The 55,698-nt window shown below is 68.0% G+C and carries 51 protein-coding genes, 1 tRNA gene and 1 riboswitch (2 of these 53 only partly in view); of the genes, 32 read left to right on the plus strand and 20 right to left on the minus strand.

Annotated features, from left to right (window positions below):
• The 3 genes in view from IEY21_RS00290 to IEY21_RS00300 are tightly spaced (at most 28 nt apart) and all read left to right on the plus strand, a layout consistent with a single transcriptional unit that may run on beyond the window.
• Positions 1-1,489, plus strand: the 3' portion of a protein-coding gene (locus IEY21_RS00290) for an endonuclease (protein ID WP_188900152.1). Its footprint begins 482 nt before the window's first position; the window shows 1,489 of its 1,971 coding nt (coding positions 483-1,971); the start codon falls outside the window, past its left edge; it ends in the stop codon at positions 1,487-1,489.
• Positions 1,490-1,517: 28 nt separating this feature from the next.
• Positions 1,518-2,039, plus strand: a complete 522-nt coding sequence (locus IEY21_RS00295; protein WP_188900154.1) for a DinB family protein — start codon at positions 1,518-1,520, stop codon at positions 2,037-2,039.
• Positions 2,036-2,473: a hypothetical protein gene (locus IEY21_RS00300; RefSeq protein WP_188900156.1), complete on the plus strand. Its 438-nt coding sequence runs from the start codon at positions 2,036-2,038 to the stop codon at positions 2,471-2,473. Before IEY21_RS00295 ends, IEY21_RS00300 begins: the two co-directional genes overlap by 4 nt.
• A 25-nt stretch (positions 2,474-2,498) precedes the next feature.
• On the opposite strand, the gene IEY21_RS00305 is transcribed toward IEY21_RS00300, so the two are convergent.
• Complete coding sequence (locus tag IEY21_RS00305; RefSeq protein WP_188900158.1) at positions 2,499-2,777, minus strand: hypothetical protein; 279 nt, start codon at positions 2,775-2,777, stop codon at positions 2,499-2,501.
• 251 nt (positions 2,778-3,028) lie between these two features.
• Between IEY21_RS00305 and IEY21_RS00310 the strand changes: the two genes are divergently transcribed.
• Together IEY21_RS00310 and IEY21_RS00315 are read left to right on the plus strand one after the other, a co-directional pair.
• Positions 3,029-3,553 carry a hypothetical protein gene (locus tag IEY21_RS00310; RefSeq protein WP_188900160.1) on the plus strand — a complete coding sequence of 175 codons (525 nt, stop codon included), beginning with the start codon at positions 3,029-3,031 and terminating at the stop codon, positions 3,551-3,553.
• Between the two features lie 13 nt (positions 3,554-3,566).
• A complete protein-coding gene (locus IEY21_RS00315) occupies positions 3,567-4,211 on the plus strand; it encodes a ComF family protein (protein ID WP_188900162.1) in 645 nt (214 codons plus the stop codon).
• Between the two features lie 28 nt (positions 4,212-4,239).
• Here IEY21_RS00315 and IEY21_RS00320 read toward each other — a convergent pair whose 3' ends face one another.
• From IEY21_RS00320 to IEY21_RS00330, 3 genes are all read right to left on the minus strand, one after another.
• Positions 4,240-4,650 (minus strand): methylglyoxal synthase, encoded by a 411-nt coding sequence (locus IEY21_RS00320; RefSeq protein ID WP_188900164.1) that lies wholly within the window; start codon positions 4,648-4,650, stop codon positions 4,240-4,242.
• A 64-nt stretch (positions 4,651-4,714) separates the two neighbouring features.
• Entirely contained in the window at positions 4,715-5,551 is an 837-nt protein-coding gene (locus IEY21_RS00325; protein WP_188900166.1) for a DUF1206 domain-containing protein, read from the minus strand.
• A gap of 150 nt (positions 5,552-5,701) precedes the next feature.
• The gene (locus tag IEY21_RS00330) at positions 5,702-6,214 is read right to left on the minus strand and encodes a type III secretion system chaperone family protein (protein ID WP_188900168.1); all 513 of its coding nucleotides are present in this window, start codon (positions 6,212-6,214) and stop codon (positions 5,702-5,704) included.
• A 96-nt stretch (positions 6,215-6,310) separates the two neighbouring features.
• On the opposite strand from IEY21_RS00330, the gene IEY21_RS00335 reads away from it, so the two are divergent.
• From IEY21_RS00335 to IEY21_RS00355, 5 genes are all read left to right on the plus strand, one after another.
• A complete protein-coding gene (locus IEY21_RS00335; protein WP_188900170.1) occupies positions 6,311-7,387 on the plus strand; it encodes a bifunctional nicotinamide-nucleotide adenylyltransferase/Nudix hydroxylase in 1,077 nt (358 codons plus the stop codon).
• Between the two features lie 89 nt (positions 7,388-7,476).
• Positions 7,477-10,131: a DEAD/DEAH box helicase gene (locus IEY21_RS00340; protein WP_188900172.1), complete on the plus strand. Its 2,655-nt coding sequence runs from the start codon at positions 7,477-7,479 to the stop codon at positions 10,129-10,131.
• A gap of 219 nt (positions 10,132-10,350) precedes the next feature.
• A tRNA-Gln gene (locus tag IEY21_RS00345) sits at positions 10,351-10,424 on the plus strand.
• Positions 10,425-10,687: 263 nt separating this feature from the next.
• Positions 10,688-11,305 carry a DUF4384 domain-containing protein gene (locus tag IEY21_RS00350; RefSeq protein ID WP_188900174.1) on the plus strand — a complete coding sequence of 206 codons (618 nt, stop codon included), beginning with the start codon at positions 10,688-10,690 and terminating at the stop codon, positions 11,303-11,305.
• A 93-nt stretch (positions 11,306-11,398) separates the two neighbouring features.
• A complete protein-coding gene (locus IEY21_RS00355; protein ID WP_188900176.1) occupies positions 11,399-12,511 on the plus strand; it encodes a DUF4357 domain-containing protein in 1,113 nt (370 codons plus the stop codon).
• Here the strand turns inward: IEY21_RS00355 and paaI are convergent.
• Entirely contained in the window at positions 12,484-12,876 is a 393-nt protein-coding gene (paaI, locus tag IEY21_RS00360) for a hydroxyphenylacetyl-CoA thioesterase PaaI (protein ID WP_188900178.1), read from the minus strand. The genes IEY21_RS00355 and paaI overlap by 28 nt on opposite strands.
• Positions 12,877-12,895: 19 nt before the next feature.
• On the minus strand, positions 12,896-13,753 hold the full coding sequence (locus tag IEY21_RS00365) for a MerR family transcriptional regulator (RefSeq protein WP_188900179.1): 858 nt from the start codon (positions 13,751-13,753) through the stop codon (positions 12,896-12,898).
• Positions 13,754-13,856: 103 nt separating this feature from the next.
• Between IEY21_RS00365 and IEY21_RS00370 the strand changes: the two genes are divergently transcribed.
• Positions 13,857-14,546 carry a glycerophosphodiester phosphodiesterase gene (locus IEY21_RS00370; RefSeq protein WP_188900181.1) on the plus strand — a complete coding sequence of 230 codons (690 nt, stop codon included), beginning with the start codon at positions 13,857-13,859 and terminating at the stop codon, positions 14,544-14,546.
• Between the two features lie 24 nt (positions 14,547-14,570).
• Here IEY21_RS00370 and IEY21_RS00375 read toward each other — a convergent pair whose 3' ends face one another.
• Positions 14,571-15,407, minus strand: a complete 837-nt coding sequence (locus IEY21_RS00375) for an SDR family oxidoreductase (RefSeq protein WP_188900183.1) — start codon at positions 15,405-15,407, stop codon at positions 14,571-14,573.
• A gap of 161 nt (positions 15,408-15,568) precedes the next feature.
• Here IEY21_RS00375 and IEY21_RS00380 point away from each other — a divergent pair, with 161 nt between their 5' ends.
• The 3 genes from IEY21_RS00380 to IEY21_RS00390 all read left to right on the plus strand — a co-directional run bounded on the left by IEY21_RS00380 (position 15,569) and on the right by IEY21_RS00390 (position 18,840).
• Positions 15,569-16,852, plus strand: a complete 1,284-nt coding sequence (locus IEY21_RS00380) for an ABC transporter substrate-binding protein (protein WP_188900185.1) — start codon at positions 15,569-15,571, stop codon at positions 16,850-16,852.
• A 196-nt stretch (positions 16,853-17,048) separates the two neighbouring features.
• Positions 17,049-17,981 (plus strand): carbohydrate ABC transporter permease, encoded by a 933-nt coding sequence (locus tag IEY21_RS00385; protein ID WP_229752718.1) that lies wholly within the window; start codon positions 17,049-17,051, stop codon positions 17,979-17,981.
• On the plus strand, positions 17,971-18,840 hold the full coding sequence (locus IEY21_RS00390) for a carbohydrate ABC transporter permease (RefSeq protein WP_188900187.1): 870 nt from the start codon (positions 17,971-17,973) through the stop codon (positions 18,838-18,840). The genes IEY21_RS00385 and IEY21_RS00390 overlap by 11 nt, the downstream gene beginning before the upstream one ends.
• 84 nt (positions 18,841-18,924) lie before the next feature.
• Here IEY21_RS00390 and IEY21_RS00395 read toward each other — a convergent pair whose 3' ends face one another.
• Entirely contained in the window at positions 18,925-20,457 is a 1,533-nt protein-coding gene (locus IEY21_RS00395; protein ID WP_188900189.1) for a carboxypeptidase M32, read from the minus strand.
• A gap of 130 nt (positions 20,458-20,587) precedes the next feature.
• On the opposite strand from IEY21_RS00395, the gene IEY21_RS00400 reads away from it, so the two are divergent.
• The 7 genes from IEY21_RS00400 (at position 20,588) to IEY21_RS00430 (ending at position 27,560) form a co-directional block, all read left to right on the plus strand.
• Positions 20,588-22,420, plus strand: a complete 1,833-nt coding sequence (locus IEY21_RS00400; RefSeq protein ID WP_188900191.1) for a S9 family peptidase — start codon at positions 20,588-20,590, stop codon at positions 22,418-22,420.
• A gap of 24 nt (positions 22,421-22,444) precedes the next feature.
• Positions 22,445-23,191 (plus strand): SIR2 family NAD-dependent protein deacylase, encoded by a 747-nt coding sequence (locus IEY21_RS00405; RefSeq protein ID WP_188900193.1) that lies wholly within the window; start codon positions 22,445-22,447, stop codon positions 23,189-23,191.
• 129 nt (positions 23,192-23,320) lie between these two features.
• Positions 23,321-23,495: riboswitch (FMN riboswitch) on the plus strand.
• Between the two features lie 35 nt (positions 23,496-23,530).
• Positions 23,531-24,667: a bifunctional diaminohydroxyphosphoribosylaminopyrimidine deaminase/5-amino-6-(5-phosphoribosylamino)uracil reductase RibD gene (gene ribD / locus IEY21_RS00410; protein WP_268237755.1), complete on the plus strand. Its 1,137-nt coding sequence runs from the start codon at positions 23,531-23,533 to the stop codon at positions 24,665-24,667.
• Positions 24,667-25,323, plus strand: coding sequence for a riboflavin synthase (locus IEY21_RS00415; RefSeq protein ID WP_188900197.1), 657 nt, complete (start codon positions 24,667-24,669; stop codon positions 25,321-25,323). Before ribD ends, IEY21_RS00415 begins: the two co-directional genes overlap by 1 nt.
• A complete protein-coding gene (locus tag IEY21_RS00420; protein ID WP_188900199.1) occupies positions 25,320-26,540 on the plus strand; it encodes a bifunctional 3,4-dihydroxy-2-butanone-4-phosphate synthase/GTP cyclohydrolase II in 1,221 nt (406 codons plus the stop codon). The genes IEY21_RS00415 and IEY21_RS00420 overlap by 4 nt, the downstream gene beginning before the upstream one ends.
• 61 nt (positions 26,541-26,601) lie before the next feature.
• Complete coding sequence (gene ribH, locus IEY21_RS00425) at positions 26,602-27,063, plus strand: 6,7-dimethyl-8-ribityllumazine synthase (RefSeq protein WP_188900200.1); 462 nt, start codon at positions 26,602-26,604, stop codon at positions 27,061-27,063.
• A 44-nt stretch (positions 27,064-27,107) separates the two neighbouring features.
• Entirely contained in the window at positions 27,108-27,560 is a 453-nt protein-coding gene (locus IEY21_RS00430) for a DinB family protein (RefSeq protein WP_188900202.1), read from the plus strand.
• A gap of 91 nt (positions 27,561-27,651) precedes the next feature.
• Here IEY21_RS00430 and IEY21_RS00435 read toward each other — a convergent pair whose 3' ends face one another.
• The 3 genes from IEY21_RS00435 to lon form a co-directional block, all read right to left on the minus strand.
• Complete coding sequence (locus IEY21_RS00435) at positions 27,652-28,863, minus strand: vWA domain-containing protein (RefSeq protein ID WP_188900204.1); 1,212 nt, start codon at positions 28,861-28,863, stop codon at positions 27,652-27,654.
• A 101-nt stretch (positions 28,864-28,964) separates the two neighbouring features.
• The gene (locus tag IEY21_RS00440; protein ID WP_188900206.1) at positions 28,965-29,492 is read right to left on the minus strand and encodes a YqgE/AlgH family protein; all 528 of its coding nucleotides are present in this window, start codon (positions 29,490-29,492) and stop codon (positions 28,965-28,967) included.
• A 96-nt stretch (positions 29,493-29,588) separates the two neighbouring features.
• Entirely contained in the window at positions 29,589-32,048 is a 2,460-nt protein-coding gene (gene lon, locus IEY21_RS00445) for an endopeptidase La (protein WP_188900208.1), read from the minus strand.
• Positions 32,049-32,406: 358 nt separating this feature from the next.
• Between lon and IEY21_RS00450 the strand changes: the two genes are divergently transcribed.
• Positions 32,407-33,495, plus strand: a complete 1,089-nt coding sequence (locus IEY21_RS00450) for an alpha/beta hydrolase (protein ID WP_188900210.1) — start codon at positions 32,407-32,409, stop codon at positions 33,493-33,495.
• A 30-nt stretch (positions 33,496-33,525) separates the two neighbouring features.
• Here the strand turns inward: IEY21_RS00450 and IEY21_RS00455 are convergent, their stop codons facing one another.
• Complete coding sequence (locus IEY21_RS00455; RefSeq protein ID WP_188900212.1) at positions 33,526-34,668, minus strand: acyl-CoA dehydrogenase family protein; 1,143 nt, start codon at positions 34,666-34,668, stop codon at positions 33,526-33,528.
• A gap of 257 nt (positions 34,669-34,925) precedes the next feature.
• On the opposite strand from IEY21_RS00455, the gene rpmI reads away from it, so the two are divergent.
• Both rpmI and rplT read left to right on the plus strand, forming a co-directional pair.
• Positions 34,926-35,132: a 50S ribosomal protein L35 gene (gene rpmI, locus IEY21_RS00460; RefSeq protein WP_039681602.1), complete on the plus strand. Its 207-nt coding sequence runs from the start codon at positions 34,926-34,928 to the stop codon at positions 35,130-35,132.
• The gene (gene rplT / locus IEY21_RS00465; RefSeq protein WP_188900214.1) at positions 35,132-35,500 is read left to right on the plus strand and encodes a 50S ribosomal protein L20; all 369 of its coding nucleotides are present in this window, start codon (positions 35,132-35,134) and stop codon (positions 35,498-35,500) included. Before rpmI ends, rplT begins: the two co-directional genes overlap by 1 nt.
• Before the next feature lie 77 nt (positions 35,501-35,577).
• Here the strand turns inward: rplT and IEY21_RS00470 are convergent, their stop codons facing one another.
• The gene (locus IEY21_RS00470; protein ID WP_188900215.1) at positions 35,578-36,270 is read right to left on the minus strand and encodes a GntR family transcriptional regulator; all 693 of its coding nucleotides are present in this window, start codon (positions 36,268-36,270) and stop codon (positions 35,578-35,580) included.
• Positions 36,271-36,446: 176 nt separating this feature from the next.
• On the minus strand, positions 36,447-37,448 hold the full coding sequence (gene moaA / locus IEY21_RS00475) for a GTP 3',8-cyclase MoaA (protein WP_308424804.1): 1,002 nt from the start codon (positions 37,446-37,448) through the stop codon (positions 36,447-36,449).
• A gap of 397 nt (positions 37,449-37,845) precedes the next feature.
• Between moaA and IEY21_RS00480 the strand changes: the two genes are divergently transcribed.
• The 3 genes from IEY21_RS00480 (at position 37,846) to acs (ending at position 41,925) form a co-directional block, all read left to right on the plus strand.
• On the plus strand, positions 37,846-38,145 hold the full coding sequence (locus IEY21_RS00480) for a DUF485 domain-containing protein (RefSeq protein WP_188900217.1): 300 nt from the start codon (positions 37,846-37,848) through the stop codon (positions 38,143-38,145).
• On the plus strand, positions 38,142-39,737 hold the full coding sequence (locus IEY21_RS00485) for a solute symporter family protein (RefSeq protein ID WP_188900219.1): 1,596 nt from the start codon (positions 38,142-38,144) through the stop codon (positions 39,735-39,737). Before IEY21_RS00480 ends, IEY21_RS00485 begins: the two co-directional genes overlap by 4 nt.
• A gap of 235 nt (positions 39,738-39,972) precedes the next feature.
• Positions 39,973-41,925 (plus strand): acetate--CoA ligase, encoded by a 1,953-nt coding sequence (acs, locus tag IEY21_RS00490; RefSeq protein ID WP_229752722.1) that lies wholly within the window; start codon positions 39,973-39,975, stop codon positions 41,923-41,925.
• Positions 41,926-41,979: 54 nt separating this feature from the next.
• Here acs and tsaB read toward each other — a convergent pair whose 3' ends face one another.
• Positions 41,980-42,537 (minus strand): tRNA (adenosine(37)-N6)-threonylcarbamoyltransferase complex dimerization subunit type 1 TsaB, encoded by a 558-nt coding sequence (tsaB, locus tag IEY21_RS00495; protein WP_188900221.1) that lies wholly within the window; start codon positions 42,535-42,537, stop codon positions 41,980-41,982.
• Between the two features lie 96 nt (positions 42,538-42,633).
• Between tsaB and IEY21_RS00500 the strand changes: the two genes are divergently transcribed.
• Positions 42,634-43,767 carry a citrate/2-methylcitrate synthase gene (locus tag IEY21_RS00500; protein ID WP_188900223.1) on the plus strand — a complete coding sequence of 378 codons (1,134 nt, stop codon included), beginning with the start codon at positions 42,634-42,636 and terminating at the stop codon, positions 43,765-43,767.
• A 98-nt stretch (positions 43,768-43,865) separates the two neighbouring features.
• Here the strand turns inward: IEY21_RS00500 and dnaG are convergent, their stop codons facing one another.
• Positions 43,866-45,647: a DNA primase gene (dnaG, locus tag IEY21_RS00505; protein WP_188900225.1), complete on the minus strand. Its 1,782-nt coding sequence runs from the start codon at positions 45,645-45,647 to the stop codon at positions 43,866-43,868.
• Positions 45,648-45,892: 245 nt separating this feature from the next.
• Here dnaG and IEY21_RS00510 point away from each other — a divergent pair, with 245 nt between their 5' ends.
• The 4 genes from IEY21_RS00510 (at position 45,893) to IEY21_RS00525 (ending at position 50,916) form a co-directional block, all read left to right on the plus strand.
• A complete protein-coding gene (locus tag IEY21_RS00510) occupies positions 45,893-46,327 on the plus strand; it encodes a hypothetical protein (RefSeq protein WP_188900227.1) in 435 nt (144 codons plus the stop codon).
• A 132-nt stretch (positions 46,328-46,459) separates the two neighbouring features.
• The gene (locus IEY21_RS00515) at positions 46,460-47,035 is read left to right on the plus strand and encodes a type 1 glutamine amidotransferase domain-containing protein (RefSeq protein WP_188900229.1); all 576 of its coding nucleotides are present in this window, start codon (positions 46,460-46,462) and stop codon (positions 47,033-47,035) included.
• Positions 47,036-47,194: 159 nt separating this feature from the next.
• Positions 47,195-50,488: a diguanylate cyclase domain-containing protein gene (locus IEY21_RS00520; protein WP_188900231.1), complete on the plus strand. Its 3,294-nt coding sequence runs from the start codon at positions 47,195-47,197 to the stop codon at positions 50,486-50,488.
• Between the two features lie 89 nt (positions 50,489-50,577).
• Positions 50,578-50,916, plus strand: a complete 339-nt coding sequence (locus IEY21_RS00525) for a cupin domain-containing protein (RefSeq protein WP_188900233.1) — start codon at positions 50,578-50,580, stop codon at positions 50,914-50,916.
• A gap of 212 nt (positions 50,917-51,128) precedes the next feature.
• Here the strand turns inward: IEY21_RS00525 and IEY21_RS00530 are convergent, their stop codons facing one another.
• From IEY21_RS00530 to gcvP, 4 genes are all read right to left on the minus strand, one after another.
• Positions 51,129-52,436, minus strand: a complete 1,308-nt coding sequence (locus tag IEY21_RS00530; protein WP_188900235.1) for an O-antigen ligase family protein — start codon at positions 52,434-52,436, stop codon at positions 51,129-51,131.
• On the minus strand, positions 52,433-52,996 hold the full coding sequence (locus tag IEY21_RS00535; RefSeq protein ID WP_188900237.1) for a tetratricopeptide repeat protein: 564 nt from the start codon (positions 52,994-52,996) through the stop codon (positions 52,433-52,435). The genes IEY21_RS00530 and IEY21_RS00535 overlap by 4 nt, the downstream gene beginning before the upstream one ends.
• Before the next feature lie 218 nt (positions 52,997-53,214).
• Positions 53,215-53,682 carry a hypothetical protein gene (locus IEY21_RS00540; RefSeq protein ID WP_188900240.1) on the minus strand — a complete coding sequence of 156 codons (468 nt, stop codon included), beginning with the start codon at positions 53,680-53,682 and terminating at the stop codon, positions 53,215-53,217.
• A 240-nt stretch (positions 53,683-53,922) separates the two neighbouring features.
• On the minus strand, positions 53,923-55,698 hold the 3' portion of the coding sequence (gene gcvP, locus IEY21_RS00545; protein WP_188900242.1) for an aminomethyl-transferring glycine dehydrogenase. Its footprint extends 1,074 nt past the window's final position; 1,776 of the gene's 2,850 nt are visible here — the last part of the coding sequence; its start codon lies off the right edge, out of view; it ends in the stop codon at positions 53,923-53,925.

Raw genomic sequence — 55,698 nt, forward strand, 5'->3', positions numbered from 1 at the left:
CTCGCTGAGCACCCCGGTCACGCTGCCGCTGGACCCCGATACGCTGTTCCTGACCTCGCAGGCGTTGGACTACTCGCTGGTGGCGGTGCGCGGAGACACCTCGGCCTTCGGCTGGCTGCCGCTGTATGCCAGCGTGGACAAGACCGTGCTGGGCGAGGCCCTGAGCATCGTGCAGCACCCGGGTGGCGAGCCCAAGCAGGTGGCGCTGCGCGAGAACCGGCTGGTGGACCTGTTGCCCGACTTCCTGCACTACGAGACCGACACCGCCCCGGGCAGCAGCGGCAGTCCGGTGTTCAACGACGCGTGGGAGGTCGTCGCCCTGCACCACAGCGGCGTGCCGCGCACCGACGCCCAGGGCCGCACCCTGAGGCGCGACGGCCAGCCCATGCAGCCCGGAGACCCCGACAGCGCCATCGAGTGGATTGCCAACGAGGGAGTGCGGGTCAGCCGCCTGCTGAGCGACCTGCGCGCCCGCCCCGACGCGGCCGGCAACCCCCTCGTGGCCGAGGTGCTGACCCCCAGCCGTCCGCCCCCCCTGGCCCTCTCTCCCGCCGCGCCGCCTGTGGGCCGCGCGGCCGAGGCGGTCAGCGCCGTGGACCTGGGCCTCGTCACCCCCGGCCCGGACGGGGTGGTGAGCTGGCCCGTGACCCTGAGGCTGCAGGTCCGGGGAGGAGAGGCGGGGCCGCCCCCACCGCCCGTGTCGTCCGCCCCGCGGCCCGCCCCCGCCGCCTATCTTGGTCCGCAGGACGCAGCGGCGGCGGCCGCCTACTACGCGGGTCTGACCCCGGGGGGCGACCCACAGGCCCGCTTCGTGGAACTGTCGCAACTGCTGACGCGCACCCACACGCACACGCCGCGCTACAACCCTGCCGCGGAGCTGTACCCGCACGTAGACGTGTGGCCCGACGGGCGGCTGCGCAGCCTGTACAGCGCCCGCGAACACCGCCCCGAAGAGCTGATTGCCGCCGACCGGGCCGCGCAGGCGCGCCGCACCGAGCTGGCCGCCCGCGAGGGCCTGAGCGTTGACACGCTGGAAGACGCGTTTCCGTACAACTGCGAACACGTGGTGCCGCAGAGCTGGTTTGGCAAGCGCGAGCCGATGCGCGGCGACCTGCACCACCTGTTTGCCTGCGAACCCGACTGCAACTCGTTCCGGGGCAACACGCCGTACTTCGATTTTCCCGACTACGGCGAGGCCCTCAGAAGCGACTGCGGCCGGCGCGATCCCGGCGAGTTCGAGCCTGCCCACGGCAAGGGCGCGGCGGCACGGGCCACCCTGTACTTTCTGCTGCGCTATCCCGGGGTGGTGCGGCAGTACGCCGAGCGCCACCTGCAGACCCTGCTCGCTTGGCACGCAGCCCAGCCGCCCGGGGACTGGGAGCGGCACCGCAACGCCGAGATCTTCACGCGCCAGGGCAACCGCAATCCGCTGATTGACCATCCCGGGTGGGCCGGAGACATCGCGTTCTCGGAGGGGTTGGGGCGCTGAACAATGGGCGGCCCTGTAAACTGAGCGCATGACACAACCTTTGCTGGACGCCTCCTCGCTGCGCTTCGTGGGGGAAACGCCCGGGGAAGTTCGCGTGCGCCTGAGCACCGAACTCGACCGCCTGGAAGCCCACCTGCGCGGCCGCGCCCACGACTGGTCCACCGCGCAGCCCGGACGCGAGTGGTCGCCCGCCCAGGAGGCCGAACACGTCATGAAGATCGACGACAGCATCGTGCCCCTGCTGCGGCTGCTGCTGTCGGACAAACCGCTGCGGCCCATGCCCCAGATTCCCGGTGAGCTGAAAGACGGCAAGCGCCAGGCTCCACCGATGACGCTGCCGGGCGAGGACGGCCTGCCCTTCGAAGCCCTGGACACCACCTGGGCTGAACACCGGACCCGCCTGGAGGAGATGGCCGCCCGCGTGGAGCCCACGCCGGGCCGCACCTTCTGGCATCAGTTTCTGGGCGAGCTCGACGCCCTGGACTGGCTGCGGATGGTCGTTGCCCACATCCGCGCCCACCGCAAGCTGCTTGAGCAGAGTGCTGCGTGAGCAGTCCACCGACCCCGGGCGACAAGGGGGTGCGCGGCCACGAGCTGGACCTGCACGTCACCTTCACGCACCCGCTGCCCGAGGCCCAGGCCCTGGCGGCGCTGCTTGTGCTGGACGGTTTCCGGGTGGAACTGTACCGACCCCATCCCGCGCCCACCCGGCCGGCTGGCGAGGCGGTGCCGGTGCCGGCCGAGGCCCCGCCCATTCCCTCGGCCCGCCTGACCGGTCCGCTGCATGACCCGGAAGCGGTGCGCGCGGGCCTCTCGGCGCTGCTGGGCAAGGACGCCCGCTACGTCGAGGTGGGCCTGCGCGGCTTTCTGCGCAGCGCCACCGGCCAGACCGAGTGGATGCCGTGGCGCACCAACCGGGTGCTGAAGCGGGCCGAGGCGGGGCAGGTGGCCTTCGAGCCGGCCGTCCGCTACGTGCTGGAGTAGCGGAGAATGGAGGCGCGGGGGCAGGTCAGGCGCTGAGCGGCAGCACCAGCGCGCGGGCCTTGGCGCCGTTCCGGTGGGGGTGCAGCGCCAGCACCTGCAACTGGACCTCGGGACGCAGCAGGTAGGGCAGAACGGTGTGGCTCAGGGTATTCAGGGCGTGTCCGGCGTCGGCCAGCGGGCAGCCGCGCAGCACCAGCACGGCGTGGGTGCTGTCCTGGTTGACCCAGACATCAACCGTGATTTCCAGGTCGGTGCCGTGGGCCGTGCGGAACTCGAAGGGGTGGGCGCGCCGGAGCGGGTGCATGGTGAATTCACATCCTTGGGGGAAGGGGTGAGGACAAGACGGAAGCGGGGTCACCCAGGCGGGACCACGGGGACGGGGAAACGCTGGGTTGTTGAGCTGAGTCCATCGTAGCGGGAAACAGACCGTCCTTTTGTCCCGGCCCGGCAGCGGCGGTCACTGCTGCGGGCCTTGGCCTTCCCTTCGTGCAATAAGGCGTGCAAAAGGCATGAACTTCACGCCGGGCCCGGCCCGCTCCCCGCTACACTCGGGCCATGAGTGCTGCGCCCGTCTCCGAGATGCTGCGTGAATACCAGGGCTACGTGCTTGCCTACCGTCTGCGCGCCGCCGTGGGCGGGCGGGTCGCGCCTGCCGGGGCGCAGCTCAGCCTCGCCGAGTACGCCGCCACCCGTATCGAGCGCCAGGATCTGGCCCGCAGCCTGGTGAAGAAGGGACTGGATTCCGGACGCATGCGCCGGCTGGACGCGCTCTCGGACGTGCTGATGTTCGGGTTCTGGCTGAATCCGGCCGAGGTGGCGGCCTTTCTGCGTGCCGCCATCCGCGAGGGCAGTCACCCGGCGCTGGGCCACCCGGACGCCTTCGCCGCGCTGCTCACCCACACCGAGCGCCAGCGCCTGGGCGAGGGCGGCGTGCAGCGGGTCTGCGCGCACCACCTCGCCTGCCTGACGCTCGCCGCCCCCATGCTCGACCCCGACGGTCTGTCCCGCGCGTGGCAGCGCATCGAGGACACCGTGCCGCCCCTGTTTCTGGATGAACTGGTGGGAACCGGCGCCGTGTGAGCGTGACCGCAACATGACGCCGGGTCCGGGCGGACTGTGGAACGGGCTGTGGCGGGCGCTGCTGCCCCGGGCATGTCCGGGATGTGCCGCGCAGCTGGGCGCCGAGGTGGGCCTGTGCCGTGGGTGCCGGGCCGACCTGCACGCCACGGTTGAAAGCCACAGCCCGCTGCGCCCCCGTCCCGGGCCTCATCTGGTCACGCTGGGCCGCTACCGTGGCGTCAACCGCCGCGTCGTCCGCGCCCTGAAGTTCGGGGACGCGCGTGATCTGGCCGGCGTGCTGGGCACGGCGCTGGGCCGGGGCGTGCCGGGGGAGTGGGGTGTGCGGGCGGTGGTGCCGGTGCCGCTGCATCCGTCCCGGCAGCGCGAGCGCGGCTTCAATCAGGCCGAATTGCTCGGGCGGGCGGTGGCTCGGGAACTGGGTGTGCCCTGCCTGAACGCCCTGGAGCGCACCCGCGCGACCCGGCAGCAGGCCCGCCGAAGTGCGGCCGAGCGCGACGACCTGCGCGGGGCCTTTGCGGTTAGGCCCGGTGTCCTGCCCACCGGACCGCTGCTGCTCCTCGACGATGTGCTGACGACCGGACACACCCTGCTGGCCTGCCAGGAGGCCCTGCACGCGGCGGGGGCCGGCGAGGTGTACGTGGCGGTGGTGGCCCGCTGAGGGGCGGCCCGGACCGCCCGCTCCCCTCCTAGCCGTCTACCTGCTCGCGCAGCCACAGCATCAGAGCCTGTGCGCTGGCCGGGTTGGTCGCCAGCGGGATGTCGTGAACATCGCACAGCCGCACCAGGGCACTGACGTCCGGCTCGTGCGGCTGTGCGGTCAACGGGTCGCGGAAGAAAAAGACCGCGAGCACCCGCTCCTCGGCGAGCCGCGCGCCGATCTGCTGGTCGCCGCCCAGCGGGCCCGACAGCACCCGCTCGACCTGCAGTCCCGTCTGTTTGTGCAGAATGCCGCCGGTCGTGCCGGTTGCCACCAGATGAAAGCGCCCCAGCACCTCGCGGTGGCTCAGGGCGAACATGGCCAGTTCCAACTTCTTCTTGTCGTGCGCGATCAGGGCCACCTGCCGCGAACCCGATCTGCTGCCGTCCGTCCCGGTCATGGCGGCATTCTTTCATGGCGGCTGCGGCGCGGCGCGGGTTGTCTTGCGCTCTGCGCCGCAGGCCTCAGTCGGTCACCTTGATACGGCGGTACAGCGCCTGGGTCACGCACCACACGCCGTAACACAGCGTTCCCAGCGCCACGGCGCCCAGCAGCAGCTGTCCGGCCGGCTGGTCGCGCAGCCAGGCCATCGCCTCGGAGGTGCCGACCACGATGCTCGCGCGGCCACGCCACGCAGCCACCAGCAGAAAGATGCCCACGATGGTCAGCAGCAGGCCGCGCGCCGCGACCCCCACCTGCCCGATGCGTTTGAGGGTGCCCCGGTACCGCGCTCCCACGTCGGTAAAGGCCATGCGCTTCATGAATTTTGCTCCGTACGCGCTGTACAGCTGATTGGCCGCCACCGCGAGCAGCGCCACGCCGGCCAGGCCCAGCAGCACCTGTCCGCCGGGCAGCTGCAGCACCTGTGAGGCGGTCTGACTTTCGCTGTTCGGGTCGCGCGGGGCGCTGCCCTGGACCGCCACGCGGGCGCTGAACACCGCCAGGGTCAGGTACGCGGCCCCGCTCACCAGATACCCGGCGCGCTTGACCAGCCCCTTGGCCTCGGTGCCCTGATGTTCCGGGTCCATGATGGCCCGCAGCAGCTGCCACAGCGCGTAGCCCACCAGTCCCACCACCAGCACCCACAGCAGGGCGCTGCCGGCCGGAAGGTCCTGCAGGCGCAGCAGTGCGCCCTTGGTGTCGGTGGTGGTGCCCCCGCTGCCCAGCACCAGACTCAGGGCCAGGAAGCCCACCGTGCCGTACACCACGCCCTTGCTCGCATACCCGAACCGGGCCAGGGCCTCCAGCCCCGGCGCGACCCGGCGCCCGGCCCGCTCGACCTGTGATCTGGCAGTTGACATGGGCCCACTATGCCCCGCCGTCTTCCGGGCCGGATGCGCCGCGCCCGTCCGGGTTTCTTAAGGGTCTGCTGTCTTATTGGGGCGTCACGGATGGCGCAACGCTGGAGCCACGAGCCGGAGCTGTCCTGGGGACACGCCCCGCACCGGGACTCAGGGCAGCTCGCCCTCGAAGTCGCGGACGTCGCTGAGGTAGTCGGTCATCCAGGCCTTCAACGCCGCCCGGGTGTATCCGCCGCGCACCGGCATGGTGGAATCCAGGTAGTAGGCACCCTCGTAGATGTACGCCTGGGTGTAGTAGTTGCTGTTCCAGTCGTTGGTGAACTGCGGGTCCAGGGCGTCCAGGCTGCCGCTGTAATCCCAGGAGGTGCTCGCGGTCACGCGGGCGCAGATGCCCGCCTCACAGCCGCTGAGCCACACGTCCAGCTCGCGGTTGCCGGCCACCACGGCCATGCTGGGATCACTGTCGGGGACGCTGGGGTTCATGGTGACCGTGTAGCCGGCCTCGCGCAGCGCGGCGGCGATGGCCGCCGGCGTGGCCGACTGCACCTGGGCCGCCGTGCCGGTGAGGGGCGCTCCCGCTCCGCCCGCCACGGCCGCGCCGGACAGGGAAACGCCAGAAAGGGCAAGCAGCGCAGCGCTGACCGACCGCATCTTTTTGTTCATAACGTCACAGTACGCTTTTTGTTGCGGCGCTGGTCCGCATATGCGCCGCCGGCCCATTCACCCTCTTCATGCACGCGCCGCTTCATGATGAGGAACATGACCGCTCCCCGTGACCCTGCACCGGTGCCCCCGCGCACCCGCCCGTCCCCGGCCCGGCGAAAACGCACCTTCGGGGTGTACATCGGGCGGTTCGAGCCGCCGCACGCCGCGCACCTGCAGGTGATGCTCGAGGCCCTGCACAGCGTTCAGAAGCTGATCGTGGTGATCGGCTCGGCGCGGGCGGCGCGCAACACCAAGAACCCCTTCACCGCCGAGGAACGTCAGGAGATCATCGTCGCCATGTTGCGGGGGGCGGGGGTGGCACGCAGCCGGGTGCTGTTCGTGGAGGTACGCGACTACTTCTACAACGAGGGCCTGTGGCTGTCCGAGGTGCAGCGCGGCGTGCACGCCCACACGCGCGGCAGCAGCGACGTGGCCCTGATCGGCCATATCAAGGATGAGAGCAGCTACTACCTGCGCTCGTTTCCGGCCTGGGAATTCATTCCCACCCATGTGGTGAGCCCGCTGAGCGCCACGGCGGTGCGCCGCGCGTACTTCGAGGAGCGCCTAGAAGAGGTTGCTGGGATGGTGCCGTCCGCCGTTCATGCCTTTCTGGATGCCTTTCGCGCCACCCCCGAGTACGGCGAACTGCGTGACGAGTACGTGTACCTGCGCGACTACCGCCGCGCCTGGGCCGACGCTCCGTTCGCGCCGGTGTTCGTCACTGCCGACGCGGTGGTCACCCGCAGCGGCCACGTGCTGCTGGTGCGCCGGGCCGGCATGCCCGGCCGGGGCCGCCTCGCCATGCCCGGCGGGTTTCTGGGCCAGGAGGAAACGCTGCTCGCCTGCGCCGCCGGGCGGGTGCACGCCGAGACGGGCCTGCGCACCGGCACCCCACTTGCGGGCGCGCTGCGCGGTCAGGCGGTCTTCGATTACCCGGAGCGCAGCCTGCGCGGACGCACCGTGACGCACGCCTTTCATTTCGACCTGGGCATCGGCCAACTGCCCCGGCTGCAGGGCGGCGGAGACGACGGCGAGGCGCTGTGGATGCCGCTGGGCGAGGTCCTCGCGCGCCCCGAGCTGTTCTTCGAGGACCATCACGCGATCATCGAGCACTTTTTAATGCGCGGGTGAGGCATGGCTGAGGCGCCGCCCGGAAGAAGGCGCACGACCGTGACGCGGTTCTCTGCGGCGGTGGCCGGCCCCGCCTACACTGGACCGTGATGCCGCCCACCGCCCCCTCCTTCGCCCGCCTGGAGGGATTTCTGCGCGATACCCTGGGCGGCGGGGCCACCCGGCTGTACGAGGAGGCCGCCGCGCCTGCCCGCACGCTGGCCGCCCACGAGCTGGGCTGGTCGCCGGCGGTGGCGCGGGGATTCGGGTTCGATCAGGTATATGCGCATCAGGCCGAGACCTACCGGCTGATGCGCGGCGGGCAGCACGTCATCGTGACCACGCCGACGGCCAGCGGCAAGACCGGGGCCTTCTTTCCCGCGGTGTTCGACCGGCTGGAACGCGATCCCGGTGCCACCGCGCTGTTCGTGTATCCACTCGTCGCCCTGGGCCAGGACCAGCGCGACAAGCTGCGGGCCTTTCGTGAGCGCGGCGGCTTTGCGTGGGACATCGGAGCGTTTCAGGGGGCGGCGCAGGCCGCCGAGGTGTTCGGCGCCGGCGTGCGCATGGTGACGGCCACGCCCGACAAGCTGCACTGGTCGCTGACCCACCCGCGCGTGCGCGACTTTCTTAGGAACCTTTCCTTTCTGGTGCTGGACGAGGCCCACACCTACCGCGGAGGTTTTGGCAGCGAGGTGGCCGGGATGCTGCGCCGCCTGCTGGAGCTGGCGCGCGCGCTGGGGGCCGACCCGCAGGTGGTGCTGAGCACCGCCACCATCGGCAACCCGGCCGAATTTGCCCGCGAGCTGATCGGCGTGGACGCCACCGAGGTGGCCGAATCCGGGGCCGCGCGCCCCGGCAAGCGCTATTACCTCGCTGACCACCGGGGACAGCCGCGCCGCTTCTGGGACGCCGTGATGGACGCCTCTCAGAGGTACGACCTGAAGGTGCTCGCCTTCTTCCGGGGGCGCTCGCGCGCCGCGCGGCTGTACGGCACATACCGTGCCCAGCCGCGGTACGCGGGCCGCGCCCACCTGTACATGGCAGGCACCAGCGACCGCGAGGGCCGCCTGAGCGAGTTCCGCCGCGCGGGCAGCGGCGTGATGTTTGCCACCAACGCGCTGGAGGCCGGGGTGGACATCGGGGACCTGGAGGTGGTGATCATCGACGGCTATCCCGGCTCGCGCATGGCCTTCCGGCAGATGGCGGGCCGGGCCGGGCGCATCGCGCCGGGGCTGGTGCTGTACCTGCCGGCCCTGAACGAGCAGGGGGTGCCGCAGCCGGCCGACGCCTTTTACAGCAACTCCGGCAACTTTCTGGACCTGCTGACCGGCCCCATTGAGCGCGCGGTGGTGGAGGCGGCCAATCCCTACCTCTCGCCCCGGCACCACGCCCGCCAGAACGAGGAATACCGCGCAGCGGGCCTGAGTGGGCCGCACCCGGCCGGACTGGAGGCGCAGAAGTACTGGAACCTGCGCGGCGAGGGCAGCCTGAAGTACGCCGTGGTGGAGGCCGCCGAATGGGAGCGGCTGGGACCAAAGGCGCTGGACACGCCCCTGGAATCGCCCAGCCAGCACTACGCCCTGACCGAGAAGCACGAGGGGGCAGTGTTTACCCTGGACGGCCAGGGGTACAAGGTGCTGCGCTGGGAAAAACATCCCGCCGGCACCGCCATTCTGGTCGAGAGGTACAGCGCCGAGAGCCTGTTCACGCGCGGCCTGTACAGCATCGAGGTCACGCCGCGCACCATGACCGCCTGGGAGCGGCGCGGGCCGCTGGCCTTCCGGCACGGTGAGGTCAGCATCCGCCGCCGCTACACCGGCTACCAGATGCTGCGGCAGGTCTTCGAGCGGGTCTGCGTGGGCTGTGACCGCGACCCTGGCCCCACCGAGCGCACCTGCGCGCGCTGCGGCGGCCGCATCCAGGACCGCATGCAGGACCACAAGCTCAGCGAGCACCTGTACGAGCAGCCCGTCGAGCTGCCGCCCTTTCGCACCAGCGCGCTGGAAATCGGCCTGGACCCACGGGCCACCGAGCGCCCCGGTGCAGTGGCGCACACCCTCAAGCACCTGCTGCAGAAGGTGACCCCCGAACGGGTGGCCTGCGACGACAGCGATCTGGCCGGGGCCTTCCGTGAGGGCCACGACGCCTACTTTTTCCTGTACGACGACTGGCTGGGCGGCCTGGGGGTGTCGCGCCGCGCCTACGAGCAACTCGAGGAACTGCTGCGCCGCGCACTGGCGCTGTGTTCCAAGACGTGCTGCAAGACTCCGGAGGGCTGTTACGAGTGCATCGCCGTCTCGCGCTGCTTCTCGCCGTACCTGCCGAGTGGGGAGCGCCGCCCCACCGATAAGCACGCCACCCGCGCCTTTCTGGAGGCGGTGCTGGGGGTGGAAACTGTGCCCGAGCCGGTCCTCCAGGGTGCCGGTGCCGACGCTCCCGCACTTCCCGAGCCGGCTCCGGACCTGCCGCCGTCGTGGCCGCTGCAGGCGCGGGAGCTGCTGGACCTGTACGGGCTCTCGCTGCCCGAGGTCAGCGCCCGGCTGGGCATTCCCAGCCGCGAGCTGCAACGCGCTGTCAGCTCCACCCAGCCGCTGCGGCTGCAGCACGCCAAGTTCGGTGAGGGGGTCTTCCTGCAGGGCTTTCATCAGGGCGAGCGGCGGGAGGTGCTGGTCTATTTTCCCGGCGTGGGGCAAAAACGCCTGCTGCTGAAGTTTGCGGGCCTGCGGGTGGTCGAGCGCCCGACCGGCGTGCCCGCCGTGTAGAACGGCTGAGATGGCGGCATGCCCCGTCCTGGGGACCCGTCCTGAGCGCGACGGGGCCATTCGGGAGTCACTTTGCGGGCCTATTGACCCGGGAGGAAGGGCCGTATCCTGCCGGTTTCTGGGCACCCGGCAGTTGACCCCCCGCGCTGGCCCCCGCTATACTTCACAGCGCTGTTCGCGCGCTGCGCCGGGGCAGGGCAGCGGGAGAAGTCAAGGTACAGGGATATGGTGTAATGGCAGCACAACAGATTTTGGATCTGTTTGTCTAGGTTCGAATCCTAGTATCCCTGCCAGAAAACGAACACAGACGCAGATCGGGCAGCTTTCCTCCACAGGAAGGCCGCCGCGTCTTTGGATGGGCTGCGGGCCACCGCAAGCTGACTGGGAGGTTCATGAGGCGCAAAGGGGGGCTGTCTCACGTTGCGTCAGCCTGCCTTCACCGGGCGTCAGGTGGCGGGGCGTAACGTGAATACAGAAGCGAGTTGCGCCGTGATCAGCGTACCGGGAATGCCCCGGTCCGGCGGATAAACCCTGCTTTCTCCCCGGAGGTTCCCCCATGACTGTTTCCTTCCTTAAAAAATCGGCCCTGCTGTTTGCTGCCACCACCGCCCTGCTGGGGTTGGCCGTACCTGCCGCCGCCGCGCCCAAGATCAGTGCCCAGAGCATCATCGTCAACCCCGTTCCCACCACGCTGCAGGCCCGCGTGTGGGTGGACCGCGATCCCAGCGGTGACCGCAATCCCGGCTACCGCATAGGCGAGCAGATCACGCTGTACACCAGCGTCAACGAGAACGCCTACGTGTACCTGTTCAACGTGAACCCGGACGGCAGCACCGACCAGATCCTGCCCAACCGCATCAGCGCGAGCAACTACGTGCGTGCCGGACAGACCCGCGCCTTTCCGGCGAGCGGCGACAAGTTTGTTTTCAATGTCGCTGGTCCCTACGGCCTCAACCGCGTTCTGGTGATTGCCAGCCGCCGCCCGCTGAGCCTTTCGGAACTCAGCAGCTACCGCAGCAGCGGTGACAGCTTTGCCACCGTCAAGCCGAGGAGCAGCCAGGGTCTGGCGCAGGCGCTGAGCATCGTGGTGGACCCGGTGCCCTCGCCCGTGACGCAGCCGGTGCCCCAGACAGACTGGATCAGCGACACCGCGTACTACACCGTCGCGTACTGAGGGTCTGCCCGGGGGGGCGGAGGGGGCCAGCGGCCTGCCTCCGCCCCCTTTTATGTGCTTCCTGCCACGACCCCACTGCTACACTCGCCGCAGATGCCCAGCGTGCAAGACCGAATGCGGGAGGCCGTCTGTGTCGTTCAGGAGTGGCTGACGCACATGTCCAATCCCGGCGAGGCCATCGTCCGGCAGGCCATCGTGCTGCGCGTGCTGCACGCCGCCGGCTTCGACATCTGGAACCCGGCCGAGGTCGTTCCCGAGGAAACCAACGGGAGTGGCAACCGCTCGGATTTCCTTATCCGCGCCGGAGCGGGCAAGTTCGCGCTGGAACTCAAGGGTCTGAAGGGAAACAGCGGTGATCTGAGGGGCAAGCCCTACGAACAGGTGGTGACCTACGCGGCGGGCGAGGGCACCCGCTGGGCCATGCTGACCAACGGCAAGGTCTGGGTGATTCTGGACCGGATGCACAACCCGGGGGGAACCTTCGAGGACCACGAGGTCCTGAAGCTGGAACTGGGACAGGAGGGCCACACCTTTGCCGACGATCTGGCCGCCCTGCTCGACGCTGGGATGTGGCGCAGGAACGGTTTTGCACAGGCTGTGAGGACCGTGGCCGATCGCCAGCAGCGGCGACTGGACGAGGCACGCGTCCGCCGCGAAAAGACAGCGGTGGTGGAAGAAGTGATGGCGCGCTTCAGAATTCCCACCTTTGAGCTGGCGGCGGACGCTGCGGTCAGGATGAATGAACTGACGGAAGCTGAGCGGGACGTCCTGCTGGGCGGGTCCAGATCCGGCGCGACGCCGCGCCGGGCGGAAACGGCTGGGCCGTCACTGCTGCCGACTCCTGCGGACAACGGCAAACGGCTGGACTTCGTGTATGAGTTGAAGGGCGCAGAAGCCCGCGCGGTCTACTGCCCCGCAGACGGCAGCTGGACCGTAAGGGCGGGCAGCACCGCTCTGAACCGGGTGCTGGCACAGGAGCGCAGCAATGCCCAGGGGGTCAGGAAGCGCAGGGCGGCCATGCTGGAGAAGGGCGAGATCATCGTCAGAGATGAGCGGCTGATCGAGTATGTTCGTGATGTCCGGTATACGAGTGCCAGCCTCTCTGCCATGGACATTGCCGGAGCGTCCCGCAACGGCTGGAGAAGCTGGAAAGATGCCCAGGGTCGCCCTGCACAGTACTACCGCCCTGGCCCTGAGCCGGACTGACCTACTTCCCGGCTCCTGCGGCTGACGGTCCCCGTGAACAGGGCCAGCACCTCGCCCGCCTCGCCGCGCCGCACCTCCACGCGGTAGGTGGCCAGGGTGCGGCCCACGCGCTCGGGGGTGGCCACCGCGATCAGCTCGTCTCCGGAGCGGGCAGCCCGGAAAAAGCTCAGGTGGGTGTCCACGGCCACGGCCTGCGCCTCCAGATTGCTGATCACCGCGAAGGCCTCGTCGGCCACGCTGAAGATCAGGCCGCCGTGGGCGGTGCCGTGCATGTTCAGGCCCGCGTCCGTCACGGTGGCGCGGACGCGGGTTACTTCGGGGGTGGCCTGCAGCACGGTCATTCCCAGGGTATCGGCGTAGTTCATGCCGCCAGCCTAACGCGCCTCAGCAGGGCTCAAACGGCCACGCCACGTCGCCCGCCGGGTCACCGCCTTCCAGCGTGTTCCAGTCGTGCGGATAGACCTCGCGGGGGCTGAGCGCACTGGCCGTGCCGTGTGCCGCAGCGTGGGCACAGGCCGCGTCGTAGGCGTCCAGAATGCCGGGAAACGCGAACTGTGCCCGGGTCAGGGTGACGTAGGCCTCTACATGGGCCGGTTCCTCGCGCAGCACGAATGCCCCGCGGGGAGCCAGGTTGCCCCGGTACGGCACGCAGACCTCCACCGGACCGTCGCTGTCGGGATTGACCTGACCGTGGTATACGACGAACGGGGCACCTGCCACAGCTGCGCCCGCCTCCACAACCATGCGCGGCAGTTCGTGGAGCTGCTGTTCTATAAAGCCGGGCAGGTCATCCACCCGCACATGGCGCGTCAAGGTCAGGACCGGCTGGGCGGAAACAGAACGTTGCTGAACATGAAAGTGCGAGGTCATGGCGGGTTCTCCTTGCAGGGAGCGGAGGATGTAGTGGGCCAGGGCGCGGCGCCGGAGATGGTCGCCCTCGGCGGCGTTCCAGTGGGTCCGGATCAGGGGGGCCTGCTGGGGGGAAGGGGCGTCCAACACGGCGCGGATGTCGGCCAGGGACAGTCCCAGTTGGCGCAACAGGCCGATCAGGCGGGCCTGGGGCAGCTGCCGGGGCGAGTAGTAGCGGTAGCCGCTGTCCGGGTCCACCCGTGCGGGCGCCAGCAGGCCCAGGTCGTCGTACAGCCGCAGGGCTTTCAGACTCAGGCGAGAGGCCTGGGCAAAGGCACCGATGGTCAGCGGCGCGTCGGGGTGAGGCGGCGTACAGGGAGAAAGGCTGTTCATGGGGGGCTCCGCCTCCGGAGGTGGTCCCAGCATGGGGCCTGCCCCTGGGGCAGGGTCAAGCGGGCCGCGTGCCCGTTGCTCCGCGGCGGTTAGATTGGGGGCCATGACGCCGCTGTTGCTGGGCCACCGGGGAACGCCACGACTTCACCGAGAAAATACGCTTTCAGGCTTTCAGGCCGCTCTGGACGCCGGACTGGATGGTGTGGAGCTGGACGTGCGCCGGCTCCGGGACGGCACGCTGGTTATTCACCACGACGAGCACCTTTCCGACGGCCGCGCGCTGCCGGAGATGACGGCCGCCGACCTGCCCGCCGAGATACCCACGCTGGACGCCACGCTGGTCTGGGCCGCGCGGACCGGCGCGTTCGTCAACGTGGAACTCAAGTTCGAGCGGGCGTGGCCGGACGACCGTGTGGCACGCACGCTGGACGCCATCCGCAGCCACGGCCTGAGCGGGCAGGTGATTGTCAGCAGCTTCAATCCGCTGCTGCTCGCCGCTGCCCGCCGCCACGCCCCGGACATCGCGCGCGGCCTGCTGATTCACCGGGCATACCGCCTGGGACCGTTGGACCTGGTGCCCGCCGCCATGACGTGGCTGAGGGCGGCGGCGCTGCACCCGCACCACACCCTGATCGACGCGGCACTCATGGACCAGGCCCGGGCCGGGGGCTGGCAGGTGAATACCTGGACCGTGAACAACCCCGCCGAGGTCATCCGCCTGACGGCGCTGGGGGTTCACACCCTGATCGGCGATCTGCCGGAGGTGCTGCAAACGGCCCGCCCGGAGTCCTGAGGCCGGTTCAGGGCAGAAGCGTTCTCAGCGTTCCCAGTCCGAGCGGTAGTGCCGCGCGAAGTCCCCGATGGTATGGCCCTCACGGCCCGTCAGACGGCGCACATCCGGCGTGAGGGATGCGGTTTCCCCGGCCCGGATGGGCGGGTAGATGGCGGCGATGGCGCGCGCCTCCTCCTCGTCGCTCTCGCCGGTGGAGGTCATGAATTCCACGAAGCCGTCGTCATCGACCGGGCGGTAGGTGATGGAGTGGCCCAGCGCCTCGCTCAGGGCGGCGGCGACGGCATGGCGGTCAATGGACTGCGGACCGGTCAACGGGTAGACCTCGCCGTCGTGACCGGGCTGGGTCAGGACCGTCACCGCCGCCGCCGCGATGTCGCGCGTGTCGATGAAGCTGGTGGGATGCTCGCCGGCCGGTTCGGCAAATTCGTGGCGCTCACGGATGCCCTTCTGGAACATCTGGTTGTAGTTCTGCATGAACCAGTTGGGCCGCAGGATGGTCCAGGACAGCCCACTGTCCCGCACGACGTCCTCTGCCTCCCCGAGCGGATTGTCGCCCTGCTCGGCTCCAAAGCCCGATTGCAGAACCACCTGTTGCACGCCCGCCTCCCGCATCAGGTCCAGGCTGCGCCCCACCTGCTCCATCTCGATCGTCTCCGGCACGACCAGATACACCGCCCGCACGCCCTGCAGGGCCGCGCGCACGCTCGCCTCGTCTCCGAAGTCGAAGCGCACCGCCTCGGCTCCGTCCAGCGTGAGCTGTTCGGGGTGGCGGGTCCCGGCCCGCACCGGCTGTCCGGCGTGTACCAGCTGGGGCACCAGCTCGCGGCCCACATTTCCAGTGGCGGCGGTCACAAGAATCATGCCTGACTGTAAGCCGCTTGTTGGTCCGCTGAGGCGTGTCTCAAGGGGGCCTCAAGACGGCGAGAGCGGTGGGCTGTACCCTGTGATTGCCGTCGGCGGCCCCCAAAATGAGAGCAAAACGGCTTGACAACGCCTTGATGAGAAGCGCTTACTCTAATCCCATGAAAAGAATAATGCTGACGCTGGCCCTGATGGGCACGGCCACCGCCCAGACCACCATCGAGTTCTGGCATTCCTTTGGAGACGCCAAGCGCACCGGCTGGATCCAGGCGCGGGCCGAGGAATTCAACAAGGCCAACCCCGAGTACAAGGTCGTGCCCAGCTACAAGGGCAGCTACAACGACAGCCTGCAGGCCACCATCCTGGCGGCGCGTCAGGGCAAGCCGCCGGCCCTGGTCCAGATCTTTGAGGTCGGCAGCCAGCTGGCCCTCGACAGCGGCGTGTTCCAGCCGGTGAGCGGCATCAAGAACGTGGATTTCTCCGACTACATCAAGCCGGTGATCAATTACTACACCATCAACGGCAAGGTGAACAGCCTGCCGTTCAACTCCTCCTCGCCGGTGCTGTACTACAACAAGGACCTGATGAAGAAGGCGGGCCTGAACCCCAACCAGCCCCCCACCACCTTCGGCGGCATGCTGGACGCGTGCAAGAAGATCGAGGCCGCCAAGCTGGGCGTGACCTGCTTTGGCATGAGCCTCAACGGCTGGTTCGTCGAGCAGTGGATGGCGCAGCAGGGCGCGCCGCTGCTGAACAACAACAACGGCCGCACCGCCCGCGCCACCAGCACCAACCTGGACAGCCAGGCAGCCAAGAACATCTTCCAATTCTTCAAGTCCCTGCAGGACAACAAGTACTACACCTACACCGGCAAGCTTGAGGACTGGGACGGCAGCGACGCGATCTTCACCAACCAGAAGGTCGTCTTCCACATCACCTCCACCGCCGACATCGGCAACAACGGGGAGGCTGCCAAGAAGGCCGGGTTCCAGATGGGGATCGGCGTGCTGCCCATCGTGTCGGGGACCAAGCGCAACGGCGTGGTGATCGGCGGGGCCAGCCTGTGGATTCCCAAGAACATCTCCAAGACGCAGGCCGAGGGTGCGCTGGACTTCGCGCTGTACATGACCAACACCAAGAACATGGCCGAGTGGCACAAGCTGACCGGCTACTACCCGGTGCGCCAGAGCAGCATTGAGCTGCTGCGCAAGCAGGGCTGGTTCACCCAGACCCCGCTGCAGCTCGTCGCCTTCAATCAGCTCACCAAGACGGTGCCCAGCCCCGCCACCGCCGGCGGCCTGAACGGCGCGGCCATCCAGACCCGCAAGATCATCGAAGAAGGTGTGCAGAAGGTCCTGAGCGGCACCTCGGTGGACGCCGCCCTGCGGGAAGCCAAGGCCCGCGCCGACGCTGCCCTCAGCGACTACAACGCCAACTTCAAGTAAGCTTCTGCGTCCTGTGGTCGCCCTGCCTGCTGGTGGCATGGGCGGCCCTTTCCTGGGTCGCCGGGGCGCGGCGGACCGGACCACGGCGGGGCGGCGCAGGGTCGCCCCGCAAAAAAGCCTAGATTGGACCATCCGTTTCCCTGCTCCGGGCGTTTCCCTGGACCTTCCCCACAGCTGACCTCAGGAGGTTGCTCCCTTGCTCAAACCCGCACAGACCACCGCCCCCACCGAGGAGAATGCGGTTTTCCGGGGCGCGGCCATGCCGTGGCTGTTTCTGCTGCCCAGCCTGATCATTCTGGGCGTCTTCATCTACCTGCCCGCGCTGCAGACGCTGCGGCTGGCGGCCTACAAGGCCAACGTCATTCTGGGCACCGAGCGCTTCGTGGGCCTGGCGAACGTCACCGAGCTGCTGCTCAGCCCGGCGTACCGGCAGGTGGCCCTGCAGACCCTGATCTTCATGGTCCTGACCGTGGGGCTGGGGCTGCTGTTCTCGCTGTCGTTGGCGTGGCTTGCGAGCCGGCCCATCCGCGGTTCCAAGTACTACCGTCTGCTGCTCATCTACCCGTATGCCCTGAGCCCCGCGATTGCCGGAACGCTGTGGCTGTTCATGTTCAACCCGGAAATCGGCGTGGTCAATCAGATTCTGGGAGACCTGTTCAGCGTCAAGCCGCGCTGGCTGGACGATCCCATCCTGGCCTTCGGGCTCGTGACGCTGGCGGCCATCTGGAAGGGGCTGGCGTACAACATCGTCTTTTACCTCGCGAGCATCCAGAACCTGCCCGGCGACGTGCTGGAGGCCGCCGAGATCGACGGCGCGACCCCGGCGCAGGTGTTCTGGCGGGTGGCGTTTCCACTGCTGACCCCCATCACCTTTTTCCTGGTGTTCACCAACATCATCTCGGCGCTGTTTGACTCGTTCGCGCTGACCGACATCCTCACCCGCGGCGGGCCGTACTACCACCACGCGGGCATCACGACCTTTCTGGTGTATCAGCTGTACCAGGACGGTTTCGTGAACTTCAAGAGCGGTGTGGCCGCCGCGCAGGCCGCGCTGATGCTCGTGCTGGTCGCGTTTATCACGTTCATGCAGTTCCGGGTGGGCGAAAGGCGGGTGCACTATGGCGGTTAAGACAGGAACGGCGCCGCTGAGCCGGGCCGGAAAACCGGGCGGAGGCCGCCGGGGACAGAGCTGGACCACCCATCTGGCGCTGGTGATCGCCGTGATCATCATCAGCACGCCGCTGATCTTCGCGCTGATCAAGGCCACCCAGGAGTCCAGCGCCGTGCTCAGCGCCAACATGCTGCCGGGCGGGGCCTTCTTCAAGAATCTGGGGCAGGTATGGTTCGACGCCAACCTGGGCCGCTACATGCTCAACAGCACCATCGTGGCGATCTGCGTGACCACCGGCAAGACCATCCTGGCCCTGATGGCCGCGCTGGCCTTCGTGTATTTCCGCTTTCCCTTCAAGGGCGTGGCCTTCACGCTGGTGCTGCTCTCGCTGATGCTGCCCACCGAGGTTCTGATCATCGCCCTGTTCGATCTGGTGAGCCAGGACCTGAAGTGGGCGAACACCTACACGGCGATCATCGTGCCGTTCCTGGCGAGTGCGACCGGCACCTTTCTGTTCCGGCAGCACTTCCTGAACATTCCCACCAGCTTGGCCGACGCCGCCCGCATCGACGGCTGCGGGCCGCTGCGGTACCTGACCCACATCCTGATCCCGATGAGCTGGAACACCATCGGGGCGCTGGCGGTCATCCAGTTCGTGTACGCCTGGGACCAGTACATCTGGCCGCTGGTGATCATGCAGCAGGACGACAAACAGGTGGTGCAGGTCGGCCTGCGCAAGCTGATCGAGGTGGGCGGCCAGACCGACTGGGGCGCGGTGATGGCGGGCGCGATCGTCACCATGCTGCCGCCGCTGCTCGTGTTTACGCTGCTGCAGGAGCAGTTCAGCCGGGGCTTCGCGCTCAGCGAGGACAAGTAGGGAAGGGCAGACACAACGCAGCGAAGAGGGGAGGCCATAGAAAGCCTCCCCCTCTTCCTTATGATGCTTCAGCTCAGCAGTGCCTCAGCTCAGCGCGTACAGCTCGCCGTACTTCTCGCGCAGGTACTTCAGGTACGGCTCGACCGTCATGGGCTGGCCGGTGGCGCGCTCCACGAGTTCGGCCGGCTGGTACAGGCCGCCCGGCGCGTACACGTGTTTCCGGAGCCAGCCGTGCAGGCGGCTGAAGTCGGCGCGGGCGATGTCGTCCTCCAGGCCCGGGTTGGCTTTCTCTGCGGCGGCGTAGAACTGCGCGCTCAGGACGTTGCCCAGCGTGTAGCCTTGGAAGGCCCCGCCGATGCTGCCGAAGTACCAGTGGACGTCCTGCAGCGCGCCGTTCACGTCATTGGGCGCGCGCAGGCCCAGGTTGCGCTCGTAGGCGGCGTGCCACGCATCGTTCAGGTCGCGCACGGCGAGCGTGCCGCCCAGCAGCTCCCGCTCCAGCTCATAGCGGGTGATGACATGCAGGTTGTAGGTCAGCTCATCGGCGTCGGTGCGGATCAGGGAACGGGCCACCGTGTTCACCGCGCGGTGCATCTCGTCCTCGCTGACATCCGAGAGCTGTTCGGGGAAGGCGTCCCGGAACTTGCCGAAATACGCGGCCCAGAACGCCCGGCTGCGGCCCACCAGGTTCTCCCACAGCCGCGACTGACTTTCGTGAACCCCGGCGCTGACCCCCCCGCCGATGGGCGTGCCCAGGAACTCCCCAGATACCCCCTGCTCGTACAGCGCGTGTCCGGCCTCGTGCAGCGTGGAATACAGCGCCTCGCCCAGGTCGTTCTCCTTGACGCGGGTGGTGATGCGCACGTCCGCGCCGCCCAGCCGGGTCATGAAGGGATGGTGGGTCAGGTCCTGGCGGCCCCGCGTGAAGTCGTAACCGTAGTCACGGATCACCGCCTCGCCAAAAGCGAGCTGCGTGGCAGCGGGGTAGTGGCGGTGCAGGAAGTCGGTGCGGGGCGGGGCGGCCCCGATCACGGCGTCGGCCAGCGGCACCAGGGCCTCACGCAGCTTGCTGAACACCTCGCCCACCTGCGCGGCGGTCATGCCCTCGTCGGAGCGGTCGATGAAGTAATCCATCGGATCGCCGAATTCGGGAAAGTACGCGGCGGCCTGACGGCTGAAGTCCAGCGACTTTTCCAGGTACGGCACCATCCGCGTGAAGTCATTGTCGGGCCGCGCCGTGGTCCACGCACTGTAGCTCTCGCCGCCGTGCTGGCTCCACGCGGCCACGAACTCGGCGGGAAAACGGGTGGCCTCCTCGAAGTTCTTGCGTGCCAGCGCAACCATGCGGGTCTGCGCGGGCGAGAGGTCCCCGCGGCCCTGCACAGCATCGAGCAGCCGGCCATAGTCCGCGTCGGTGGCGCGGGCATGGACCATGCGCGAGAGCAGCGACTGCTGGCGGGCGCGCCCCGCCGCCGCCCCGGACGGCAGGTAGGTGCTCTGGTCCCAGCCCAGCAGCGAGCCGATGCCGCCCAGGTCGGCCAGTTCCTGCCAGTGGGCCTTCAGGTCGGTCCACTGCGTGTCGGTGCTCCGGGCGTCTCCGGCGGTGGTGGAGGTCATAGGGGCGAGGGTAGCGCACCCGGGAGGGGGTCCGGGGAATACAGCCATGGGCTGCGCCCGGGCGTAGGCCGATTGGCCTAGCGCCCGGCGCCGCGCCGCATTCCGGGGAACAAGGTGGAAGACTGCGGCCATGCCCCCACGTCTTTCCCCCGAAGCCCTGGCGGCCCTGCCCACCGTGGCGGCGCTGAACGTCTCTCACGACGGCACCCAGGTGGCCTTCTATGCCGACTGGACCGGACGGTTCGAGCTGTACACCCTGGACCTAAAGACCCGGGAGCGCCGTCAGGTCACCGATGGTCAGGCCCCCAAGGCGGTGCGGGCGGGCTTCGTGTGGTCGGCGGACGACACGCACATTCTGTTCAGCCGCGACCAGAACGGCGACGAGCGGCAGGCGCTGTTTGACCTGAACCTGACGTCCGGCGAGGTGCAGGCCCTGCAGCACGATCCGCAGAGCATGGACTACGGGGTGGCCGCGCACCCCGACGGCCGACGGCTGCTTGTGAACAGCACGCGCGGCGGGCAGATGAACGTGCATGTCTATGACCGGGCTGCAGCGGGGGAGGCGGGGTGGACAGCGCTCACCGCTCTGCCCAGTGCCACCCAGGCCGCCGCATGGAGTCCCGATGGCACCTGCCTGACGCTGACGACCAACGACAGCGAGGATCTGCGCAACACCGACGGCTACGTGCTGAACGCCGATGGCTCGGGCCTGCGCCGCGTCCTGCGCGTGCGAGAGGGCAGCCAGGACAGTGTGGGGCAGTGGCATCCGGACGGCCTGCGGGTGGCAGCGAGCAGCGACGCCGACGGCCACCGCCGGGTGGGACTGCTCACCGTCGAGACGGGCGAGGTGCGCTGGCTGACTCCTCCGGACGGACAGACCGAGGAAGCGGCCGGCCATTTCTCTCCGGACGGACGGTGGTTGAGCGTCATCCGCAACGTGGACAGCACGCTGACCCCGGTGCTGTATGACACGGAGACCGCAGAGGCCCGCACGCTGAAGGTGCCGCCCGGCCTGGCGGTGGGCACCGAGTTCGCCCACGGAGGCAGCCACCTGCTGTTCAGCCATGTCACCACGACCACCCGCCCGCAGGTGCTGCTGTATAACCTCACAGACGACTCCTGCGAGGTGGTGCTGGAGGCCGATTTCGGTGAGGTGGACCCGGCCAGCTTCGTGCCCGGCGAGTACCTGCGTTACCCCACCTCAGACGGGCTGGAGGTCCCCGCGATCCTGTACCGCCCGCGTGAGCTGCGCGGAGACCAGCAGTATCCCGCCCTGATTCACGTCCACGGCGGTCCCACGGCGCAGTTCTTCCGGGGCTTTGACGCACAGGCGCAGTTTCTGGCCGATCAGGGCTATCTGGTGTTGTGCCCCAATGTGCGCGGCAGCACCGGTTACGGCGTGGCGTGGCGGGACGCCAACCTGCTGGACTGGGGCGGGCGCGACCTGGACGATGTGGCGGCGGGGGCCGAGTACCTGAAGACCCTGCCCGAGGTGGACGGCACGCGCCTGGGCATCTTCGGCGGCAGTTACGGCGGATACCTCAGCTACATGGCAGTGGTGAAGCGTCCCGAACTGTTCCGGGTGGGCGTGCCCATCGTGGGCATCACCGACCTGCAACAGCTGTACGCCGACAACTCCCGCGTGATGCCGCAGCTGGGCTACTACTTCCGCACCATGATGGGCGATCCGGTGGCGAACGCCGGGTTGTGGCGCGACCGCAGCGCCGTGACCCACGCCGCCGCCCTGAAGGCGCACCTGTTCATGATGCACGGCACCAACGACCCGCGCTGCCCGGTCAATCAGGCCCGCGGCTTCCGGGACGCGCTGCGGGCGAACGGACGCGAGGAGGGGCGCGACTTCGAGTACGTGGAATTTGAGGACGAGGGCCACGGCGCGGGCGACATCGCCGGAAAGGTACGCAGCTACCGCCTGATGGCCGACTACCTCGCGCGGCAGCTGTAACGGCCCGCCCGCTAAGCTGGGGCGATGAAGCTTGCCGACGCCCGCGCCGCCCTCCGAGAAGCCCGTCATGTGGCCGTCCTGACCGGCGCGGGCGTCAGCGCCGAGAGCGGCATTCCCACCTTCCGCGACGCCCAGACCGGGCACTGGGCGCGCTTCCGGCCCGAGGACCTCGCGAGTCCGGGGGCGTATTTCCGCGACCCCGCGCTGGTGTGGGAGTGGTATGCAGGCCGCTACCGCGACGTGACGCGCGCCCAGCCCAACGGCGGGCATGCACTGCTGACGCAGCTGGAGCGGGAAAAGGGCGACGGCTTTTTCCTCGCCACCCAGAACGTGGACGGGCTGCACACCCGCGCGGGCAGCGGGGCGGCGGGAGGACAGCTCGTAGAGCTGCACGGCAACCTGACCACCGCACGCTGCGAGGTCTGCGACTGGACGGCAGACCTGCCCGCCCCGGACCACTTCACCCCGCCGCCCTCCTGCCCCGACTGCGGCGGCCGGATGCGGCCCAATGTGGTGTGGTTCGGGGAAGACCTGCCCGAGACGGCGCTGGCGGCGGCGGCCACCGCCTTCGCCGGGGCCGATGTCGCCCTGATCATCGGCACCAGCGGCGTGGTGTATCCGGCGGCGGGGCTGGCCGCCGAAGCGCTGCGGCGCGGCGCAGTCGCCATTGAAGTCAACCCCGTCGAAACCAACATCTCCTGGCAGATGACCTTCGCCGTGCGGGACGTGGCCTCCCGTGGGCTGGCGGCGCTGCTGGGTCAGGAACCGTAGGCACTGGCCTACCCGCGCCGCCGGCGCGCAGGGGGGCGGGCATGGCGCGGCCCGTCGGCTGTCTGCTTTCTTTCATAGTGTGGACACGGCGCGGTGCTAGCTTTGGGACGGCCCGCTCTGTGGGTGGGCCGCTTCCTTCGGGGTGGGGTGTGAGTCCCTACCGGCGGTGATGGCGCAAGCCCGAGCCCGCGAAGCCCGCGCAAACTGATCCACGCGCAGGCCCGATCCGGTGAGATTCCGGGGCCGACGGTGTTGCGGCGCACCTGTATGGGTGCCCGTTCAGTCCGGATGAGAGAAGGAGGAGCGTTGCCCTGCCCCCCCGGCGGGCAGCGACAATCCATGTATGAAGTGAATGCACCGCCCGGCAGGGTGGAGGCGGCCACGTCAGCCGATGAGCGCTGGATGACGCTCGCGCTGGCCCAGGCCGCTGCAGGACTGGGGCGCACGGCCCCCAACCCGCCCGTGGGCTGCGTGATCGTGCGCGGCGCACAGCTGGTGGGCCAGGGATTTCATCCCCGCGCCGGAGAAGCGCACGCCGAGGTGTTTGCGCTGCGCGAGGCGGGCGAGCGGGCGCGTGGAGCCACCGCCTACGTCACGCTGGAGCCGTGCAGCCATCATGGGCGCACCCCTCCCTGCGCCGACGCCGTGATCGCCTCGGGCGTGCGGCGGGTGGTCGTGGCGGCCTTGGACCCCAACCCACAGGTGGCGGGCCGGGGGGTCGCGCGCCTGCGCGCCGCCGGCATAGACGTGACCGTGGGCGTGGGTGCCGACGAAGCCCTGCGCCAGCAGGCGGGCTTTCGCAGCGTGATGGTGCGCGGGCGACCGTGGGTGGTGGCCAAGTACGCCATGACCCTGGACGGCAAGGTGGCGGCCCTGAATGCCCACGGCGGCGGTGAGGGAAACGGTGCAGTCAGCGGCGCGCTGGCCCGCCGCCGCGTGATGCAGTGGCGAGATGAGCTCGACGCCATTGCCGTGGGCAGCGGCACCCTGCTGGCCGACAATCCGGCCCTGACCACCCGCGGCATTCCCGGGGGCCGCGATCCGCGCCCGGTGGTCTTCGATCGCCGGGCCCGCACCTGCCCGCAGGCCCGTGCGTGGCGGCCCGGCGCGGTGCTTGTGGCTGCTCCCGGGGCAGATACCGCTGCCCATGAAGCGGCGGGGATTCAGGTGCTGCGCGCCGCGGACCACGCCCACGCCCTGGATGCCCTGGGAGAACTGGGGGTATCCAGCGTGCTGCTGGAAGGTGGGCCGGTTCTGCTGGGCGCCTTTTTAGAGGCCGGGCTGGTGGACGAGGTGCGGGTCCTGATCGCTCCCAAAGTGCTGGGCGCGGGGCTCTCGCCGTTGCCCGGGCCGCGGCGGCCCATGGCGCAGGCCCAGGACCTTCGGGAGGTCCACACCGAACCGCTTGGCCCCGATGTGCTGGTCACGGGCCTTCTGAATTCCATTCCCCACCTCGCGGCGGAAGGAGAACACTGATGTTTACTGGAATCGTTGAACAGCTGGGCCGCGTGTCCGGCAGTGTCCTGCAAGACGGCAATCTGCGCGTGACCGTGGCTCCACAGCGTCCCTGGACCGATCTGGCCCTGGGCGAGAGCATCGCGGTCAACGGCACCTGCCTGACCGTCACGGCCTGGAACGCAGAAGGCTTCACGGTGGACCTCAGCCGCGAGACCCTGGCCAAGACGGCCCCGCAGTGGCAGGTCGGTTCCGCGGTGAATCTGGAACGCGCCATGACCGCGCAGGCCCGCTTTGGCGGCCATGTGGTGAGCGGGCACGTGGACGGCGTGGGCGAGGTGTTGCGGGTCGAGGCCCAGCCCGGCGCGTACACCATGACCGTGCGCGCTCCCGCTCCTCTGGCGCGGTATCTGGTGCCCAAGGGCAGCGTGACGGTGGACGGGGTCAGCCTGACCGTGGTGGATGTGGGCGGTCCGGCGGGCAGCCGCGCCGATCTGCGCGCCGATGAGTTCACGCTGTGGCTGGTGCCGCACACCCTGGAGGTCACCACGCTGCACACCTGGGCCGCCGGAACGCGGGTGAATCTGGAGGCCGACCAGATGGCCAAGTATGCCGAGCGTCTGCTGCTCATGCGCGACTGGACCCCCCCGGCGACCACCCCGGAGGTGGGGGCATGACGGGCGCGGCCATTACGCTTTCTCCCATTGCCGAACTGCTCGCCGAGCTGCGGGCGGGCCGCCCGGTGATTCTGGTGGACGACGAGAACCGCGAGAACGAGGGCGACCTGCTGATGCCCGCCGCGACCGCCACGCCCGAATGGATTAACTTCATGGCCCGCGAGGGCCGGGGCCTGATCTGCGTGACCCTGCTGCCCGAACGCGCCGCGCGGCTGGACCTGACACCCATGGTGGGAAGCAGCACCGACCCCAACGGCACGGCGTTCACGGTCAGTGTGGACCACACGAGCAACAGCACCGGCATCAGCGCCTTTGACCGCGCCGCCACCATTGCCGCGCTGCTGGACGACGCGGCCGGGCCTGCCGATTTCCGCCGCCCCGGACACATCTTTCCGCTGGTGGCGCGGCCCGGCGGGGTGCTGCGCCGGGCCGGACACACCGAGGCCGCGTGTGATCTGGCGCGGCTGGCGGGCTTTGCCCCGGTGGGCGTGATCTGCGAGATCATGGGGGACGACGGCGAGATGAGCCGTCTGCCGGACCTACTCGCCTTCGGGGAGCGGCACGGCCTGAAGGTGGGGAGCATCGAGGCCCTGATTGCCTACCGGCTGGAACATGATCCGTTCATGCAGCTCGTGGCCGAGGCCCGGTTGCCCACCGAGTACGGCGAATTCCGGCTGGTGGGGTTCGAGGATTCCCTGAGTGGAGCCGAACACGTCGCGCTGGTGATGGGCGAGGTGGATGAACAGCCTTTGCTCGTGCGGGTCCACAGCGAGTGCCTGACCGGGGACGGCTTTCACAGCCTGCGCTGCGACTGCGGCCCGCAGCGTGACGCCGCCCTGCAGGCCATCGCCGCCGAGGGCCGGGGGGTGCTCGTGTACCTGCGTCAGGAGGGCCGGGGCATCGGCCTGCTGAACAAGATCCGTGCCTACGCCCTGCAGGACGGCGGGGCCGATACGGTGGAGGCGAACCTGAAGCTCGGCTTTCCCGCCGATGCCCGCGATTTTGGCATCGGAGCCCAGATGCTGCACCTGCTCGGCGCGCGGCGGCTGCGCGTCCTGACCAACAATCCACGCAAGCTGCACTCCCTGGGCGGCTTCGGGCTGGAGGTCATCGAGCGGGTGCCGCTGCACGCCGGGCACAACGAACACAACGCTGCGTATCTCAGCACCAAGGCCGCCCGGCTGGGCCACATCGGCACCGACGGCACCGGCATCTGACGCCCGGCCCCCGCCCGGCCCGGCAGTTCCCGCAGTTCCCCCACCCATCCAAGGAGTTCCCATGCAGCGCATCGAAGCCCATCTGCTCGCCACCGACCTGAAATTCGCCGTCGTCAGCACCCGCTGGAACCACCTGATCGTGGACCGGCTCGTGGAGGGCGCCGAGCTCGCCTTTGTGCAGCACGGCGGCAAGACCGAGCACCTGGATCATTTTCTTGCTCCCGGTTCCTATGAAATTCCGCTGATCGCCCGCAAGCTCGCCGAATCGGGCCGCTACGACGCGGTGGTGTGTCTGGGGGCCGTCATCAAGGGAGACACCGACCACTACGATTTTGTGGCGGGCGGCGCGGCCCAGGGCATCCTGAACACCTCGCTGCACACCGGCGTGCCGGTGGCCTTTGGCGTGCTGACCACCGATACGGTGGAACAGGCCCTGAACCGCGCCGGCATCAAGGCGGGCAACAAGGGAGCCGAGGCGGTCCTCGCCATGATCGAGACGGTGAATCTGCTGCGCCAGATCTGAGGAACGGGGCAGCGGTTCCGGCGAGCCGCTATGCTGCCTTCCACATGACTCCCTCGCACCGTTATGCCCGCACCTTCCAGTCCCACCGGGATGCCCTGCTGGACCTGTACGCGCAGCTGCCCGAAGATCAGGGGACTTTCAGCGCCTGGGAGGGTGGCCTGAGCTTCATCGGCCAGGCCGACCACCTCTCGGTGAGTGCCACGCGCTTTCTGAGTCTGGTGCGCGGCGAGAAGCCCGGCGCGGCCCCCGCTGCGAGCGCCACGCTGAGCGAGGCGAGGGACCGGCTGCAGGAAACCCAGGAGGCCACCGCGGCGGCCATCAGCGCCCTGAGTGAGGAGGACCTGCAGCGCCGCGTGCCGGCCTTCGGGGGCCGCGAGATGCCGGTCACCGCCCTGCTGGACCTGATCATCAGCCACGAGGCCCACCACAAGGGTCAGGTGTGGATCATGGCCCGCATGGTGGGCGTTCAGCCGCCGATGTTCGTGAAGATGGGCTGAGGCGCTTCCGGCCGGTGCGGCACCGCGCCACAGCAAGCGGGCTTCAAGGAACGGTGGGTTCCCTGAAGCCCGCTTCTTCGGGCTGGCAGTGTCAGTTCACCAGCTTGGTCTTGTTGGTCACAAAGTCCATCAGCACGTACTGGCCGATGTTCTGCGGGGTGGTGAAGTAGGCCTTGCCCTTGGTCATCTCGCTGACCCGGCGCACGAACCCGACGAGTTCCGGGTCGCGGGCGAGCATGAAGGTGTTCACCTGGATGCCGCTGCGCCGGCAGTTGGCGACTTCACGCAGCGTGGCACCCAGCACGTAGGGGTCCAGGCCGTAGGCGTTCTTGTAAATGCGGCCGTCGGGCAGCGTAAGGGCCGAGGGCTTGCCGTCGGTGATCATCACGATCTGCTTCATGTCCTTGTTCTCGCGCTTGAGCAACTGCTGGGCCAGCCGCAGCCCACCCGCCGTGTTGGTGTGGTACGGCCCGATCTGCGCCTGCGCGAGCTTGCTCACCGGCACCTCCTCGGCGCTGTCGTGGAACAGCACGAATTTCACCGTGTCGCCGGGGTACTGGGTGCGGATCAGGTGGGCCAGGGCCAGCGCCACCTGCTTGGCGGGAGTAAAGCGGTCCTCGCCGTACAGGATCATGGAGTGCGAGCAGTCCAGCAGCACGATGGTCGCCGCCGAGGAGTTGTACTCGGCCTGGCGGATCACCAGGTCCGATTCCTCCATGTTGTCCATGCCCTTGCTCAGCACGTTGCCCAGGGTGGCGGTGGTGTCCAGATTCAGGGTGTCGCCGAACTCGTAGTTCTTGAGTTCTCCCGACATCTCCACGCCGCTGGCGTACTCGCGGGTGTCGTGCGCGCCCGCGCTGGAGCGGCCCAGGCCCCCCATCAGGTCGCGCAGGGACTTGTAGCCCAGGAAGTCGATGCTCTTGTCGGTGAGCTGAAAGGTGGCCTCGCCCGACGGTCCCGCGCCGCCCTGACCGTCCTGTTCATCGAATTCCTTGCGGATAAAGCCGTCCTGCTGCAGCTTGTCCATCAGCCCTCTGATCTGCTGGCCCAGGGCGGTGTCGTGCACGTCCGCCGACTGCATGGCCTCCATCAGCTGCTCTTCGGGAATCATGCCCCGCTCGGCCAGGGCCTCCAGGATGGCGTCGAACAGGTCGTCCATGCTCGGGCGCGCGTTGGGGTCGGGGTCGTAGGGGTCGTTCATGCCCTGCCCCAGCAGCGCTTCTTGGATCATCTGCATCAGTTCGCTGGAATCGAGCTGATCCAGTTCACCTTCAAACTTGCTGTACCGCGTGACACGCGCCATATCCCGACCTCCGTTGCCCTACAGCATGGCGCGTGTGGAGAACGGCGTTTGTAACCCGTGGGGCGGTGTCGGGCGTGTTCAGTTCGGCGGCGCCGCGAGGTTCAGGCCTGCGCTCCGCCCGGCATGATGGTGCCGGGCGTCACGCCCAGCCGCCGCAGCGCCTCGGCCCAGCGCTCCGCCGCCGGCACGTCCCACAGCAGTTCCGGGGTGTCCTGCTCCACCCAGACCCACGTGCCCACCCGCGCCTCCTCCGTGAGCTGTCCCGGCCCCCAGCCTGCGTAGCCCAGAACCAGCATGTAGCGCTGGCCGCTTTCCATGACGGCGTGAAGCACCTCGAGGCTGCTGGAAACGTTCAGCCCCGGCACCAGCCGGATCTCGCCGTCCAGTTCCAGGGCGTCGGGGTACAGGCACCAGCCCAGCGTCGGGTCCACCGGGCCGCCCAGCCACGCCGGTGCGCTCTGGTCCTCGGCCCCCTCGATCAGTTCTGAGATGGGCTGCGGTGTGGGCGCGTTCACGATCAACCCCAGGGCCCCTTTCTCGTCGTGTTCCAGCAGCAGGATCACGGCGCCTCCGAACACCGCGCCGCGCAGATGGGGACTCGCCACCAGAAAAGTCAAAGGCCCGCTCATCGCCTACAGGATAACGGCGGAGCGGGCCCAAACGTAACAACCCCCGCCGCTGGGCAGGGGTTGGAACAGCAAAGAGAGAAGAGGGCCAGGGAGGGCTTAAGCGCTCGCTCCCGCGCCGCGCCGTGAGGAACGGCGCTTGCTGGAAGGTGCGGGGGAGGCGGCCGCGTCGCGTGGGGTTTCCAGGGCCTTCAGGCCGCCCACCAGGGCCACGTCCAGCACCTGATCGACCGTTTCGCACGGGTGGAAGCGCATGGAGCTGCGCAGGTGCAGCGGGATGTCGCGCAGATCGGGCTCGTTGGCCTTGGGCATGATGATGTGCTTGATGCCCGCACGCCGCGCGCCCAGTACCTTCTCCTTCAGGCCGCCGATGGGCAGGTAACGGCCGGTCAGGGTCATCTCGCCGGTCATGGCGACGTCGTGGCGGGCGGGAATGCCGGTCAGAGCGCTGACCAGGCTGGTGACCATCGCGCCGCCGGCGCTGGGGCCTTCCTTGGGAATGGCTCCGGCAGGCACGTGCACGTGGATCTCGCTGTCGTCAATGCGCGCCCTGTCGATGTGAAAGCGTTCGGCGTTGCTCTTGGCGTAGGTCAGGGCGGCGCGGGCCGATTCCTTCATCACGTCGCCGAGCTGTCCGGTCAGGACCAGACCCTTGCCGGGCATGATGCTCGTTTCCACGAACAGGATGTCGCCGCCGACCGGGGTGTAGAACATCCCAGTGGACACGCCCACCATGTCCTCGCGGTTCTCGGTCTCGGGCATGTGGCGCGGCTGGCCCAGGTAACGCTCCAGCTCCTTGTCGGTCACCTTGACGCGCTTGACCTCGCCGGTGGCGATGCGCCGGGCGACCTTACGGGCCACCGTGCCGATCTCGCGCTCCAGGTTGCGCACGCCCGCCTCACGGGTGTAGTGGCTGATCAGCTTTTCCAGCGCCGCGTCGGTAAAGGCGATCTGGTTGGGCTTCAGGCCGTTTTGGGTGAGCTGGCGCGGCATCAGGTAGCGCTTGGCGATTTCCAGCTTCTCCTGCTCGATGTAGCTGGAGAAGTCAATGACCTCCATGCGGTCCATCAGCGCCGCCGGAATCTGCTCGGGGTAGTTGGCGGTGGCGATGAACATCACCTCGCTGAGGTCGAAGGCCACGCCCATGTAGTGGTCGGTAAAGTTCTGGTTCTGTGCGGGGTCCAGCACTTCCAGCAGCGCCGCCGAGGGATCGCCCTGGTACGAGCTGCCCAGCTTGTCCACCTCGTCCAGCAGAATCACCGGGTTCTTGGTGCCCGCCGTGCGGATGCCCTGAATCAGGCGGCCGGGCATCGCGCCGATGTAGGTGCGGCGGTGGCCGCGGATGTCACTCTCGTCGCGGGCGCCGCCCAGGGCGATGCGCACGTACTTGCGGCCCAGCGCCTTGGCGATGCTCTGCGCGATGCTCGTCTTGCCCACGCCGGGAGGACCGGTGAACACCAGAATCGGTCCCTTGTTCACGTCCTCGGCGCTGAGGTCACCGCGCTCGGCGCGTTCCTTGCGCAGGCGGCGCACGGCCAGGAATTCCAGCACGCGGTCCTTGACCTTCTCCAGGCCGTAGTGGTCCTCGTCAAGGACCTGGGCGGCTTCCTCCACGTCCAGGCGGTCCTCGCTGCGCACATTCCACGGCAGCTCGGTCACCCAGGTCAGGTAGGTGCGGATCACCGAGGCCTCGGCGGCGTCGGGGTGCATGCGCGCCAGACGGTTGACCTCGCGGTCAATCTCCTTCTTGACCTCGGGCTTGAGCTCCAGCGCGTCGATCTTGGTGCGGAAGGCCTCGGCCTCGTCGACCTCCTCGCCGTCCTCGCCGCCCTGCAGCTCCTTCTGGATGACCTTCATCTGCTCGCGCAGGTAGTACTCGCGCTGGTTCTTGTCGATCTCTTCTTTCACCTGCGCGCGGATCTTGGCCTGCACCGCCTGCACTTCCTGCTCGGTGTCCAGCAGTGTCAGCAGCGTGCGCACGCGGTCGGTCAGGCGGGCGGCCTCCAGCAGGGCCTGCTTATCCTCAAGCTTGAAATCCAGGTTGAAGGCAATGTGGTCGGCCATCTCGCCCACGTCGTCCTTGCTGTTGATGGTCTGCACACTCTCGGCGCTGATCCTGCCGCCGGCGGCGATCACCTCGAAGCGCTCACGCAGTTCACGGGCCAGCGCCTGCAACTCCACCGGGTTGTCCTGCTCGGCCTTCAGCTCCGTGACGGCGGCGCGCAGGTAGTCGCCGCCGGTGTACTTGCTGACCCGCACGCGCGAGACCGCGCTCACCAGCATCTGCACCGTGCCGTCCGGGTTCTTGCGCACGCGCAGCACGTTGCAGGCGGTGCCCACGTCGTACAGATCCTCGCCCTTGGGATCATCCACGTCCTTGTCCTTCTGAGACACGATCAGGATGACCTTCTCGGCGTTCATGGCCGCCTCGATGGCATTGATGGAGATGGAACGGCTGGCGTCGATGTGCTGCACCATCGTCGGATAGATCACGCTGCCGCGAACCGGGCAGACCGGAATGGTCTTGGGAAGGACGAACGGGGTATTTTCGGTGGGCATTGCGGAACTCCTTTGGCCCTTGCAGGTCTTTAGAAAGAGGAGGTTTCCGGCGGCAGTTCTGTAGTAACAGCGCTACCAAGAAACTTGAGTGTAACTATATCAAGTCTGGCAAGGTCGGGCAAGCGATTTGCCGTCCCAGGCCGGTTGGCCGACCACTCATCTGTCACACCTCCAGGGTACTCCCGGGAGGCTGACAGGACCGTTACCGGAGCTGATGGCGGCTTAACCCGGGTGGGGGGGCCTGAACTGCGGGGGCCGTCCTGAGGGCAGTGTGGCCGTCCGGGCCCGGCAAGTCCGTCGGGAATGCTGCGGTCCGCAGGCTGCTGTGCGCCGGGGCGGGGGCCGCTACACTCCGGGCATGGCCCGCCTGCGCGTCCTGCTGCCCACCCTGCCGCCCCACACGCCAGCGGGCGACCTGTTCCTGACCGGGCAGCACCGCGCCTGGAGCAGCGATCCGGCCGGCTGGACCTTTCGCCGCTGCGGCGCGGGAGCCGAGCTGAACGTGGAGTTCCCGGAGGGCACGCTGCTGGGCCTCAAGGTGCGGGTGCGGACGGCGCACGGACAGGTCATCGAGGAAGGCAATGCTTGGGGCGGGCGTGCGCCCGCGCACACGGGGGCGGTGACCGGGGATATGACCCTGACCCTGGACCTCGCGGGCTGGCAGGACAGGCGGCAGGGAAGGGACCAGCCCCCGCGCTCGGCCGCGCCGCGCGAGGAACTGACCCTGGCTGCGCCATGGGGTGAGCAGACCGTGCGGCTGTGGTGGCCCGCCGCCCATCCCACAGCGGCATTGCCCCGCGTGATCCTGCACGACGGCCAGAACGTCTTCGATGAGGCCGCCAGTTTTGCCGGACAGAGCTGGGACGCTGCCGGGGCCGCACAGGTGCTGGCCGGTGAGGGACACCCGTGCCTGATCGTCGCCCTGAGCGTGAACGAGGAGCGCAGCCGCCGCTACGTTCCGTTTCCCTTTGAACTGAACGGCTTTCAACCGGGCGCAGACGAGTATCTGGACTGGATCATGGGGACCCTTCAGCCCGCACTCTCGGCACGCTTTGGAAACGTGGACGCCGCGCACACGGCACTGGCCGGGTCCTCGTTCGGGGGGCTGGTCACGCTGTACGGGGGCCTGCGTGATCCGCAGGGGTACGGCACGCTGGGGGTGTTCAGTCCGGCGGTGTGGCCCGCCGACTTCGAACTGCTGCGCTGGTTGCAGGGGCGGACCGCGCCCGACACCCGCGTGTGGGTGGACATGGGCGACCATGAAGCGGACACCGTGACGGGCGCAGCGGAGGTCGTGCGGCGCACCCAGGACCTCGCCGCCCGCCTGCGCCCCGCCGTTCGCAATCTGCAGTTCACGGTCGGCGCGGGCCACTGGCACGACGAGGCGGCGTGGGCCGCCCGTCTGCCCGGGTTCCTGCGCTGGTGGTTGACCGGACTGGACCGCTGAGGACCCGGCCGCGCCGATCTGCCCCGCGGTTCAGGCGAGCAGGTCGCGGGCGATGATCAGCTTCTGGATCTCGCTGGTGCCCTCGTAGATGCGCAGCAGGCGCTGGTCGCGGTAGTAGCGCTCGACCGGGCTGTCCTTCATGTAGCCCATGCCGCCGGCCACCTGCACGGCCTTGTCCGCCACCTGCGACAGCGCCTCGGTGGCGTGGTACTTGGCCACGCTCGCCATGCGCCGCACGTCCTGCCCCTCGTCCACCATCCACGCGACCTTCTGCCACAGCACCCGGCTGGTCTGAACGGCAATCTCCATCTCGGCGAGCATGAACTGCACCGCCTGGAACTCGCCGATGGGCTGCCCGAACTGTTCGCGGGTCTTGGCGTGGGCCACCGAGAGGTCCAGCAGACGCTGCATGGCCCCGGTGGACCGCGCGGCAATGCCCACCCGTCCGGCGGTCAGGATGCCCAGCGCCTCGCGGTATCCCATGTGCTCGGGGCCAAGCAGGTTGGCGGCCGGGATCTCGGCGTCCTCGAAGATCACCTCGGCGCTCAGGGCTCCCTTCTGACCCATCTTCTCGTCAATCTTGCCCACCCGCACGCCGGGAGTGTTCTGCGGCTCGACCAGAAAGGCGCTCATGCCCTTGCTGCCCCGCGCGGGATCGGTGATGGCGATCACGGTGAGGAGTCCGGCAATGGGGGCGTTGGAGATGTAGTGCTTGGTGCCGTTCAGGACATACGCGTCGCCCTTCTTCTCGGCGCGGGTGCGGATGTTCGCGGCGTCCGAGCCGCTGCTCGGTTCGGTGATCGCGAAGCCCGCCACGCACTCGCCCGAGGCCATGCGCGGCAGGAAGCGCTGCTTTTGCTCCTCGGTGCCCAGCTTGACCAGTCCCGACGTGCCGATGGAGGCGTGCGCGCTGATCACGCCGCCGAAGCCCATGTGGCCCTGCCCCAGCGCCTCGTACACGGCGCAGCGTCCCAGCATGCCCAGCCCCACGCCGCCGTACTCCTCGGGAATGCTCAGGCCGAACAGCCCCAGGTTCGCCGCCTCCTTCAGCAGTTCCGGCGGCACGCTGTTGGTGTCCTCGATCTCGTGTGCGCGGGGTTCTACGCGGTCGAGCATGAAGTCGCGGATGGTCGCCTGCACCTCGCGCAGGTCGTCGGGCAGATTGAAATCCATGTGGAGCTCAGCCTAGCGGATCGCGTGCGCGGCGGGTGTTCCTGTCTGGGCGACAGGGCCGTCCGCAGGAGCCGCCCCCACCCTTGCCGCCGCCCACCGCCTTCGCGTATAGTCTTCTCTTGGTCAAGTGGGGCAGGGCGACCAACGGTTCAGACCCGGCGCAGTTCAAAAGACCGGTCGCGTTCTGAACGGCCCGAACCCCAGACGGAAGCCTGCCTGCAGGGCAGCGCAACCGGACTCAGCTAAGGAGGGCCACCATGCCCAAGATGAAGACACTGAAGAGTGCCACGCGCCGGATCAAGATCACCGGCACCGGCAAGGTTATGGCGTTCAAGAGTGGCAAGCGCCACCAGAACACCGGCAAGAGCGGCGATGAGATCCGCGGCAAGGGCAAGGGCTTCGTGCTCGCCCAGAGCGAGTGGGCGCGCATGAAGAAGATGCTGCCCTATAAGGGAGGCAAATAATGGCCCGCGTCAAGACCGGCATCGTCCGCCGCCGCCGTCACAAGAAGGTCCTGAAGCGCGCCAAGGGCTTCTGGGGCAGCCGCAGCCGCCAGTACCGCAACGCCTTCCAGACGCTGCTGAACGCCGCGACCTACGAGTACCGCGACCGCCGCAACAAGAAGCGTGACTTCCGCCGCCTGTGGATTCAGCGCATCAACGCGGGCGCGCGCCTGCACGGCATGAACTACAGCACCTTCATCGGTGGCCTGAAGCTCGCCGGTATCGACCTGAACCGCAAGGTTCTGGCCGACATCGCCGCCCGTGAACCCGAGGCCTTCAAGGCCCTGGTGGACGCGGCTCAGGGCGCCCACAACAACAAGGCTGCCTGAGCCGGACCCGGACAACCAGAAAACCGCCTCCTTTCGGGGGCGGTTTTTCTTGGTGGGTGGGGCTATCTTTACGGCCTTTACGGCTCGAAGGTGTCCTGGAAGGCGTAGCGGTCGCCGCGCACCCAGTAGTTGACATAGCTGGCCCGTTTCTGTCCGCTGTAGGTGGTGCGCCGCAGCAAAAAGGCGGCGGTGCCCAGCGGCACGCGCAGCAGGTCCGCCTCTTCCTGGCGCAGGTTGACGGCCTCCAGGTTCTGCTCGACCCGCGCGAGCGGCACGCCCATGCCCACCATGGTCTCGTGGATGCTCTCGGCTCCCAGGTTGTGGTCGAGCAGGCCCGGAGCGAGCGCGGCGTTCACGTAGCGTTTCTCGATCACCAGCGCCTCGTCGCCCGCATTTCTCAGGCGGTGTACGAAGATCACCGGGTCGCCGGTCTGGATCTGCAGCACGATGGCAATTTCCGGGGTGGCCTCGATCTGCATGGCCCGCAGGACGGTGGTGCGGTGGTCGGGGTGACGCGCCCATTCCTTGAAGGGCCGCACCCGGAACATGCCCTGGCGAAAGCGTTTGCCGGTGGGAAAGGTGCCGGCTCCCTGCACCCGGTAGACGTAGCCCTCGCGTTCCAGCTCGTCGATGGCGCGCCGGGCGGTCATGCGTGAGACCTCAAATTCTCGGGCCAGCTGCGGTTCGCTGGGGAGGGGAAGACCTTCGGCGTAGTGGCCGCCGAGCAGCCGTTCTTTCAGGGTCGATTTGATGAGCGGGTACTTCGCCATGCATCCCTCCGAAGTCGCTTGTCGCTGGCGGCGCAAGCCAGCCCATCTTAGAGTTAGTGTGTAAGGTACACAAGATTGTCTGGACTGTTCCCGAATTGGGGACAACACCCCGGGTGTCTGGGTATGGGCCGTTTGAGCCGCTTCACCACGGCAAAAACCGGCTCCTCGCCGGTTCCCTAGCCGCCGATGTGCGACATCTCGATCTTGTGCCCGCGCGTGACCTCACCGCGCTCCTCGCTGTAGCGGTCATGTCGGGCGGCCCAGACGCCCGCGATGAGGTCGCGCAGGGCCGCGTCGTCGGTCCCGGCGCGCAGCGGCGCACGCAGATCGGTGCCCGCGCCGGCAAACAGGCAGGTGTACAGCACGCCCACCGCCGAGAGCCGCGCGCGCGTGCAGTCGCCGCAGAACGGCGCACTGACCGAGGAGATCAGGCCGATCTCGTGGCCGTCCGCCCCCCGGTGGCGGGCAGCCACCTCACCGGGGTAGTGGGGGTTCAGGGCCTGAAATTCCGCGCCCGTGCCGTCTGCACTCAGGCGGGCGAGCACCTCACGCGAGGGCACCACGCCGTCAAGGTTCCAGCCGTTGTGGTTGCCCACGTCCATGAACTCGATAAAGCGCACCACCGCCTTCTCCCGCAGGGCCAGCCACAGCCCGCGCAGGCCGTCCTCGTTGACGCCGCGCTGCACCACCGTGTTGATCTTGACGCCCAGCCCCACCTGCAGGGCCGCGTCGATGCCGTCCAGCACCTTCTGCGGGTGGGTGCCCAGGCCGTTCATGCGCCCGAAGACCTCGGGGTCCAGGCTGTCGATGCTGATGGTCACGCGATTCAGTCCCGCCGCTTTCAGATCGGTGGCCAGGCGCGGCAGCAGCAGCCCATTGGTGGTCAGGGCGATGTCCTGCACGCCGTCCAGGCGCGAGAGCTGCGCGATCAGCTCCGGCAGCCCGCGGCGCAGGGTCGGCTCGCCCCCGGTGAGGCGCAGCTTCTGGACCCCCAGCGCCACGAAGGCGCGGGCGAGGCGCTCAATTTCCTCGAAGCTCAGCAGCTCGCTGCGCGGCAAGAAGGCGTAGTCCGGGCCGAAAATCTCGGCGGGCATGCAGTAGGTGCAGCGCAGGTTGCAGCGGTCCGTCACGCTGATGCGCAGGTCACGCAGGGGTCGGCCCAACTGGTCAAGCAGCATCGGGTTCAGCATACGCGGCAGTCCGCGCAGAAATGGCGTCTCGCCTGCCAATGCCGCGCGGACTGCCGCAGGGCGGGATCACCCGACCGGGCCGGTTCTGCGGTTTCCGGCGCAGATGTGCGGTGCGTGTTCCTCAGAAAAGACCAGAAGTTATACATCTTTGGGTCATTTGTATGCTCAAGCTGCGGGGTGTTCCGCGTTCAGAGACCCGAATTTTAGACCTGCCCCATTGATTTTATATTGAAAGAATCCTACCCTGGTTGCAAGTCCCATACAGCTCCGAAAGACCAAACGGCCGTCCGTTTGATGCTCTCCCGTCAACTTTCCTGTTGACGCGCCCCCTCTTCTGACATTGAGTGGGTGTTTTAACGGTACTCACCTTTTTCAGGAGGTTTCTATGACTGTAGTCAGTGCCCAGCCCAGCTCGTCCAGCACGAGAAACGCGGCGTACCACCAGTTGGTGGCACAGCGCAACTCCTTTACGCTCACCATGACCATCACTTTTCTGGTGTTGTATTTTCTGCTGCCCGTCCTGGCCGGATACAACAAACCCCTGATGGCCCAGAAGGTGCTGGGCAACATCACCTTCGGGTACGTGCTGGCCTTTCTGGAATTCGTGATGGGCTGGGTCATGGCCTATATCTACGTGGTCAAGGCCCGCACCTTCGACCGCCTAGCGCTGGAGGCCCAGCAGTGACGCTGCTGCTGGCCGCCGTTATCGTCGCCATTACCCTGGGCGTCACCTTCTGGGCCTCCCGGCGCAACACCAGTGCCGGAGACTTCTACGTCGCGGGCGGCAAGATCAGCGCCACGCAAAACGGCGTCGCCATTGCCGGGGATTACATGTCGGCCGCGTCCTTCCTGGGCATTACCGGCCTGATTGCCCTGAACGGCTACGACGGCTTCATGTACTCGGTGGGCTGGTTCATCGCCTATCTCACGGTGCTGTTCATCGTGGCCGAGCCCCTGCGCAACCTGGGCAAGTACACCCTGGCCGACATGCTCGTCTACCGCCTGAAAGACCCCCGCGTGCGCACCTACGCTGCGCTCAGTACCATCACCATCAGCACCTTCTACATGATCGCCCAGGTGGTTGGAGCCGGCTCCCTGATCAGCCTGCTGTCCGGCGGTCTCATCAAGGCCGAACTGGCCATTCCGCTGGTCGGTGTGCTGATGATCGTCTATGTGGTGGTCGGCGGCATGCTCGCCACCACCTGGGTGCAGATCATCAAGGCCGCCCTGCTGATGTTCGCCACCGTCGTGATGACCGTGCTGATCCTTAACCGCTTTGGCTGGAGTTTTTCCAACCTGCTGGGCCAGGTCGAGGCGAAGAACGGCGCTGAATTCCTCGGGGCCGGCGTGAAATACAAGAATCCCGTCGACCTGATCAGCCTGGGCCTGGCGCTGGTGCTCGGCACCGCCGGCCTGCCCCACATCCTGGTGCGCTTCTTCACGGTGCCCACCGCGCAGGACGCCCGCAAGAGCGTCGTGTGGGCCATGGTTCTGATCGGCGCGTTCTACGTCATGACCGCCTTCCTGGGCAACGCTGCCAACGTCCTGCTGGGCAAGGAGGCCATCGAAAGCGCGAACAAGGCCGGCAACATGGCCGCCCCCCTGCTCGCCCAGGCGCTGTTCGGCGGCGTGGGGACCACCGGCGGCGAATTCGGACTGGCCTTCGTGACGGCCGTGGCGTTCGCCACCATCCTGGCGGTCGTGGCTGGACTGACCATCAGCGCGAGCACCAGCTTTACCCACGACATCTACAACGGCGTCCTCAAGGGCGGACAGGCCAGCGAGACCGATCAGTTCCGCGTGGCCCGCCTCGCCACCGTCGCCGTGGGCATCGTTGCCATCCTGCTCGGGCTGCTGGCCAAATCCCAGAACGTGGCTTTCCTGGTGGCCCTGGCCTTCGCCATCGCCGCCAGCGCCAACCTCCCCGTGATCCTGTTCACGCTGTTCTGGAAGAAATTCAACGCCACCGGTGCCATCTGGGGTCTGGTGGGCGGCATTCTGTTCACTCTGCTGCTGATTGGTCTGAGCCCCAACATCATGAAGATCGACCCGGAAACCGTCACCACCGGCCGGCACCTGATCCAGGCCAATGCGATCTTCCCCCTGGAGAACCCGGGCCTGATCAGCATCCCTGCCGGATTCCTGTTCGCGGTGATCGGTACCATGATCGGCGCAGCCCGCCGCAACGAGGCCGACGATGCCCGTCACTTCGAGGAGATGCAGTACCGCGCCTACACCGGTGCGGGCATGGACGGCAGCGTCGCCGCCCACGACTGAGTTCTGGCCCCCCCTCCCTCCCTCGGGCAGGCAAGTGCCCCGGCCGGTCAGGTCGGGGCTTGTTATATGCCACACGCCGGAAACCCGGCCATTGCACCCGGTCCAGTACCGCCGCAGTACTTATCCAGCTGTAGGCACCGTCCCGCAGGCTCTGCGCCCGTACAGTGGACGCACACCCCTTTTTGCTGGACCGGCCGTGGCGGACGGCCCCCTTTCCCTCACACCGGAGGACCCCATGACACAGACCCAGCCCACCGATCACATCGACAACATGCTGCACGAAACCCGCGTGATCGAGCCGCCGGCAGACTTTGTGGCGCGCGCGCGGGTGTCGCGCGAGGAGTACGACCGCCGCTACCGTCAGAGCCTGGACGACCCGGATGCCTTCTGGACCGGGGTGGCCAGCGAATTGACCTGGACGCAGCCGTGGAGTCAGGTGCTCGACTGGCAGGAACCGCACGCCCGCTGGTTCGTGGGCGGACAGACCAACCTCGCCTACAACGCGCTGGACCGCAACGTGGAGCGCGGCCTGGGCAACAAACGCGCCTTCATTTGGGAGGGCGAGGACGGCGAGGTCCGCACCTATACCTACGCCGAGCTGCTGGGCGAGGTAAAGCGGGCGGCCAACGCGCTGCTGGATCTGGGAGTGACCGTGGGCGACCGCGTGACGCTGTACCTGCCCCTAGTCCCGGAGGCGGCCATCGCCATGCTGGCCTGCGCGCGTATCGGGGCGGTCCACAGCGTGGTGTTCGGGGGCTTCTCGGTCTCGGCGCTTTCAGACCGCATCAACGACGCCTCCAGCAAGCTGCTGATCACCGCCGACGCGGGGCAGCGCCGGGGTGGGCTGGTGAACCTCAAGGCCAACGCCGACGAGGCCGCGAAGAGTACGCCTACCCTGGAACACATCCTGGTGGTGTGCCGCGCCGGTTGCGACGTGGAGATGCAGCCGGACCGGGACGTGTGGTGGCACGAGGCCCTGGCGGGCGCCGGCGAGGAGCACGAGGCCGCCGCGCTGGACAGCGAACACCCGCTGTTCGTGCTGTACACCTCCGGCTCCACCGGCAAGCCCAAGGGCGTGCTGCACACCACGGGCGGCTACATGGTGGGCACCTACCTCACCACCGGAACGGTGTTCGACCTGCGCGAGGACGACATCTTCTGGTGCACCGCCGACGTGGGCTGGATCACCGGCCACAGCTACAGCGTGTACGGCCCGCTGCTAAACGGCGCGACCACCGTGCTGTACGAGGGCGCACCCAACCACCCCGACTGGGGCCGCTTCTGGGAGGTGGTGCAGAAGCACCGCGTGACCATCCTGTACACCGCGCCCACCGCCATCCGCTCCTTTATGCGCCAGGGCGACGCCATTCCGGCGCAGTACGACCTGAGCAGCCTGCGCCTGCTGGGATCGGTGGGCGAGCCGATCAACCCCGAGGCGTGGATGTGGTACGCCCGCGTGATCGGCGGCGGGCGCTGCCCGGTGGTGGATACCTGGTGGCAGACCGAGACCGGCTCCATCATGCTCACCACCCTGCCCGGCGCACATGCGAGCAAACCCGGCAGCGCGGGCCTGCCGATGTTCGGCATCGAGCTCGCCATCATGACCCACGACGGTCAGGAACTGGGGCCGGACGACGGCGGCCTGCTCGTGATCAAGCGCCCGTGGCCCTCCATGCTGCGCACCGTGTACGGCGACGATGAGCGCTACCGCAAGACCTACTGGGGCGAGATTCCGCACGTGTACTTTGCCGGGGACGGAGCGCGGCGCGACGCCGACGGCTACGTCACCGTGGTGGGCCGGGTGGACGACGTGCTGAACGTCTCGGGCCATCGTCTGGGCACCATGGAGATCGAGTCGGCCCTGGTGGCGCACCCCAGCGTGGCCGAGGCCGCCGTGGTGGGCCGGCCCGACGAGGTGAAGGGCGAATGCGTGGTGGCCTTTGTGCTGCCGCAGGGGGGACAGACGGTCGAGCCACACGAGCTGCGCGCCTACGTCACGCGCGAGATCGGTGCGCTGGCCCGTCCTGACGCCATCATCATTGCAGACGCCCTGCCCAAGACCCGCAGCGGCAAGATCATGCGCCGCTTTCTGCGCCAGATTGCCGCCGGACAACCCATCCAGGGCGACACGAGCACCCTGGAAGACCCCAGTGTGCTGGAGCGGCTGGCGGAGACCCCGGCGGTGTAGCGGTCCGTGCCCGCACGCCCGGAGGGAACGGCGTGCGGGCTCCAGGGAGGCCAGCTACAGGTAGGCCAGAGCCCAGTTCTGCGTGCCGTGTCTCAGCCCCGCGCGCAGCAGGGCCAGGCCGTCTGGGGCCGCGTCATGGTGGTGGGGCAGGGGTCCGGTCAGCGCGGCGAAGTCCTCCTGAGTGTACTTCTGGGGGGGGTGCCGCACGTCTTCCACCGCGCCACCCACGACGCCATAAACCGCGCCGTATACATTGCCCTTGCGGGCGTCCAGGGATACGGCCTGGGGGCCGTCGCCGCGCACCAGACCCTCCAGGGTGGACACGCCCCACACCGCTGCGCCCCATACCCGGCCCAGGCCCAGCGCGTAGCTCGCGCCGACGCGCACGCCGGTATAGGAACCGGGGCCGGTGCCGATCACGATGGCCCCGGCGTGAAAGGGCAGGCCCGCTCCGGCGAACAGGTCGCGGGCGGCGGCGGGCAGTTCCTCGGCGTGCGCCCGGCCCACCTCGCGCGAGAAGGTCGCCTCGCCGCCGGGCCAGCTCAGGGCCAGGGTCAGCCACGGGGTGGCGGTGTCCAGGGCCAGGGTCACCAGGGTGGGGGGGGCAGTCATCGCCGGGCATTCTAAGGTGGCGCCGCGCGCTGTCACCCCCGCGGGAACGTGACGCGCTCCTGATCGGCACAGGGCACGGTGGTATCCTCGGGCATCATGACTGAAATCGCCAAGGGCCTGGAAGGCGTTCAATTCACGGAAAGCAAGCTGACCTTCATCAACGGCTCGGAAGGCATTTTGCTGCATCTGGGCATTCCGATTCAGGAGTGGGCCGAGAACAGCACCTTTGAAGAGCTGTCGCTGGCGCTGCTCGACGGCAAGCTGCCGACCGCCACCGAGCTGGCGACCTTCGACGCACACCTCCGAGAAAACCGCGAGATCCCGCATCAGCTCATCGACGTGATCAAGGCCATGCCGCGCGGCATCAACCCCATGCAGGCGCTGCGCACGGCGGTGTCGTACCTAGGCCTGCTCGATCCGCAGTCCGAGGACATCACCCCCGAGGCGCGCCGGGCCATCTCCATCCGCATGATCGCGCAGTTCAGCACCATCATCGCGGCCATCAACCGCGCCCAGGAAGGCCAGGAGCCGGTTGCGCCCCGCATGGACCTGACCCACGCGGGCAACTTCCTGTACATGCTCACCGGCCACGAGCCGACGTCAGAGCAGGCGCGCCTGTTCGACATCGCGCTGGTCCTGCACGTCGACCACGCCATGAATGCCAGCACCTTCACGGCGATCGCCACCTCCAGCACCCTGAGCGACATGTACTCGTGCATCACCTCCGCCATCGGCGCGCTCAAGGGCCCGCTGCACGGCGGCGCCAACGAGGCCGTCATGGACATGCTCGACGAGGTCGGCACGCCGGATAGGGCCGTGGAGTACATCTCCGGCAAGATGGACCGCAAGGAGAAGATCATGGGCGTGGGCCACCGCGTCTACAAGAACTTCGACCCCCGCAGCCGCGTGCTGCGCGACTACGCCGAGCACGTTGCCAACAAGGAAGGCAAGAGCAACTACTACCAGATTCTCGAGACCATCGAGAAAACGGTGGTGGACCGCCTGGGTGACAAGGGCATCTACCCCAACGTGGACTTCTACAGCGGTACGGTCTACAGTGATCTGGGCATCAGGAAGGAGTTCTTCACGCCCATCTTCGCGCTGGCCCGCATCAGCGGCTGGTGCGCCAGCGTGATCGAGTACAGCGAGGACAACCGCCTGCTGCGCCCCAGCAGCGTGTACACCGGCGAGAAGGACGCGCACTACGTCCAGATTCAGGACCGTCAGTAAGTTCGGTCGGCTCCGGTAAAACCCAGCAATAAATAAGGCCCCCTGTCCAACTGGAAGGGGGCTTTTCTGCGCTGGGCACCGGAGGCCAGCCCCGGCCGTCAGGCCATGCTGCGCCGCGCCCGTTTCTCGGCCTCGATGGCACGCTGCAGCTCGCCGATCTGGCGCAGCAGGCCCAGCTGTTCGGTGGGGGCGGCCCCGGCCACCTGTTTTTTCAACAGCTCGATCTCCGCGCGCAGCGAGTCGATGCTCAGGGTGACCTGAATGTCGTCCACGGCGGCGGCGGCGTAGGCCCCGACCTTCTGCTCGTATTGCAGGTTGGTGGCACGCGACAGCCCGCCCGAATCGCGGCCCTCGAACAACAGCCGGATCAGCAACTGTTCCTCGGGCTGGCCCCGGAAGACTTCCAGGATGTGGTCCGAACTCTGCGCTCCCTGGGCGGCGAGCATCACCTTGCGCACCGATTCGTTGCGCCACGGCGTGCTGCCGTCGAGCTTGGAGAGCAGGCTGGGGTCCACGAGCAGCTGCCGCAGCAGCGCGAGTTCCCGGTCCTCCTCGCCGCGTCCGGTGCTCATGCCCGCAAGGTGGGTGTCGGTAAGCTGGCGGCGCTTGGCCTTGGAGGCGATCCATTCCAGCAGCGCCTCGGGCTTGATGCCCAGCGTCTCGCACGCGGCCGTCCGCACGCCCTCGGCAATCTCGTCGAGGGGATCGAGGTTGTGCATGCGCGGCAGCAGCTCCATCAGGATGCGGCGCTTGCCCTCGCTGGTGGCGGTGCCGTACTTCTCGATGGCCGCGTGTACGCGGTAATGCACTTCATCCAGCCCGTTGGCGAGCGCCTCGCGGATGCCGGCCGCGTCACCGGCGAGCAGCGCGTCGGCCGGGTCCTTGCCGCTGGGAACCGAGGTGGCCCGTACCCGGAACTTTGCGCCCAGCACCTGATCCAGCCCCGAGAGCATGGCCTTGAGGCCGGCCTCGTCGCGGTCGAACATCAGCGAGATGCTGCGCGCGCCCAGGCGCTCCAGCAGGGTGGCGTGCTCGGCGGTCAGGGCCGTGCCCAGCGAGGCCACCGCGCCGGTAAAACCGTGCTGGTGCATGGTGATCACGTCCATGTATCCCTCGACCACGATCAGTTCGGTGTCGGGGCTGCCGTCGCCGCGGCCCAGTCCGGTGCGCGCCTTGTCGAGCCCGTACAGCAGTTCTCCCTTGCGGAAGGCGTCGGTTTCCGGGGTGTTCAGGTACTTGGGCTTGCTGTCGTCCAGAACGCGCCCACCAAATCCCACCAGGCGGCCCAGATGGTCGCGGATCGGAAACATCACGCGGCCCCGGAAGCGGTCGTAGACGCGCCCGTTCTCGGCGTTCTCGGTGAGCAGGCCTGCCTCCAGCAGTTGCCGCTCGGACAGGCCCTTGGTGCGGGCGTGCTTGAGCAGGCCGTCCCAGCCCTCGGGGGCGTAGCCCAGCTCAAAGGCGTCGAGGGTGGCGTCGGTCAGGCCCCGGGCCCGCAGGTAGTCCAGCGCGGGCCCTCCGGCCAGATGCTCGCGGAAGTACGCCAGCGCGAAGGCGTTCACGTCGTACAGGTCGCGGTTGCTCTTCTCGCCGTACTTGGCCTCCACCTGAATACCGGCCCGCTCGGCGAGCTTGCGCAGGGCGTCGCCAAAGCTCAGGTTCTCGGTGCGCTGCACGAAGCTGAACACGTCGCCGCCCGCCTTGCAGCCGAAACAGTAGAAGTAGCCCTGATCGGTGTCCACCTGAAACGACGGGCTCTTTTCCTTATGAAAGGGACACAGCCCCTTCAGGCGGCCCTTGCCGGCGGGGGTGAGGCGCACGTACTCGCCGACGACCTCCGCGATGTTCAGCCGCGAACGGACGTCCTCCTTGGTCCCCATGTGCCCCACCTCCTCCTGCCCCGACGTGCCGCAGTAGGCTCCCAGTGTACGCTCCGGAAGCCTGCCGGAACAGTCCTGAAAAATAGCGTGTGGGCCGAAGAAAATCATGAGAGGGTCGGCGGAGTCCGGCTGGGCCGTGGGCGCGGTCCGCACGCCCCCGGAATGCCCGTTCGACCGGCCCCACTGTCCCCACGCCGTCCTCATCCTCCGGGCCCGCCGGCGCGGCAAGCTGGGGGCCGGTCCTCATGGCACCCCTCGGTGATCCTCCCAACTACAGCACCCCGAAGACGCTGGGGCTGGCGCTCACGAGTCTGCTGGGAGCGCTGGCGCACTTCACGCTGGGAGCGCTGGACTACGACGCCGTGGGCCGCTACCTGGGGCTGGCCGTGATGCTGCTCGCGGGCCTGCTGCTGGTGTACGGGGTGCTGACCCTGATCCGCTACGCCGAGGCCGTGACCTCCATGACCGACCCGCACGCCCGTACGCCCATGTACGACACCCCCCACGAGTGGCTGACCTACCGCATGGGGCTGGGCCTGAACGCGCTGGCGGCCGGCTCGGCGCTCGCGTGGGCGCTGAGCGGTGAGCTGCCGCTGTGGCACGCGGCGGCGGGAGTGCTCAACGTCTACGCGGCGTGGCTGGCCTGGAAGAGCCGCCCGGCCACCGCGCCGGACAGCTAAGCGGTCGGGGCTGCGGTCTGGCGCCGGGCCAGGGCCGGGTCTGGGGCCAAGTAAAGTTTCCGGTCAGCTCCGCTAAAGCGGGGTTAAGTCGCGCGTCATATCCGAACTCCTCCAAAGCGGGAACGTAGAGCCATGAGTGAACAGCGATTGCAGGGCAAGAAAATCGCCATCCTCGCCGCCGACGGCTTCGAGCAGGTGGAGCTGCTGCACCCGCGCGAGGCGCTGCATCAGGCGGGGGCCACCACCGAGGTCATCAGCCTGGAGTCCGGCCAGATTCAGGGCCTGAACCACATCGACAAGGGCGAGCAGGTCAAGGTGGACCGGACAGTGCAGGACGTGCGCGCCGCCGAGTACGATGGGCTGCTGCTGCCGGGCGGGGCTGTGAACCCGGACACCCTGCGCCTGAACGATCACGCCGTGAAGCTGGTCCGCGAGTTCTACGACAGCGGCAAACCCATCGCCGCGATCTGTCACGCACCGTGGATGCTCAGCGAAAGCGGCGTGGTGAGGGGGCTGCACATGACAAGCTGGCCCAGCCTGCAGCATGAGCTGAAGCTGGGCGGGGCCGAGTGGGTGGATCAGGAGGTCGTGACCGACCGGGGCGTGGTCACCAGCCGCAAGCCCGACGACATCCCCGCCTTTAACCGCAAGATGATCGAGGAGTTTGCCGAGGGCGACCATGCCCGCCGTCAGTCTCAGCGCCGCTGAGGGCCTTTAAATCCTCGGCCGTCACGTCGTCGTGCACCTTCCTCCGCTACCATGGAGGCCGAATGAGGTGGAGCCCCCAGCGCTGTCCGGATTTCAGGAAGATCCCCTTCCAGGATGACCGTCTGTGCAGGTGCGCCCGCTGGAGTGGCCGGGAGGGGCATGCTGTTTGACCTGCCGCTTCATCCGGAGCACCCGGACCCCCTGACCGGTCTGCCGACGCGCCAGGAGTTGGGTGCCCATCTGCTCGCCTTATGCGGGCAGGGGCAGGGCAGCCTGCTGTTGTGTGATCTGGACTATCTCAAACTGATCAACGACACGCTGGGACATCCGGCGGGTGACGCGGCGCTGCGGGACCTAGCGGCCACCCTGCGCGGTGGGCTACAGCCCGGTTGGCAGGCCTACCGGCTGGGCGGCGACGAGTTTGCCGTGGTGGCCCCGGTGGAGGCCGCCGGGTTGCAGGCCTGGGCCGGTGGGGTGCTGGCTGGGCTGGCGGCGCGGCCCGGGCAGCCTCTGCAGATCAGCGCCGGGGTGGCCGGAGTGTGCGCGCTGAGCACGCCCGCCGGTCTGCTGGCACAGGCAGACCGGCGGCTGTACGCCGCCAAGCGGCGGGGGCGGGGACGTGTGGTGGGGGACGACGGACCTTCGCCCCCGGCCGACCACGGCCAGCGTCTGCTGGAACGTGACGAGGAGCTGGCCCAGCTCACCGCGCGTCTGCGGGCGGCCCTGGCCGAACCTCAGGGCGGGACGGGAGAGACGCTGGAAATCCGGGCGTTGCCCGGCGGCGGCCTGAGTGCCTTTCTGGTCGTGGCCGATCGCACGGCGCGGCTGCTGGGTTACCGGACGCTGCGGCTGCGCGGCGGCGAGGGCCGTCAGCTGCGGCAGTACGGTGCCTGGGCGACGGCCACCCTGAACGGCGTGCCCCTGCGCGGACCGCCCGGCGTCCTACCGGCCTCGGACCGGCCGCTGGCCCTGCTGTTTGACCGTCCCGAGGACTTCGATCCGCACACCCTGGAAGCCCTGGGTGCGCTGCGCTCGGAGGCCCGGCTGTGCATCAATGGCAGCACCCTGGCGGGAAGCAAGGGGGACCGCGAGGGGATGGGGCCGTCCTTTATCTGGCTGCCGCCGCTGAGCGAGGGCGCGGTCGGTGCGGTGGCCGGGATGCTGGGCGGTGTTCCGCTCGCCGGGCCGGTGCAGGCCTGGCTGGCGTGGCGTTCCGGCGGCGCCCCCGCCGAGGTAGAGCGCTGGCTGGGGGCCCTGAAACTGGAGGCCGGGCTGCGCGGCGAGGACCCACAGCGGCTGACGGCAAGCTGGCCGCAGCGGGCCACGCCGGACCACCGCGCCCCCGAGCCCGGCTGGCAGTGGAGCGTGTCGCAGCACCTCAACCGCCCGCCCCACTGGGAGCGGCCCTACCTGTGGGGGCGCAGCGCCGGAATGCGGGCGGCGGCGGACGCCCTGCAGCGCGCGGAGCCGGTCGTACTCACGGGCCCGGCCGGGCGGGGGCGTACCCGGCTGGCCGAACAGCTGCTCATGGAGTGCGGCCCGGGTTATCCCGGAGGGGCCCGGGTCGTTCCCCTGGCCGGCACCAGCAGCGCCGGAGAACTGCTGAGTCGTCTGGCGCAGGCGCTGCTGGGACAGCCGGCCGACCTGGGCGGCCTGGACAGCCTGGGGCGCGTGCTGGCACGGCGGCCCACCCTGCTGCTGCTCGACGATCTGTCGCCCGGGGTGGGCACCGGGACGCTGGAACAGCTGCTGAGCTTTGCGCCGGCCACCCGCCTGATCATCACCGCTCCGCACGCGTTGGGCCTGCGCCGCGAAGTGGTGCTCCCCGTGCCGTTGCTGCACGAGGCCACCGTGCGGGCCAGCCTGCAGCAGGTGGCGTCGCCTGGCGCGCTGACCGAGCGAGCACTGGCCTGGACCGGTGGAGAGCCGGCGCGGCTGCAAGACGTCCTGCGGATGCTGATCATCGACGCCTCGGGCGGGTTGCTGGGAGACCTGCTGGCAGGCCCCAGTCCGCACGGTGGCCTGCCGCTGGGTCTCGCCGAGCGGCAGGCCCTGGCGGCGCTGGGGCTGTTCGGCGACGTGTTCAGTCTGCCGTGGGGCCAGGCGGTGACCGGGGCCTCCCCGCTGATGCTCTCGGCGCTGCGCGAACACGGGTATCTGGTGTCGGTTGGAAACGGCCTGTACCGCCTGGCCGGGGGCCTGGGCATGGGAAAGGTCCTGGCCCCCGGGCCCTCCGCGGCGTGGCTGCGCCAGGCCCGACGCCGCGCCCTGCAGGAGGTGCGCCGCACCCTCGACGACTCCACCGCCCCCGACCGCCGCACGTGGCTGGAGCGCCTGGACGCCGCCTATGTTCCGCTGCGCTCACTGCTGACCGGCCTGCTGCGCCACGGGCTGCCGAACCACGGCCCGGAAGCGGGCCTGATTGACGCGGTGGTCGCTCTGAGCCGTTACCGCATCTCGCGCACCTACTTTCTGGATGCCCGCGCCGATCTGGAGCAGCTGCTGTCCCAGACCAGTCCGGCGCATGGGGCCGCACAAACCGGGGTGCTGCGCGGCGTCCGGCTGGCCGAGGTCCGCCTCGCCCTGGCCCAGACTCTGCAGCACCTCGGGGAGTACGCGCCCGCCACGGCCCTGACCGGCGCGGTGGGGACTGAGCGGCAGCTGCCGGTGGCGTATCGGGCCCGCGCCCTGCTCATCGAGGCCCGCATCCTGCACCGCCGCAGCGAGTACCCGCTGGCCCGCGCCACCTACCACCACGCGCAGGCGCTGCTGGTCCGGACCCGCACGGCGCGGCGCGCGCCGGAGCTGCTCGCGCAGGCCCTGGGTGGGCAGGCCCGCAGCCTGATCTATCTGGATGATCTGCCCGAGGCCCGCCGCCTGATCGCCGGAGCGCTGGAGACGCTGGGGCCAGACCGCGACCCCCTGCTGCGCGCCTTTTTACTGAACACCGCCGGCCTGATCGAGACCGAGGACCGGCAGCTGGAAACGGCCGAGACCCACCTGAACGCCTCGCTGCAGCTGTACGAGGCTCACGGCGACCGCGAGGGTCTGATCCTGAACCGCATGGGGCTGACCTGGGTGCGGCTGCTGCGCGGGGACGGCGAGGGCAGCGCCGCGCTGGGCCGGGTGCTGCTGCGCGAGGCCCAGGACGCTGCACAGATCTGGGAGATCGCCAACATTCTGCTGAATCTGGGCCACGCCGAGCGGGTGCGGGGGCGCAGCGCCGAGGCCCGCCGGCACTACCAGCACGCCGAGGAACTCGTGAGCGAGGAGGATGCGCCCTCGCTGCATGCCGAACGGCTGGGCGGCTTGGCATGGTGCGCCCATGATGAGGGCAACCTCGACGAGGCCCGGCATCTGCTGGCCCAGGCGCTGGCCCACCCGGGGGCAAACGCTGAGGTCCGGCACTTCTTTGCCCCGCTGCAGGCGGCGCTGAACGGGTCCGGTTCCTGACCCGGCCCGCCCGGAGGGGCGGACAAAGCCAAAGCAGCGGTCAACGTCCCGCTCACCCCCCGGCCGTGGGCGGACGCGACAGTGGGACCATGACACAGCAAAGCAGCGGGCAGCAGTACAAGGTCAGCCGCAGTGAAACCCGCCACGGCGAGAACGGTGAGCACCACCTGGTCGGCGGGCAAAAGGGCAGCATGCGCCTGTGGCACAAGGAGCAGCCCAGCGACACTGCAGACAAGCAGCCTCACGCCAACGACTACGAAACGCTGGGGTACGTCATCAGCGGCAAGGTCGAGCTGACGCTGGACGGCCAGACCCTGACCCTGGGCGAGGGCGACAGCTACTGCGTGCCGCAGGGCATGTCCCACACCTACCGGGTGCTGGAAACACTGACTGCCGTGGAAGTGACCACGCCCGCGCAGTCGTCCTGAAGTTTACCCGGCTGAAAACAGAAACGCCCTGCCCGGAACCGGGTGGGGCATTTTAAAGCGCGGAAAGGGCTGCAGGCAGATTCTAACCGCGATCCCATCCCTTATGCCAGAAGGGTGGAAGCACGCAGGGGGCGACCGGTGCCGACTGCACGGCGCCCTGAGGGTTCAGGACGCCGGTGAACGCTGTGGGCGCAGCCCGCTGTGGAGCAACGTCAGGCCGCCTGTGCTGTAGAGGTTCTGGCCGCCTCCCGATCAGTGGCCTTCGAAGCCAGAACCGGGCGGCAAACCGCAGCAAGGCTGGCCAGAGCGAAGATCAGCATCGCGGTACCCGGAATGGCCGTGGCATGCGAGTCATAGAGGCCGACAAACAAGAGGACAGGAAGGGCCGTCCACCACACCAGTTGTGCGGGTGTGGAACGCCGATGCATCAGGGGCAGGCCCAGGGTCAGAAAGGCGAGGACCAGGCCGGGGAGCCCCAGTTCGGCAAGTAGTTGCAGGGCGTCGCTGTGGGCGTAATTGACCGCTTTCCGGTCTATGCCTGTTCCGGCTTCGCGTTCACGGGCCCGGTACCGGGGAGCCTCGCTGGAGAGTTGACCGATCCCTACACCCGTCAGGGGAGCTTGCTGCCACATTTCGCGCCCATATCGCCAGGTGCCCTGGCGCCCCTCCAGGAATCTTGACCAAGTGTTGTTCAAGCCTATCTGTTTCTGGTACGCAGAAAACTGCTTCTGGCCCTCCGGTTGCAGGAACAAGAAGGCTCCTGCCAGAACACTGCCACAGGCCAGCACCGTGAGCACTGTCCCCACCCATTTGCTCTTGGTCCAGATCCATACCAGCAGCGGCAACGCTGTCGCCAGCAGGACGCCTGGAATACTGCTGCTGTCTGTCTTGAGATTCAGAACATGCAGCATCACCAGGAACGCCGCCAGAATGAGCGTGTGGATGTGCGGACGCGTGAACAGGATCAGGGAAACAAGAAGTGCCGCAATCGGAATAAGGAAGCCGCTGAAGTGACTTGGGTTGAAGTAGGGTCCGGTCACCATACCCGGTCCAATGTTGGGGGGATATGTAAAGAACGGCACCACTACTCCCAGCGTTTGCAGGTAGGCGAGAGCAAGAGCCGTTGCCCCTGTTAAAGCCATGACGCCCAGCACCACTGCCTGTTTGCCCCGTGTGGTGGCGAGAAGATGGAGACATATGGCCGTTCCAATAATGGCAGTCCATGCCCCTGCCCACAGAAGGGCCTCCCATCTGTAAGGGGCCCAGCCTGTGCTGGCCCATATCCAGCCAAGAAATGCAAGCGCTGCTGCCAGCCACCACGGGTTGGAGACATGAACCCTACCCCGAACAGCTGCGGCCATCAGGAAAACGGCGCAGGTGAGACCGCCCAGCAGGATCAGACCATCCAGCCCCCAGCCAAAGGTGCTTCCCTGCGCCAGAGGACCCCACATCAGGGTCAGGCACGCCAGGACGAGAGCCAGCCATTCAAGAATCAAAACCACTCGCGGTCGTAAAGTCATGGCTGGCTCCGTAAACGGTTCAAAGCGCTCTCGCATTCGCGCACGGCGTCAATGGCCCAGCACCGCCCGTAGGCTTCGGAAGCCTGTTTGGGCTGGTTGTGTGCCTCAAGATAACGGGCGCGTTCCAGCCAGTACCCGGCATTGTTCGGATCAAGGTTCAAAGCAGGGCCAAGGAGGGCCAGGGCGCGGTCGTACTGTTCCTTGAACGCATACATCCGGGCATGCTCGAAGTGGGGCACAGACCAGTGAGGACTCAGAGCGGCGGCACGGGCAAAAGCGGCGTCTGCTTCCTCTTGCAACATCTGGGTGTCACGAAAGAACCACAGGCTACGGGCGCTCTGGGCGACGGCCAGCTGCACTTTTGCATCGTGGGGGCTGATCCCGGCGGCCATGCGCTGGTATGCGAGGGCTTCATCGAAACGGGCCAGTTGCAGGCTGTCTTTGGACAGTTGCAAAAGCTGTGCAGCGCGGAGATCACGAACAGCTGTCGTCATGGGAACAGCCAGGAAGATGATGAAAACGGCAGCAAGATACCACGGAAATTTAGAAGTTCGGTTCATGGAAGTTTGGTTTGTAAAAACAGAGATCCGAAGGCACGTCCAGCCAGAGGCGCCGGAAATTTCCTTCCCTTCAGGATGGGGGACAGGGCGCGGCCTCCCTGGCAACCTCTGGAACAGGTTCGCTGCAGGTTGTAGCATTGGGGGTTATCTCAGGGACCGAATGACAGAAGGAGGGTGCATGAGATCCATGCACCCTCCTTCTGTAACCGGCAAGAGGTTTAGTTGCCGCCCCCACGTGGGGTGATGGGCTGCGTGGCCAGCGCCGCAGCTGCATTGGCCAGCGTGGCCAGCTCGGTATTCGCAATCAAGGTAATCAGAGATGCCGTGTTTGTTACGGCAATGCTGGGATTCTGACGGATGAGTTCGGCGACGGCTGCATCGGTCAGGGTTTTGCCGGTGGCGGATTCCAGAACGGCGCGTGTCAGCAGCACCACGGGTACCGCGGTATTGCCCGCAGCGAACAGTCGAGAGAAGACGTCGGGGGAAATCCGCAGCTTTTCATTGACGACCTTGTAGGCTGCTGTGTTGACCTTGAGCGCCTTGAGGGCGTCTTCGGTCAGGGCTGGAGTGATGCCTCGTGCGTTGCCCAGTGTAACGATGGCCTGATACCCGGTCACTTTCGACATGGTCTGAGCGAATACGGTTGAGGACAACAGGAACAGCGCGGTAGTCAGAAACTTCTTCATGAAAACTCCTTGAGGATCAGTCACGGGTGCAACGTCCACCCACAATATCGGTCTCGGCTGTCTGTAACCTTACCATGACCTCGTGCATTCCTAGATAAGGACCATCAGCACCTGACGCTGTGATGCAAACGGCGTCTCAGAAGCGAAAAGTCAGCAAAAAGGACGGCATCTATAGGATAGGGTAAACAAAGCAACCGCCCTGTTCCTTTCTAAAGTGCTGGGTCACTGGCAACAACTGACTCAGGCCTCTACCCATTCTTCCATCGGCGGGCAACTGCACACGAAGTTCCGGTCGCCGTACACGTTGTCCACCCGGTTCACGGCGGGCCAGTACTTCCACGCCCGCTGCGCGGCGCTGGGGAAGGCTCCCACCTCGCGGCTGTAGGCGCGGTTCCACTCGGTCTGCAGCAGGTCTTCCTGGGTGTGCGGCGCGTGCTTCAGCGGGCTGTCGTCGGCTTTAATCAGGCCGTCCTGAACTTCCTGAATCTCGCGGCGGATGCCCAGCATGGCGGTGATAAAGCGGTCGAGCTCGGCCTTTGGCTCGGATTCGGTGGGTTCGATCATCAGCGTGCCGGGCACCGGGAAGCTCATGGTGGGGGCGTGGAAGCCGTAGTCCATCAATCTCTTGGCAATGTCCTCCTCGCTGATGCCGCTCTCGGCCTTGAGGGGCCGGATGTCGATGATGCACTCGTGCGCGATGCGGTCGTTGCGCCCGCTGTACAGAATCGGGTACGCGCCGGCCAATTGCTGCGCGATGTAGTTGGCATTCAGCAGCGCCACGCCCGTGCTCTGGCGCAGGCCGCGTGCCCCCAGCAGCCGGATGTACAGGTAGGAAATCGGCAGAATGCTCGCGCTGCCGTACGGCGCGGCGCTCACGGCCCCGGTGGCGCTGTCGCTGGTGGGCGCAACGGCGTGGTTGGGCAGGAACGGAGCGAGATGCGCCTTTACCCCGATCGGCCCCATGCCCGGCCCGCCGCCGCCGTGCGGAATGGCAAAGGTCTTGTGCAGGTTCAGGTGTGAAACGTCGCTGCCGATCAGCCCCGGCTTGGCCACCCCCACCAGCGCGTTCATGTTCGCGCCGTCGAGGTACACCTGCCCGCCGTGCTCGTGGATCAGGTCACAGACCTCGGTCACGTTGGCCTCGTAGACGCCGTGCGTGCTCGGGTAGGTGATCATCAGCGCGCCCAGGTTCTCGCTGTGCTGCTCGGCCTTGGCCTTCAGGTCGGCAAAGTCGATGTTGCCCTCGGTGTCGGTCTTGACCACCACGACCTGCATGCCCATCATGGCGGCGCTTGCGGGGTTGGTGCCGTGGGCGCTCGCCGGAATCAGGCACACGCTGCGGTGGCTCTCGCCCCGGCTCTCGTGGTACTTGCGGATGGTCAGCAGGCCCGCGTACTCGCCCTGCGCCCCGCTGTTGGGTTGCAGGCTCACGGCGTCGTAGCCGGTGATGTCGGCCAGCCAGCCCTCCAGCTCGGCCAGCATCTGTGCGTAGCCCTGGGTCTGATCGGCGGGCGCAAACGGGTGCAGCGCGCCGAACTCGGGCCACGTCACCGGAATCATCTCGGCGGTGGCATTGAGCTTCATGGTGCAGCTGCCCAGCGGAATCATGCCGTGCGTCAGGCTGTAATCCTTGTTCTCCAGGCTCTTGAGGTAACGCAGCATGGCGTGCTCGCTGTGGTGCGTGTTGAACACCGGGTGCGTGAGGTATTCGGAGGTGCGCTTCAGGCCGGTGGGGATGCCGTCCACCGCGCCCGCATCCAGCGTCAGCACGTCCGCCGCAGTTCCGGTGATCGCCTCGATGATGTCCGAGAGGTCGGCCACCGTGACCGTCTCGTCCAGCGTGACGCCGATGCGCCTGCCGTCGTAGCGGAAGTTGATGCCCTTCGCTTCGGCCCGCCCACGGATGGCCGCCGCGTCACCGTCGAAGGTCAGCGTGTCAAAGAAGCTGTCGTTGACGGACAGACCCGCGTCGCCCAGCGCCCTCGCCAGAATCCCGGCCATGCGGTGCGTACGCTC

The sequence above is a fragment of the Deinococcus aerophilus genome (genome assembly GCF_014647075.1).
Taxonomy (GTDB): domain Bacteria; phylum Deinococcota; class Deinococci; order Deinococcales; family Deinococcaceae; genus Deinococcus; species Deinococcus aerophilus.

Coding starts and splice junctions, on each gene's coding strand:
- IEY21_RS00295 (WP_188900154.1), top strand. CDS start 1,518: ATGACACAACCTTTGCTGGACGCCTCCTCGCTGCGCTTCGTGGGGGAA.
- IEY21_RS00305 (WP_188900158.1), bottom strand. CDS start 2,777: ATGCACCCGCTCCGGCGCGCCCACCCCTTCGAGTTCCGCACGGCCCAC.
- IEY21_RS00310 (WP_188900160.1), top strand. CDS start 3,029: ATGAGTGCTGCGCCCGTCTCCGAGATGCTGCGTGAATACCAGGGCTAC.
- IEY21_RS00315 (WP_188900162.1), top strand. CDS start 3,567: ATGACGCCGGGTCCGGGCGGACTGTGGAACGGGCTGTGGCGGGCGCTG.
- IEY21_RS00320 (WP_188900164.1), bottom strand. CDS start 4,650: ATGACCGGGACGGACGGCAGCAGATCGGGTTCGCGGCAGGTGGCCCTG.
- IEY21_RS00325 (WP_188900166.1), bottom strand. CDS start 5,551: ATGTCAACTGCCAGATCACAGGTCGAGCGGGCCGGGCGCCGGGTCGCG.
- IEY21_RS00330 (WP_188900168.1), bottom strand. CDS start 6,214: ATGAACAAAAAGATGCGGTCGGTCAGCGCTGCGCTGCTTGCCCTTTCT.
- IEY21_RS00335 (WP_188900170.1), top strand. CDS start 6,311: ATGACCGCTCCCCGTGACCCTGCACCGGTGCCCCCGCGCACCCGCCCG.
- IEY21_RS00340 (WP_188900172.1), top strand. CDS start 7,477: ATGCCGCCCACCGCCCCCTCCTTCGCCCGCCTGGAGGGATTTCTGCGC.
- IEY21_RS00350 (WP_188900174.1), top strand. CDS start 10,688: ATGACTGTTTCCTTCCTTAAAAAATCGGCCCTGCTGTTTGCTGCCACC.
- IEY21_RS00355 (WP_188900176.1), top strand. CDS start 11,399: ATGCCCAGCGTGCAAGACCGAATGCGGGAGGCCGTCTGTGTCGTTCAG.
- paaI (WP_188900178.1), bottom strand. CDS start 12,876: ATGAACTACGCCGATACCCTGGGAATGACCGTGCTGCAGGCCACCCCC.
- IEY21_RS00365 (WP_188900179.1), bottom strand. CDS start 13,753: ATGAACAGCCTTTCTCCCTGTACGCCGCCTCACCCCGACGCGCCGCTG.
- IEY21_RS00370 (WP_188900181.1), top strand. CDS start 13,857: ATGACGCCGCTGTTGCTGGGCCACCGGGGAACGCCACGACTTCACCGA.
- IEY21_RS00375 (WP_188900183.1), bottom strand. CDS start 15,407: ATGATTCTTGTGACCGCCGCCACTGGAAATGTGGGCCGCGAGCTGGTG.
- IEY21_RS00380 (WP_188900185.1), top strand. CDS start 15,569: ATGAAAAGAATAATGCTGACGCTGGCCCTGATGGGCACGGCCACCGCC.
- IEY21_RS00390 (WP_188900187.1), top strand. CDS start 17,971: ATGGCGGTTAAGACAGGAACGGCGCCGCTGAGCCGGGCCGGAAAACCG.
- IEY21_RS00395 (WP_188900189.1), bottom strand. CDS start 20,457: ATGACCTCCACCACCGCCGGAGACGCCCGGAGCACCGACACGCAGTGG.
- IEY21_RS00400 (WP_188900191.1), top strand. CDS start 20,588: ATGCCCCCACGTCTTTCCCCCGAAGCCCTGGCGGCCCTGCCCACCGTG.
- IEY21_RS00405 (WP_188900193.1), top strand. CDS start 22,445: ATGAAGCTTGCCGACGCCCGCGCCGCCCTCCGAGAAGCCCGTCATGTG.
- ribD (WP_268237755.1), top strand. CDS start 23,531: ATGTATGAAGTGAATGCACCGCCCGGCAGGGTGGAGGCGGCCACGTCA.
- IEY21_RS00415 (WP_188900197.1), top strand. CDS start 24,667: ATGTTTACTGGAATCGTTGAACAGCTGGGCCGCGTGTCCGGCAGTGTC.
- IEY21_RS00420 (WP_188900199.1), top strand. CDS start 25,320: ATGACGGGCGCGGCCATTACGCTTTCTCCCATTGCCGAACTGCTCGCC.
- ribH (WP_188900200.1), top strand. CDS start 26,602: ATGCAGCGCATCGAAGCCCATCTGCTCGCCACCGACCTGAAATTCGCC.
- IEY21_RS00430 (WP_188900202.1), top strand. CDS start 27,108: ATGACTCCCTCGCACCGTTATGCCCGCACCTTCCAGTCCCACCGGGAT.
- IEY21_RS00435 (WP_188900204.1), bottom strand. CDS start 28,863: ATGGCGCGTGTCACGCGGTACAGCAAGTTTGAAGGTGAACTGGATCAG.
- IEY21_RS00440 (WP_188900206.1), bottom strand. CDS start 29,492: ATGAGCGGGCCTTTGACTTTTCTGGTGGCGAGTCCCCATCTGCGCGGC.
- lon (WP_188900208.1), bottom strand. CDS start 32,048: ATGCCCACCGAAAATACCCCGTTCGTCCTTCCCAAGACCATTCCGGTC.
- IEY21_RS00450 (WP_188900210.1), top strand. CDS start 32,407: ATGGCCCGCCTGCGCGTCCTGCTGCCCACCCTGCCGCCCCACACGCCA.
- IEY21_RS00455 (WP_188900212.1), bottom strand. CDS start 34,668: ATGGATTTCAATCTGCCCGACGACCTGCGCGAGGTGCAGGCGACCATC.
- rpmI (WP_039681602.1), top strand. CDS start 34,926: ATGCCCAAGATGAAGACACTGAAGAGTGCCACGCGCCGGATCAAGATC.
- rplT (WP_188900214.1), top strand. CDS start 35,132: ATGGCCCGCGTCAAGACCGGCATCGTCCGCCGCCGCCGTCACAAGAAG.
- IEY21_RS00470 (WP_188900215.1), bottom strand. CDS start 36,270: ATGGCGAAGTACCCGCTCATCAAATCGACCCTGAAAGAACGGCTGCTC.
- moaA (WP_308424804.1), bottom strand. CDS start 37,448: ATGCTGCTTGACCAGTTGGGCCGACCCCTGCGTGACCTGCGCATCAGC.
- IEY21_RS00480 (WP_188900217.1), top strand. CDS start 37,846: ATGACTGTAGTCAGTGCCCAGCCCAGCTCGTCCAGCACGAGAAACGCG.
- acs (WP_229752722.1), top strand. CDS start 39,973: ATGACACAGACCCAGCCCACCGATCACATCGACAACATGCTGCACGAA.
- tsaB (WP_188900221.1), bottom strand. CDS start 42,537: ATGACTGCCCCCCCCACCCTGGTGACCCTGGCCCTGGACACCGCCACC.
- IEY21_RS00500 (WP_188900223.1), top strand. CDS start 42,634: ATGACTGAAATCGCCAAGGGCCTGGAAGGCGTTCAATTCACGGAAAGC.
- dnaG (WP_188900225.1), bottom strand. CDS start 45,647: ATGGGGACCAAGGAGGACGTCCGTTCGCGGCTGAACATCGCGGAGGTC.
- IEY21_RS00510 (WP_188900227.1), top strand. CDS start 45,893: ATGGCACCCCTCGGTGATCCTCCCAACTACAGCACCCCGAAGACGCTG.
- IEY21_RS00515 (WP_188900229.1), top strand. CDS start 46,460: ATGAGTGAACAGCGATTGCAGGGCAAGAAAATCGCCATCCTCGCCGCC.
- IEY21_RS00520 (WP_188900231.1), top strand. CDS start 47,195: ATGCTGTTTGACCTGCCGCTTCATCCGGAGCACCCGGACCCCCTGACC.
- IEY21_RS00525 (WP_188900233.1), top strand. CDS start 50,578: ATGACACAGCAAAGCAGCGGGCAGCAGTACAAGGTCAGCCGCAGTGAA.
- IEY21_RS00530 (WP_188900235.1), bottom strand. CDS start 52,436: ATGACTTTACGACCGCGAGTGGTTTTGATTCTTGAATGGCTGGCTCTC.
- IEY21_RS00535 (WP_188900237.1), bottom strand. CDS start 52,996: ATGAACCGAACTTCTAAATTTCCGTGGTATCTTGCTGCCGTTTTCATC.
- IEY21_RS00540 (WP_188900240.1), bottom strand. CDS start 53,682: ATGAAGAAGTTTCTGACTACCGCGCTGTTCCTGTTGTCCTCAACCGTA.